Annotated in this window: 53 protein-coding genes (1 of these 53 running past the window's edge); 22 read left to right on the forward strand and 31 right to left on the reverse strand. The window is 34.2% G+C overall.

What is annotated here, in order from left to right; translation table 11 throughout:
* From A8B35_RS19635 to A8B35_RS19650, 4 genes are all read right to left on the reverse strand, one after another.
* Positions 1-238, reverse strand: a 238-nt coding sequence (locus A8B35_RS19635) for a hypothetical protein (protein WP_139314952.1), incomplete at its 3' end; no start/stop codon positions are given.
* 2 nt (positions 239-240) lie between these two features.
* Complete coding sequence (locus A8B35_RS19640) at positions 241-765, reverse strand: P-loop NTPase family protein (protein ID WP_068475268.1); 525 nt, start codon at positions 763-765, stop codon at positions 241-243.
* A 113-nt stretch (positions 766-878) separates the two neighbouring features.
* Entirely contained in the window at positions 879-1,721 is an 843-nt protein-coding gene (locus A8B35_RS19645) for a hypothetical protein (protein WP_068475271.1), read from the reverse strand.
* Between the two features lie 34 nt (positions 1,722-1,755).
* A complete protein-coding gene (locus A8B35_RS19650) occupies positions 1,756-2,211 on the reverse strand; it encodes an LPD1 domain-containing protein (protein ID WP_068475273.1) in 456 nt (151 codons plus the stop codon).
* An 84-nt stretch (positions 2,212-2,295) separates the two neighbouring features.
* Between A8B35_RS19650 and A8B35_RS19655 the strand changes: the two genes are divergently transcribed.
* The 6 genes from A8B35_RS19655 (at position 2,296) to A8B35_RS19680 (ending at position 6,744) form a co-directional block, all read left to right on the forward strand.
* Positions 2,296-3,921, forward strand: coding sequence for an LPD1 domain-containing protein (locus A8B35_RS19655; RefSeq protein ID WP_068475275.1), 1,626 nt, complete (start codon positions 2,296-2,298; stop codon positions 3,919-3,921).
* A 34-nt stretch (positions 3,922-3,955) separates the two neighbouring features.
* A complete protein-coding gene (locus tag A8B35_RS19660) occupies positions 3,956-4,798 on the forward strand; it encodes a hypothetical protein (protein ID WP_068475277.1) in 843 nt (280 codons plus the stop codon).
* Between the two features lie 107 nt (positions 4,799-4,905).
* A complete protein-coding gene (locus A8B35_RS19665) occupies positions 4,906-5,430 on the forward strand; it encodes a P-loop NTPase family protein (protein ID WP_068475280.1) in 525 nt (174 codons plus the stop codon).
* 11 nt (positions 5,431-5,441) lie between these two features.
* Complete coding sequence (locus tag A8B35_RS19670; protein ID WP_139314953.1) at positions 5,442-5,765, forward strand: hypothetical protein; 324 nt, start codon at positions 5,442-5,444, stop codon at positions 5,763-5,765.
* Positions 5,762-6,172: a hypothetical protein gene (locus A8B35_RS19675; protein ID WP_068475284.1), complete on the forward strand. Its 411-nt coding sequence runs from the start codon at positions 5,762-5,764 to the stop codon at positions 6,170-6,172. Before A8B35_RS19670 ends, A8B35_RS19675 begins: the two co-directional genes overlap by 4 nt.
* On the forward strand, positions 6,169-6,744 hold the full coding sequence (locus A8B35_RS19680) for a glycoside hydrolase family 108 protein (protein ID WP_068475286.1): 576 nt from the start codon (positions 6,169-6,171) through the stop codon (positions 6,742-6,744). The genes A8B35_RS19675 and A8B35_RS19680 overlap by 4 nt, the downstream gene beginning before the upstream one ends.
* 115 nt (positions 6,745-6,859) lie before the next feature.
* Here A8B35_RS19680 and A8B35_RS19685 read toward each other — a convergent pair whose 3' ends face one another.
* From A8B35_RS19685 to A8B35_RS19695, 3 genes are all read right to left on the reverse strand, one after another.
* Entirely contained in the window at positions 6,860-7,618 is a 759-nt protein-coding gene (locus A8B35_RS19685) for a LytR/AlgR family response regulator transcription factor (protein ID WP_068475288.1), read from the reverse strand.
* Positions 7,619-7,620: 2 nt separating this feature from the next.
* The gene (locus tag A8B35_RS19690; RefSeq protein WP_068475290.1) at positions 7,621-8,664 is read right to left on the reverse strand and encodes a sensor histidine kinase; all 1,044 of its coding nucleotides are present in this window, start codon (positions 8,662-8,664) and stop codon (positions 7,621-7,623) included.
* 200 nt (positions 8,665-8,864) lie between these two features.
* Complete coding sequence (locus A8B35_RS19695) at positions 8,865-9,395, reverse strand: outer membrane beta-barrel protein (protein WP_068475292.1); 531 nt, start codon at positions 9,393-9,395, stop codon at positions 8,865-8,867.
* Between the two features lie 234 nt (positions 9,396-9,629).
* Here A8B35_RS19695 and A8B35_RS19700 point away from each other — a divergent pair, with 234 nt between their 5' ends.
* From A8B35_RS19700 to A8B35_RS19735, 8 genes are read left to right on the forward strand one after another with little or no spacing between them, the layout of a single operon-like run.
* Positions 9,630-10,073, forward strand: a complete 444-nt coding sequence (locus A8B35_RS19700; protein WP_068475294.1) for a hypothetical protein — start codon at positions 9,630-9,632, stop codon at positions 10,071-10,073.
* Between the two features lie 2 nt (positions 10,074-10,075).
* Positions 10,076-12,406, forward strand: coding sequence for a TolC family protein (locus A8B35_RS19705; protein WP_068475296.1), 2,331 nt, complete (start codon positions 10,076-10,078; stop codon positions 12,404-12,406).
* A gap of 19 nt (positions 12,407-12,425) precedes the next feature.
* Positions 12,426-13,517: an efflux RND transporter periplasmic adaptor subunit gene (locus A8B35_RS19710; RefSeq protein ID WP_068475298.1), complete on the forward strand. Its 1,092-nt coding sequence runs from the start codon at positions 12,426-12,428 to the stop codon at positions 13,515-13,517.
* A 21-nt stretch (positions 13,518-13,538) separates the two neighbouring features.
* A complete protein-coding gene (locus tag A8B35_RS19715) occupies positions 13,539-16,640 on the forward strand; it encodes an efflux RND transporter permease subunit (protein ID WP_068475300.1) in 3,102 nt (1,033 codons plus the stop codon).
* 11 nt (positions 16,641-16,651) lie between these two features.
* Positions 16,652-17,317, forward strand: coding sequence for an ion channel (locus tag A8B35_RS19720; protein ID WP_068475302.1), 666 nt, complete (start codon positions 16,652-16,654; stop codon positions 17,315-17,317).
* Positions 17,318-17,336: 19 nt separating this feature from the next.
* Positions 17,337-18,377, forward strand: a complete 1,041-nt coding sequence (locus A8B35_RS19725) for an adenylate/guanylate cyclase domain-containing protein (RefSeq protein ID WP_068475304.1) — start codon at positions 17,337-17,339, stop codon at positions 18,375-18,377.
* Positions 18,378-19,034 carry an outer membrane beta-barrel protein gene (locus tag A8B35_RS19730; protein WP_068475306.1) on the forward strand — a complete coding sequence of 219 codons (657 nt, stop codon included), beginning with the start codon at positions 18,378-18,380 and terminating at the stop codon, positions 19,032-19,034.
* Entirely contained in the window at positions 19,034-20,152 is a 1,119-nt protein-coding gene (locus tag A8B35_RS19735; RefSeq protein ID WP_068475308.1) for a BamA/TamA family outer membrane protein, read from the forward strand. The genes A8B35_RS19730 and A8B35_RS19735 overlap by 1 nt, the downstream gene beginning before the upstream one ends.
* A gap of 12 nt (positions 20,153-20,164) precedes the next feature.
* Here the strand turns inward: A8B35_RS19735 and A8B35_RS19740 are convergent, their stop codons facing one another.
* A complete protein-coding gene (locus A8B35_RS19740) occupies positions 20,165-21,412 on the reverse strand; it encodes a site-specific integrase (RefSeq protein WP_068475310.1) in 1,248 nt (415 codons plus the stop codon).
* A gap of 480 nt (positions 21,413-21,892) precedes the next feature.
* Between A8B35_RS19740 and A8B35_RS19745 the strand changes: the two genes are divergently transcribed.
* The 5 genes from A8B35_RS19745 to A8B35_RS23075 all read left to right on the forward strand — a co-directional run bounded on the left by A8B35_RS19745 (position 21,893) and on the right by A8B35_RS23075 (position 27,057).
* Complete coding sequence (locus A8B35_RS19745) at positions 21,893-22,504, forward strand: hypothetical protein (RefSeq protein WP_075603794.1); 612 nt, start codon at positions 21,893-21,895, stop codon at positions 22,502-22,504.
* 351 nt (positions 22,505-22,855) lie between these two features.
* Complete coding sequence (locus A8B35_RS19750) at positions 22,856-23,521, forward strand: hypothetical protein (RefSeq protein WP_068475314.1); 666 nt, start codon at positions 22,856-22,858, stop codon at positions 23,519-23,521.
* On the forward strand, positions 23,518-24,552 hold the full coding sequence (locus A8B35_RS19755; RefSeq protein ID WP_068475316.1) for a sensor histidine kinase: 1,035 nt from the start codon (positions 23,518-23,520) through the stop codon (positions 24,550-24,552). Before A8B35_RS19750 ends, A8B35_RS19755 begins: the two co-directional genes overlap by 4 nt.
* Entirely contained in the window at positions 24,542-25,225 is a 684-nt protein-coding gene (locus A8B35_RS23215; RefSeq protein ID WP_068475318.1) for a LytR/AlgR family response regulator transcription factor, read from the forward strand. Before A8B35_RS19755 ends, A8B35_RS23215 begins: the two co-directional genes overlap by 11 nt.
* 278 nt (positions 25,226-25,503) lie before the next feature.
* Positions 25,504-27,057 carry a Dabb family protein gene (locus A8B35_RS23075; RefSeq protein WP_222844192.1) on the forward strand — a complete coding sequence of 518 codons (1,554 nt, stop codon included), beginning with the start codon at positions 25,504-25,506 and terminating at the stop codon, positions 27,055-27,057.
* A gap of 77 nt (positions 27,058-27,134) precedes the next feature.
* Here A8B35_RS23075 and A8B35_RS19770 read toward each other — a convergent pair whose 3' ends face one another.
* The 8 genes from A8B35_RS19770 to A8B35_RS19805 form a co-directional block, all read right to left on the reverse strand.
* Positions 27,135-27,752, reverse strand: coding sequence for a trimeric intracellular cation channel family protein (locus A8B35_RS19770; RefSeq protein WP_068475319.1), 618 nt, complete (start codon positions 27,750-27,752; stop codon positions 27,135-27,137).
* Between the two features lie 292 nt (positions 27,753-28,044).
* Positions 28,045-28,752: a LytR/AlgR family response regulator transcription factor gene (locus A8B35_RS19775; protein WP_068475322.1), complete on the reverse strand. Its 708-nt coding sequence runs from the start codon at positions 28,750-28,752 to the stop codon at positions 28,045-28,047.
* Positions 28,749-29,864, reverse strand: coding sequence for a sensor histidine kinase (locus tag A8B35_RS19780; protein WP_068475324.1), 1,116 nt, complete (start codon positions 29,862-29,864; stop codon positions 28,749-28,751). Before A8B35_RS19780 ends, A8B35_RS19775 begins: the two co-directional genes overlap by 4 nt.
* Before the next feature lie 125 nt (positions 29,865-29,989).
* Positions 29,990-31,414: a CotH kinase family protein gene (locus A8B35_RS19785; RefSeq protein ID WP_068475326.1), complete on the reverse strand. Its 1,425-nt coding sequence runs from the start codon at positions 31,412-31,414 to the stop codon at positions 29,990-29,992.
* A gap of 18 nt (positions 31,415-31,432) precedes the next feature.
* Positions 31,433-32,101: a DUF2490 domain-containing protein gene (locus A8B35_RS19790; RefSeq protein ID WP_068475328.1), complete on the reverse strand. Its 669-nt coding sequence runs from the start codon at positions 32,099-32,101 to the stop codon at positions 31,433-31,435.
* Positions 32,102-32,103: 2 nt separating this feature from the next.
* Positions 32,104-32,775, reverse strand: a complete 672-nt coding sequence (locus A8B35_RS19795) for a DUF4956 domain-containing protein (RefSeq protein WP_068475330.1) — start codon at positions 32,773-32,775, stop codon at positions 32,104-32,106.
* Between the two features lie 40 nt (positions 32,776-32,815).
* Positions 32,816-33,559, reverse strand: coding sequence for a polyphosphate polymerase domain-containing protein (locus A8B35_RS19800; protein WP_068475331.1), 744 nt, complete (start codon positions 33,557-33,559; stop codon positions 32,816-32,818).
* A gap of 19 nt (positions 33,560-33,578) precedes the next feature.
* Positions 33,579-33,977 (reverse strand): hypothetical protein, encoded by a 399-nt coding sequence (locus A8B35_RS19805; RefSeq protein WP_068475333.1) that lies wholly within the window; start codon positions 33,975-33,977, stop codon positions 33,579-33,581.
* A 359-nt stretch (positions 33,978-34,336) separates the two neighbouring features.
* Here A8B35_RS19805 and A8B35_RS19810 point away from each other — a divergent pair, with 359 nt between their 5' ends.
* Positions 34,337-35,296 (forward strand): ThuA domain-containing protein, encoded by a 960-nt coding sequence (locus tag A8B35_RS19810; RefSeq protein ID WP_068475335.1) that lies wholly within the window; start codon positions 34,337-34,339, stop codon positions 35,294-35,296.
* Between the two features lie 44 nt (positions 35,297-35,340).
* Positions 35,341-36,216, forward strand: a complete 876-nt coding sequence (locus A8B35_RS19815; protein WP_083634565.1) for a 3-keto-disaccharide hydrolase — start codon at positions 35,341-35,343, stop codon at positions 36,214-36,216.
* Positions 36,217-36,280: 64 nt separating this feature from the next.
* Here the strand turns inward: A8B35_RS19815 and A8B35_RS19820 are convergent, their stop codons facing one another.
* From A8B35_RS19820 to A8B35_RS19890, 15 genes are all read right to left on the reverse strand, one after another.
* Positions 36,281-36,787 (reverse strand): YkgJ family cysteine cluster protein, encoded by a 507-nt coding sequence (locus A8B35_RS19820; protein ID WP_075603795.1) that lies wholly within the window; start codon positions 36,785-36,787, stop codon positions 36,281-36,283.
* Positions 36,788-36,981: 194 nt separating this feature from the next.
* Entirely contained in the window at positions 36,982-39,780 is a 2,799-nt protein-coding gene (locus A8B35_RS19825) for a cellulase family glycosylhydrolase (protein WP_068475339.1), read from the reverse strand.
* A gap of 503 nt (positions 39,781-40,283) precedes the next feature.
* A complete protein-coding gene (locus A8B35_RS19830) occupies positions 40,284-41,732 on the reverse strand; it encodes an amidohydrolase family protein (RefSeq protein WP_068475341.1) in 1,449 nt (482 codons plus the stop codon).
* A gap of 211 nt (positions 41,733-41,943) precedes the next feature.
* The gene (locus A8B35_RS19835) at positions 41,944-42,714 is read right to left on the reverse strand and encodes a nuclear transport factor 2 family protein (protein ID WP_068475343.1); all 771 of its coding nucleotides are present in this window, start codon (positions 42,712-42,714) and stop codon (positions 41,944-41,946) included.
* Positions 42,715-42,846: 132 nt separating this feature from the next.
* The gene (locus A8B35_RS19840) at positions 42,847-44,040 is read right to left on the reverse strand and encodes a hypothetical protein (protein ID WP_083634567.1); all 1,194 of its coding nucleotides are present in this window, start codon (positions 44,038-44,040) and stop codon (positions 42,847-42,849) included.
* A gap of 191 nt (positions 44,041-44,231) precedes the next feature.
* Positions 44,232-45,467, reverse strand: coding sequence for a hypothetical protein (locus A8B35_RS19845; RefSeq protein WP_068475345.1), 1,236 nt, complete (start codon positions 45,465-45,467; stop codon positions 44,232-44,234).
* Between the two features lie 321 nt (positions 45,468-45,788).
* Positions 45,789-46,739, reverse strand: coding sequence for a mevalonate kinase family protein (locus tag A8B35_RS19850; protein ID WP_068475346.1), 951 nt, complete (start codon positions 46,737-46,739; stop codon positions 45,789-45,791).
* A 79-nt stretch (positions 46,740-46,818) separates the two neighbouring features.
* Complete coding sequence (gene mvaD / locus A8B35_RS19855) at positions 46,819-47,868, reverse strand: diphosphomevalonate decarboxylase (protein ID WP_068475348.1); 1,050 nt, start codon at positions 47,866-47,868, stop codon at positions 46,819-46,821.
* Positions 47,861-48,793 carry a GYDIA family GHMP kinase gene (locus A8B35_RS19860; protein ID WP_068475350.1) on the reverse strand — a complete coding sequence of 311 codons (933 nt, stop codon included), beginning with the start codon at positions 48,791-48,793 and terminating at the stop codon, positions 47,861-47,863. Before A8B35_RS19860 ends, mvaD begins: the two co-directional genes overlap by 8 nt.
* A gap of 1 nt (position 48,794) precedes the next feature.
* Positions 48,795-50,093 carry a hydroxymethylglutaryl-CoA reductase gene (locus tag A8B35_RS19865; protein ID WP_068475352.1) on the reverse strand — a complete coding sequence of 433 codons (1,299 nt, stop codon included), beginning with the start codon at positions 50,091-50,093 and terminating at the stop codon, positions 48,795-48,797.
* A 48-nt stretch (positions 50,094-50,141) separates the two neighbouring features.
* Positions 50,142-51,131 (reverse strand): beta/alpha barrel domain-containing protein, encoded by a 990-nt coding sequence (locus A8B35_RS19870; protein ID WP_068475354.1) that lies wholly within the window; start codon positions 51,129-51,131, stop codon positions 50,142-50,144.
* Between the two features lie 121 nt (positions 51,132-51,252).
* A complete protein-coding gene (locus A8B35_RS19875; protein ID WP_068475356.1) occupies positions 51,253-52,398 on the reverse strand; it encodes an acyl-CoA dehydrogenase family protein in 1,146 nt (381 codons plus the stop codon).
* A 49-nt stretch (positions 52,399-52,447) separates the two neighbouring features.
* A complete protein-coding gene (locus A8B35_RS19880) occupies positions 52,448-54,406 on the reverse strand; it encodes an acetyl/propionyl/methylcrotonyl-CoA carboxylase subunit alpha (protein WP_068475358.1) in 1,959 nt (652 codons plus the stop codon).
* 21 nt (positions 54,407-54,427) lie between these two features.
* Entirely contained in the window at positions 54,428-55,219 is a 792-nt protein-coding gene (locus tag A8B35_RS19885) for an enoyl-CoA hydratase-related protein (protein WP_068475360.1), read from the reverse strand.
* A gap of 41 nt (positions 55,220-55,260) precedes the next feature.
* Positions 55,261-56,844 (reverse strand): carboxyl transferase domain-containing protein, encoded by a 1,584-nt coding sequence (locus tag A8B35_RS19890; protein ID WP_068475362.1) that lies wholly within the window; start codon positions 56,842-56,844, stop codon positions 55,261-55,263.
* A 299-nt stretch (positions 56,845-57,143) separates the two neighbouring features.
* Between A8B35_RS19890 and A8B35_RS23625 the strand changes: the two genes are divergently transcribed.
* Positions 57,144-57,671 carry the start of a septation protein IspZ gene (locus A8B35_RS23625; RefSeq protein WP_071792538.1) on the forward strand. 540 nt of this gene lie beyond the right edge of the window, so only the first 528 of its 1,068 coding nucleotides appear in the window; it begins with the start codon at positions 57,144-57,146; the stop codon falls past the right edge of the window.

Consider the following 57,671-nt stretch of genomic DNA (forward strand, 5'->3'; position numbering starts at 1 on the left):
AGCTATCCCTTAAATCGGATATGCGTTTGTGCAATACGGCAAACTTCCCTTCGCATAAATTCAGTTCTTTTGCCAAGTGTTTAATGTCCTTTTCGAGTAGGTCAGTTTTGGCTTCCACCGTTTCTTTGGTCGCATTCTTTGCCAGTGCATTTCTTATGATGTAAGACAAAACACCCACTATTAATGAGCTAAAGGCTGCTATGACTACCCAATAGAATTTTATGGTCATTTCTTCCATGATTAGAATATTTTAATGGTTTCGTTACTGCCGTTTGGAAAACGGTTTTTCTCCATGGTGGCTGATTGATTTTCGATGTGCATAATGGCATCGCAATCATGCTCCCAGTCGCTTCCCCCTTTTGATGTACCATCACGATTGGCTTTAAAAACAAGCACAAATGATGTATTGGGGAATTGCCTCTTCAATGCTTTAAAATCATCAGGTTTAATACCTATGGTTTGGGTACTATCAAAGAATACCACATCGTATGCTCTAAATTGCTTCGGATTATAATCCTCCACAAAATCGATGGGCTGCGTGATATTCAAACGCAATAACTTCTCTTGAAGCGAGGCTTTTACACCTTCTTCGTTGGAGATATAAAGTACTTTAAGTTTGCTCTTCACCAGAACATTGGCCAGCAACATGGCTACGGAACTTTTGCCATTGAATCTCTTCCCATAAATCATCAGATAAAACGGACTATAAGGTTGCCCGAGCAGTTTACCAAACTTACCGCCAATGCGTAAAGTAGAAAACTTCATTTGAGCCAATTCACTTGCTGATACCACTTGATCTGGCGAAACTGAGATAGACTTATGCTGATTAGTTGCCCTTACAATTGTACCACTACTTTTGGGCGATGGAGTAGTGGTGTTTACTTTCCCAATCCGGCTATTCCTTTTAGGCCATTTAGCTGGACACTTGTAACAAGTAATTTATCACTCTCCAGGTAATCGTTTAAATGCTTCTGCACCTTCTTAATCTGATCATATTCCTTTTCTGATTGCTTCACTTTCCCATTTTTCAGTGAATTGGTAATGGTAGTGAGTAGTCGTTGTGCTTTTTCCTTTGTGATGTTGCCATACAGATTTATAAAACGTTTAATAAGTCCAACAGCCGGGGTAACGCCATAGTCATCCACAATATTTTTCAGCTTCGTGTAAATTGAAGTAGGAACTTCAAACTTACATGTGGCATTCATCTCCTTATAAGTCTTAATCAAATCATTGCTGATGCTTTTTATCTCAGAAGCGTACTTACTCGTTTTTCGGATGGTTTTCTCAGTAGCTGCCTTCTGAATAACTTTATATAAAAGTGACACCTGACGTTCGGTAACGATCTTGTTATGAAAATTCAGGTAGCGCCTAATTACCTTTATTTCCATGGGGATTAAATCCACTTCAATGGCTTTTCGTTTGGCTTGTTTGAGCTGCCGAGTCGTTTTACCTGCTGTTGTCTTTTTCTTTGGTGCTTTAGATTTTGTGCTAACCTTTTTTGCAGGAGCTTTCTTTGGGGATGTACTCTTCTTAGGGGTATCTTTTAGATAAGGCTCCACAATCTTAAAATGATTATCCAACATCTCTTTGATATCCTTATCTTCATTGTAAAAATCGGCAAATGAATCAAACTCCTTATGAGCTTCCTGGGCTACCTCTGGTAATTTCTTAAAATCGACTCCTTTAGTGGCTTCTTTGTAGTTCTTTATTGTAAGTTTCATATCTATCTGTATTACGTTTTAGTTCCTATTTTTCCTACTTGGCTAGTGCTTGCTTTTGTTTGATGCGGATGGCTTTGGCTCTAATCTTAGCAAGAGCTAATTTTCGATCTTTACCTACAATCACACCCTTATTTACACTGCCTTTCTCCGTCAAATCGATGTATTCATCTGCTCTTTGTTTGGTGAATGGCATAAAGGACTTTAGCTTAAATTGCACCTTTGCCGCTTCTATCAAATTGTCGAAACACTTATTGATGTAGGTGCGCTCCTTTCCCTGGGGGTAAACCGGATGGGCAAACATGCCTCCTGATACCAGGTAATTATTCTCCCGATTCTTTTCCTTCAACTTATCGTAGATGTAGCATTCAAAGCTTCTAGCAAACAGTTCAGCCGTATTCTTCCAATATGAGCCTTGTTGTTTCGAATAGTGGTACAAATAGCTATCGGTTGACTTTTTGCTGTTTGTATGCGCATCAGTAAAACTTATCAATGATTTTTAAAATCAAAGATTCGCCAGTCATATCCAGCAAAGCCTTATCTAAATACCAAAGAATCGAGGGCACAGTACGTGAAAATGGCAGAAACAATTCATCAGGTATTAAGCGAAGCTATTGTTATTGATGATTTGAAGAAGCTATATACCATAGCAACAAACGGACAAATTGTTCCAAGAACTGATTTTACAATGCTCTTTGGTAAGAAACTACGTAATCTAATTTCTGTGCTTTACGGCTATTCGAGTGGTGTTGGTGTGGCAAAGAAAACACTCACTGAAGCTCGCCAATATTCAGGTGTAAGCAAAGAAACGGCTGCACCTCTTTACAAGAACCTAAAAACCTATTACGATAAGCTCATTGAAAAACAACAAAAGTGCATTGATTCAGCAAAACAGATTATCTCATCGGCAGATTTAAAAAGTCATAAATACAGTGATCTGACTTTTAGAGGCGGTATGCTTTCAAGTATGAATAGTATTCCTGAATATGTGAAGTATGTGGAGTCGGTTTGTACTCGCTTTATCAATGATTATATAAAGGAATTTGATACCAAAAAGGAGCATTTCCCATACAAAGAATTCAAACCAGATTGGTCATGGTCAGATACTAATCAAAAAAGAAAATCAGAAGGCAATACAAAGCCAAAAATAGCAGCCATAACGCTTAGCTATATTAAGCGCACTGGTGGTTTGTTTATTGAGAAAGCAGATGAACAGACTGTCATTCATAAACTGCATTTTAAATCGATAACTCTAGGAAACTACGTAAAGGACAATGAAGCCCAGGAGCACATACGACATTTTGTGGCATCCATCGTTGACTTATGCGAGATATTGGATATTGATTTAAGTATAAATCAAAAGCTGGCCATCGGTTTTGGAGCATTTGGACGAGGAGGAAAAGCCATGGCAACCTATTATCCAACTCGGCAATTGATTAACCTCACCAAACGCAATGGTGATGGTTCTGTGGCGCACGAATGGGGACACTTTTTCGATCACTTTTTGAATGAATTTGGTTTGAGTAGGTTATCCCTATTATCGGAAACCACTTATGATTTAATCCTAGAGAAATTTGGTCGAAATAGAACTTACCTGAATAACTCAAAGAAATCATTCCGTAAGGCTTATTTCATAAGCACCCTGGCATATATAATAGAAACTGGAGTCACACAGACACCATTCCATAAAAGCATGGCAGCGTTGGTGAGTATGATGCGTTTTGGATACAATCATGAAGATAAATCATTGATAAGTTTTACTGATGCGCATACAAACAGCAAAAAGTCAACCGATAGCTATTTGTACCACTATTCGAAACAACAAGGCTCCTATTGGAAGAATACGGCTGAACTATTTGCCAGAAGATTTGAATGCTACATCTACGATAAACTGAAGGAAAAGAATCGGGAGAATAATTACCTGGTATCAGGAGGAATGTTTGCCCATCCAGTTTACCCCCAGGGAAAAGAGCGCACGTACATCAATAAGTGTTTCGATAATTTGATAGAAGCAGCAAAGGTGCAATTTAAACTCAAGTCCTTTACGCCATTCACCAAGCAAAGAGCAGATGAATATATCGATTTGACTGAAAAAGGTGGTGTAAACAAGGGTGTAATTGTCGGTAAAGATCGAAAATTAGCTCTTGCAAAGATAAGAGCCAAAGCCATCCGCATCAAACAAAAGCAAGCACTAGCCAAATAGGAAAAATAGGAACTAAAACGTAATACAGATAGATATGAAACTTACAATAAAGAACTACAAAGAAGCTACCAAAAGCATTGATTTTAAGAAATTACCAGAGGTCGCTCAGGAAGCCCATAAGGAGTTTGATTCATTTGCCGATTTCTACAATGAGGATAAGGATATCAAAGAGATGTTGGATAATCACTTTAAGATTGTGGAGCCTTATCTAAAAGATACCCCTAAGAAGAGTACATCCCCAAAGAAAGCACCTGCAAAAAAGGTTAGCACAAAATCTAAAGCACCAAAGAAAAAGACAACAGCAGGTAAAACGACTCGGCAGCCCAAACAGGCCCAACGAAAAGCCATTGAAGTGGATTTAATCCCCATGGAAATAAAGGTAATTAGGCGCTACCTGAATTTTCATAACAAGAGCGTTACCGAACGTCAGGTGTCACTTTTATATAAGGTCATTCAGAAGGCAGCTACTGAGAAAACCATCCGAAAAACAAGTAAGTATGCCTCAGAGATTAAAAGTATCAGCAATGATTTGATTAAGACTTATAAGGAGATGAATGCTACCTGTAAGTTTGAAGTTCCTACTTCAATTTACACGAAGCTGAAAAATATTGTGGATGACTATGGCGTTACCCCGGCTGTTGGACTTATTAAACGTTTTATAAATCTGTATGGCAACATCACAAAGGAAAAAGCACAACGACTACTCACGACCATTACCAATTCCCTGAAGAATGGAAAAGTAAAGCAATCTGAAAAGGAGTACGATCAGATTAAGAAGGTACAAAAGCATTTAAACGATTACCTGGAAAGTGATAAATTGCTAGTCACAAGCGTTCAACTCAATGGCCTAAAAGGAATAGCTGGATTGGGAAAGTAAACACCACTACTGCGTCGCCCAAAAGTAGTGGTACAAGAACAAGGGCAGTAAATCAGTCTATCTCAGTTTCGCCAGATCAAGTGGTATCAGCTAGTGAATTGGCTCAAATGAAGTTTTCAACTTTACGCATTGGCGGTAAGTTTGGTAAACTACTAGGGCAACCTTACAGCCCATTTTATCTGATGATTTATGGTAAGCGATTCAATGGAAAAAGTTCGGTAGCCATGTTGCTGGCCAATGTTCTGGTGAAGAGCAAACTTAAAGTACTTTATATCTCCAACGAAGAAGGCGTAAAAGCCTCGCTTCAGGAAAAGTTATTGCGTTTGAATATCACGCAGCCTATTGATTTTGTGGAAGATTATAACCCGAAGCAATTTAGAGTATACGATGTGGTATTCTTTGATAGTACCCAAACCATAGGTATTAAACCTGATGATTTTAAAGCATTGAAGAGGCAATTCCCCAATACATCATTTGTGCTTGTTTTTAAAGCCAATCGTGATGGTACATCAAAAGGCGGAAGCGACTGGGAGCATGATTGTGATGCCATTATGCACATCGAAAATCAATCAGCTACCATGGAGAAAAACCGTTTTCCCAACGGTAGTAACGAAACCATTAAAATATTCTAATCATGGAAGAAATGACCATAAAATTCTACTGGGTAGTCATAGCAGCCATTAGCTCATTAATCGTGGGTGTTTTGTCTTACATCATTAGAAATGCACTGGCAAAAAATGCGACTAAAGAAACGGTGGAGGCCAAAACAGACCTGCTTGAAAAGGACATAAAACACTTGGCAAAGGAACTGAATTTATGTGAAGGAAAGTTTGCCGTATTGCACAAACGCATATCCGATTTAAGGGATAGTTCCAAGGAAATATACGTGAGCAAGGAGCTATTCCATCAAACCATAAAACAGCTTAACGAGAAGCTAGATACCATACTAAAATTTGTAGAGAAATGAGAAAACTATTTTCAAAACTAAGCAACGCAGGAGTTGCAAGCACACTAAAAGAAGGAACAAAACTGATAGATGAAATTTTCACCACCAAGGAGGAAAAGCTCCAGGGTAAAATGGAACTTTTCAAAATGGCTGTTTCAGACCGAGACTCAGCACGAAATATGTATGCCAAAGACAACTGGTTACAAAAGACCTTTGCAATCTTCTTCCTGATTGCATGGTGTACTTTAACACTTGTGATGCTTAATTATTTCGTGTTTCAAACCATTGAATTACAAGATTGGCAAATTGCCTTTATAAGCAGTATCAATGGCGGCATATCCACCAAACTAAGCACGATAATCGACTTCCTTTTTGGAGGTTCAATAAGTGGAGTAAATGATGTAAAACTGAAATCTAAACGATCATGAAACATATAAAAACATTTGAGGAGCTCTTTGCTGGAGTTATCAAGCACGAAGGATATTATGCCAATGTAGAAGGCGACCGTGGTGGTGAAACTTATATGGGTGTTGCAAGAAATTTGCATCCTGATTGGAATGGCTGGAAGTATATTGATGCATATAAAGAGACCTATGGAAGTATTAAGAGGAATTTTAAAATAGATGTTCCGGAACTAACACAATTGGTTAAAGAATTCTACAAAGCAGAGTTCTATCATCTATATAATATTGATAAAATTAAACATGGTTCCCTACAAGAAATCATCTTTGATTGGTGTGTCAATAGCGGCCATTGGGGAGCCAGAGGTGTTCAAAGAACTTTAAACCAGTTCTTCGATTATGAACTTAAAATGGATGGGATTATTGGTAAACAAACGTTAATGGCTATCGATAAATGCCATACTCAAACAGTATTTGATGCTATAAAAATGGCTAGAATCAATTATTATCACACAATAGCCAAGCGAGGACAGAACTTTAAGTTTTTAAACGGGTGGTTGAAGAGGGTCAGTGAGATTAAATATGACAGTGATCTTTAAGCTGAAAAAGATTATTAAACTTTTGAAGTTAGAGTAATAGATCACATCGAATAACAATTGATATGAATTTAAATACTAATAGATTATTTTGGTGTGGCTTACTCTAGTATTAGACTTAATACCCTAACCACTTTTTAAAATCAGTAGCTTTAAGTTTACTAATAACTATATCGACCTTAAAATTGCAGTTTGTTTTAATCTTAAGTTTACTGTTGAAATAATAACTAATGTGCTTTATAGCGTCACGGTGCAAGATAAACTGACGGTTGGCTCTAAAAAAGTTTTTAGGGTCAAGTTCGTTCTCTATTTGATCGAGAGAGCTGTTGACTGTATATTCCTTATTATCGAAGGTTTGACATTTAACAATTCCTAAATCGAGATGAAATGAAGCAATATCCCTAACAGATACCGGATATAATTTGTCTTTACTTCCCAACAAAAAAGTATTCTTATATTCCTTTTTGGCAGAAATGATCTCGTGATAAAAGGATTTAAATATATCTTTATAGAGCAATTTCGAGTTTTGCTGGTCGAACTTTTTTAGGGCAAACTCTAGCTCATCCTGTATCAAAGGTTTTAAAAGGTAATCAATTCCATTAACCTTAAATGCTTTTATAGCATACTGGTCAAACGCAGTAATAAAAATAATGGGAGTATTGATGTGTATATGATTGAATATTTCGAAAGATAAGCCATCTGCCAAATGAATATCCATAAATATTAGGTCAATACCAGGATTAGTTCTGAAGAACTGGATACTGTTCTTAACCGTATCTAACACATTCACTATCTCAACTGAAGGAACTAGTTGTTCGAGCATATTTTTAAGCTGCTCTTGCGCCCCCCATTCATCTTCAATTATTACTACTCTCATAATTACATTTTGATTGGAACTTTAACAGTGAAATTTTCATTCTTAATAATTTCTATATCTCTTTTCATAAGGATCATACATCTTTTTGAGAGACCTGAAATTCCATTTCCAGTGCTGGTAATACGGTTGCGTCTTTCCTGAAGAGGGTGAACTACACAGAGCATATCACCTTCAATATATATTGACACAGTAAGTGGTTTCTCAGAAGAGATCTCATTATGCTTAACGGCGTTTTCTATTAATAGTTGAAGCGCCAATACAGGAATTAATGCAGTTTTATGTTCGTTAGATATATTTACCTCCACATTAAACTGAGAACCAAAGCGAATATTCATCAACTTTGTATAACTCTCAATAAAGAATAATTCATCTTCGATACTAACTAGGTCGTGCTCCTTATTCTGCAGTATATACCTGTAAAGTCGCGATAGATGTGTTGTAAATAATGAAGCTTTATCTGCATCAATTTTAATGAGTGCATTTAATGTATTAAGAGAGTTAAACAAAAAGTGAGGATTTAAAAAATCGCGTACTTCTTTTAGTTCACTTTGTAGTTTTTCACTCTTGTATTTTTCCTTCTGGATACGTTCTAAGTCACTTTGTTTCTGAAATTTTAATGTGCGAGATAGAATAACTAAAATCGAGATTACTACACTCCAACCAAATAAATATCTTGTAATACCATCTCTGATACTCTCAGCAGATCCGAATGCATAATTCCCTAAAATAAAAATAAAAAATATACTTAATGCGATAAAAATGGTTCCTATAATTGATATGGCGGTAGGACTCTTATAATATAGATTGAAGGGTAAGTTTATTTTCAGGCGAAGATTAAAACTTAGTATAAACCAAGCTAATAGAAAGATCATTAATAAACTATATATCCAAGGGAATAATAATTCTGAGAGCGGTACCTTATATGCCTTATTCAAAAATAAGTTAACACTATCTATTGTAATCGATAGGTTTATTAAAAATGAAAAGAGTAAAGAAATTACAATAATAGTTCGCTCCTTAATATTTTCTGCTATTAGTTTTTCCACTGCTACTTATTAAAAGTTAGTTGAGATGAAGTTTTATAATATAAAACCAAAAGTTATTGCGGTTCAATAACTATAACCACACAAATATATTTAATTAATAGTACTTGTGCTATGATCTTTGTAGTACAATAAACAAAAGAAACCGTATTACTAAAAATACAGTTTCATTTAGCTTAAATGCTTATTAATAGAGTTCTAATCTAGAATCTTATACCGCAGCCTATTTGCACAGCATCATTTCGTAAGCCATTATTAACATCAGTTAATCCCCACATATACTTTGCTTCTAAGCAAAAAATAAGTATTTCAAGACCTGCACCAGCATATACATTTGAATCGTACCAATTGGCTTTATTATCATATGGACTTCCTTTTTCTGAGATTTTGAAATTCACCATGGCACCGCCAACTGCATATAATGGTCCTACTTTGAATTTAAGTCCTAATGGTACACCGATATAATTAAGCACATAATCATTATTCTCTATTTTGCCACCCATTTGCATATATTCTATTCCTGAATGAAAAAACATAAAAGGCAGCATTTTGGTGTCTCTAAAGGCACCAGCATAATAGCCATTTAACGACTGCCCTTGTTTGTGCGAATTAAGCATCAAACTTGAATTTTGATATCCTGCACGTACACCAAAATGTTTGTCTTGGGCCATTAAGTTAATTATACTTCCAAATAATAAAATGGTAATAAAAGCAACAACTAATAACTTCTTCATAATTTATAATCTTTGTTTAAATTGAACGCAACAAAAGTAGGCTGCCTTTATCCATAATTTATTTTTTTTTGTTGCGAAATGGCTTCGATTTATTGCGAAATGGAAGAATCTTTATCGTAAATGGAAATAATCTTGGAGGAGCTATCTCGCATTTGCAGTTACCTCTATTTTTAGCACTTAAAAAAGTTTCCTAGTTGCGAAACTATTTTGTAGGTTTGGCGTTTCTTTATCATTATGAGTAACGAAAGTATATTAGATAGGTTTGCGGAAGCATACCGTATAGATGGCTTTCCACCATTGGCAGGAAAGATAATGGGTATATTTTATTCGTCTGACATAAAGTATTTTAGTTTTAGTGATTTAGTTAAGCTATCGAAAGCGACTAAAGGTTCAGTAAGTAAAACCTTAACACTCTTAATTGGCTTAAACCGTGTTGCGTTTATAAACTCTAAAGAGCGAAAAGGAAAGCGCTTGTTTTATCTTGATACCAAGGGAACCCGATTATTTTTAGAATTGATTATTAATAATTATAAGAAACAAGATTTATTGTTAAAAGAGTGTTTGAATTTAAGGTCTGATGAGAATCTAGAAATGAATAAGTTTATTAAGGATTCGCTTGATTTTAATGCAGATGTACTTAATCTGTTAGATGAAAAAATGAATAAATATTTTAATTAATTATGAAGCATATTATTATCTTATTTTTCTTCGCTATTCTATGTAATGTAGGCTTTGCGCAAAAACAACTTAGAATAGGAATTCTGGATGAGAAAATTAACTCGGAATCTGATTTGTATCTCGATCAATTAAAAAAAGAGATTAACTCTCTGGTTGGAAAAGGGAGTAATGTTGTTTTTAACCAAGTGTTGTTTAATAACTACGACATTAACAAAGCTAAGGAGAACTACAATCAGCTGATTGATTTACAATCTGATATTATTATTTCCTTCGGTGTTGTAAATACTATTATGTTGTATCAACAACAAAATTATATTAAACCTACTATTATTGTTGGGGCAATTAATAACGATTTGGTTGATATACCACTAGGTCAATTAACTTCAGGCGTAAATAACTTAACTTACTTGGTCACTCCATTTTCTTATAAGGAGGATTTAGATACATTTAAGGAACTTACCAACTTCCAGAATATTGGTATTTTTGTAGATCAATACCTACTAGATTTATTGCCCATTGAAGGCGTCTTTCAAGAGTATTTTAGGGAGCAAGCAAGCACGTACAAATTAATAGGATTAAATAAAGATAGCAATATTGAGAGTTTAGTTTCTGATATTGATGCTGCTTATCTTGTTTCATACAATAGCATTAGCAATAATCAATTTGGAACTTTAATTGATTCTATCAATGCAAAGAAAATCCCTTCGCTTACAGGTTATGGGGTTACTGATGTCGAAAGAGGAGTGTTAGCAAGCAATCAGCCTGAGGTTAATTTCACTCAAATTTTCAGAAGAATAGCACTTAATGTAGAAGAAATAAATGGTGGAGAAAATGCATCGAACTTACCATTACACATTAATTATAGTAAGCAATTATCTATCAACTCAAGTACAGCAAATCAAATTGGCTTTCCCATCAGAAATAGCATGTTGGTTAAAGTTAATCTTATAGAAGGTGATAAAACAAGCTACGCAGATAACATCTATTCGATGATAGATATTATGAATGGAGTGGTGGACTCTAACTTGGGATTAGCTGCCGAACGACAAAATATTGAGCTTAGTAAACAGGATGTTAAAAGTTCCAAAAGTCAATATTTACCTGATTTAGGTGCCAATGTAAGTGCAGCATATGCTGATCCTGATTTGGCAGAAGCATCCAGCGGACAAAACCCAGAATTTTCAACTGCGGCTAATGTTAGTTTATCTCAGGTAATTTATTCAGAGCAAGCAAGTGCTAATATATCCATACAGAAAAATATTCTGGCTTCGCAAAAAGAGAGTTATAATGCTTCAGAGTTAGATGCCTTGCTTAATGCATCAATTTTGTATTACAATGCTTTAGTTTTAAAAACTAATTTAAGTATTCAGTCTTTTAATCTGAAACTTACAAAGCAAAATTTAGAAATAGCATTACAAAATTATGAACTTGGTGAGTCTGGTCAATCTGATGTATTACGATTTAAAAGTCAGTTGGCGCAAAATACACAAAGTGTAATTGAGTCTCGAAATAGTTTAAGTCAAGCTTATTTTGATATAAATCAACTGCTGAATAAACCTATTTCTGATCAGATAGAATTGAAGGATACATTGATTGGAAATGTATTAAATGACCAATCGAGTTATGCATTTCTATTAAAGGCATTAGACGATCCATCACAACAACAAGTGTTAGTTAACTTCTTTATCGAAGAGGCAAAGCGCAATGTTCCTGAATTGAAGAATATAGACTATAATTTAGAAGCAGTTGAAAGAAACTTTCGCTTAAACGATAAAGGTAGATTTGTTCCAACATTAGCACTTCAAGGTCAGTATAATCATACCTTAAGTAAATCTGGTGCAGGGTCTACTACACCGGCTGGTTTTCCTGTAATTCCCGATGGTTTTTATAATGTTGGCGTAAGTTTATCTCTTCCTATTTTTCAGCAGAGTACAAGAAATATTAATCGACAATCTGCCTTGATTCAACAAGATCAGTTGAATATCCAAAAAGAAGATTTTGAACTGAGTATTGAAAAAAATATTAATGCAATTGTATTAGATATTATTAATGAGATTACAAATATCGAGATTTCTAAAGTGGATTTAGAATTTGCAAAGAAGAGTTTAGAATTATCTCAGAATGAATACCAAAATGGAGTTATTCCTGTAATTCAACTCATCGATGCTCAGAATAATTATTTCCAGGCGCACATAGCTAATGCCACAGCACAATACAATTTCAGAATTGTATCGATGAAGTTACAGCGTATGATAGGTAATTTCTTTGATATGAATTCGGAAGCTAAAAATGATGATTTTGTATTGCGAGCCAAGCAATTTATAATGGATTAACAAACTCAAAAAAACGAACATGAAATATTTAAATCACACTCTTGCAATGCTTGTGCTAGTTATTATAATTAGTGCTTGTGGTAATAAAGAAAAAAAGAAAGAAGAAGTAATTAAACCTGTACGGTACGAAGTTGTAGCAAAAATGAATGCTCAAAAAGTTCGGAGTTATAGCGGAGTTGCTTCGGCTAGTAACAAAATTGAATTGAGTTTTAGAACCAGTGGTATTGTATCTGTATTGAAAGCGAAAATTGGGCAACGGGTCAAAAAAGGAGATTTATTGATGAGACTCGATAATGTACAAGCACAACTTACCTACGAGCAGTCTATCTCTGCATTAAAAAGTGCTCAGTCGGCTATGAATACTGCTAAATCAAGCTTAGAGCGAAGTAAAGCCTTATATGAAAAGGGGAGCCACTCTTTAAGCGAGTACGAAACGGCTAAAAATAATTTTCAGAATGCTCTTGATAAATTTGAATCAGCAAAGCGCAAGAAGGATATAGATCAATCTCAGATTAATTACGGTTATATATATGCGCCTAAAAGCGGAGTTTTAGCTGCTGTGGATATCAGTTTGAATGAGACTGTTGGATCAGGACAAGTTGTTGCGATATTAAATGCAGGAGATGATGTGAACGTATTAGTTGGTTTACCTGAAAATGTAATTAATAACGTTGCACTTGGGATGACTACCGAAGTAGAATTTTCTTCGGTTACGGGTCGAACATTTACGGGTAGTGTGATAGAGGTATCTCCAATAGTCGATTCGAACACGTCCACTTTTCCCGTAAAAATAGATATCAATAAGCCGATAGAATCTATTAAGCCCGGCATGGTTGCTAATGTTACATTTACTTATGGATCAGATTCTGATTCGGGTTCAAACCAATTAGTTGTGCCTGTTAAAGCTGTTGGCGAAGATGGTAATGGCAATTTTGTGATGTGTATACAAACTTCTGATAATAAAATTGGGATTGTAAAAAAACAAAACATTACGCTTGGTGAGTTAACAAATAATGGATTTATAGTCCTTAAAGGACTTGAAGAAGGTCAACTTATAGCAACTGCTGGCTTACAAACATTATTGAATAATCAGAAAGTAAAATTACAATAACTCTTATATAATTTACGCACTATGAATTTTGCTAAATTCTCTATAGATAGAAACCGAGTTGTACTAAGTATCTTACTTGTTGTAATGGTAATGGGACTCGTTTTTTATCAATCACTATCACGCGATAGTATGCCTCCATATACAGTTCGGGTTGCATCTATCGTCTCTTCTTTCCCTGGCGCTAGTCCAGAGAGGGTTGAAGAATTGGTTACTGATAAAGTTGAAAAAATTGCTCAAGAACTTCCTGAATTAAAACAGATAACAAGCACATCTCGCACAGGGCTTTCTGTTGTAAATGTTGAGTTGAAGATGGAAGTTGCCCCTGATGAATTACAAGCTGTTTGGGATCGACTACGAAGGAAAATTGATGGTATTCAGGGTTTACCAAATAATGTTTATCCACAATTGCGAGATGATGGGATTGGAGAAGTGTTTGGTATTGCCGTTGGTATAACCAGCGATGGTTTCTCGTATAAAGAAATGAAAGAGGAAGCTGACAAGTTACGAAATGACTTAATTAAACTTAATGATGCGGCTAAGGTTGAAATAAATGGCGCACAAGCGCAAAGAGTATTTATTAAGTTTGATAATGCGAAGCTTAAAAAATACGGACTAACATCAACTTCTTTACAGGGAATTATTAGTAGTACAAATATTCTGAATTCAGGAGGAGAGATTAGCATTGAGGACGAGCGTATTATTTTGGAACCAACAGGTAGTTTTAATTCTGTTGAGGATATCAAAAATATGCTTATCCCAATTGGTCAATCAAATGCTGTAATAACCTTAGGTGATATTACTAATGTAGAACCTGGTTATATTTATCCGGCAGAACAAATCGTGCGTATAAATGGTAGAGAGGGGTTATCCTTACACGTATCGCTTAAAGAAGGCCGTAATATTATAAAACTAGGCGAAGAGATTGACATTGTATTGGATCAATATAATAGTCGTTTACCAGTTGGGCTTACTGTTTCTAGATTAGCATCTATCGATACCTATATTGATGCTAAAATTAGTGATTTCATGACTAACTTACTTCAAGCAATAGGCATTGTGCTGGCTGTAATGTTAATCTTTCTTGGTTTCAGAACAGGAATGGTAATCGCAAGTTTAATACCTATTGTAACCATTACTACTTTAATGATAATGGGTTTAATTGACTTAGGATTAAATCAAATTACATTGGCTGCTTTAATTATGGCACTCGGCATGATGGTTGATAACGCTATTGTAGTTGCCGAGTCTATAATGGTTAAAATGGAAGAAGGTATTGATGTAAAGCAAGCTGCAATAGAGTCAGCATCTGAATTGTTCAAACCCTTATTAATATCAACCTTAACAACATCAGCCGCCTTTTTAGCATTCTTTATGGCCGAGTCTGTGATGGGTGATATCATGGGGCCTATTTTTGTTGTTATTACAATAGCTTTGGTTTCATCATGGCTTATTTCTCTTAGTATAATAACATTGTTATGTGTATTCTTTTTAAAGGTAAATAAGAACTCAAATAAGAAGAAAGGTTTCTTAGATCGTATGATTGATGGCATGAAGAATCAATATAGAGCTTTGATAATATGGTCTTTATCTTGGCGTAAGACTGTTTTGTTTGGTATTTTAGGTTTATTCTTTTTATCCCTTTTTGGCTTCGCATTTTTAGATGTGCTATTTTTTCCAGATAGTGATAGAAATATGATTACCATTGATGTTAACTTACCTCAGGGAACTAAAATTGAACGAACTTCGAAAACAGTATTTGCCATTGAGCAATTTATTAAAGATAGTTTATTAGTGAACGACAGTTCTTCTGATGGAATTACGGATTGGTCTAGTTATATTGGTAAAGGTCCATCTGCTTACGATTTAGGATATAATGCTGATGAAGCCAATTCTAACTATGCCCATATTATAGTAAACACCTCACATTTTTTAGCCAATTCTATGTTAGTTAATAAGCTTGATACGTATTGCTATAATAATTTTCCTAATGCTGACATTAAAGTAGGTTTATTAGGATCAGGCGGGGGAGGTACTCCAATTGAAATTAAAGTATCAGGTAACGATCCAGATAAATTAGCAAAAATTTCTGCCATAATTAAGGAGAAGCTATTTTCAATAAATGGAACAAAAAATATTAAAGATGATTGGGGGCCCAAAGGGAAAAAGTTCGTAATTGAGATAAATCAACGTAGGGCGCAGTTAGCAGGTGTAACCAATCAAGATATTGCAACATCTTTACAAACAGTTCTTGATGGATTTAATGCTGGTGAGTATCGTGAAGATGATAAATCTATTCCTATTGTATTGCTTGGAGCAGATAGTAATGAACAGTCACTAGCTTCGCTCGAAACAATTAATGTATATGGTCAGAATTCAGGCAAAAGTGTTCCGCTTACTCAAGTGGCTAGGATAATTCCAAAGTGGCAATACACAAAAATTAAGCGCCTTAATTTAACCAAAACAATCAATGTGCAAAGTGAACTTACTGCAGATGGTAATGCCAATGAGATAACAACATTAATAACACCTTGGCTCGAAGATCAAAAGGAAAGCTGGGGTGAGGGGTATACTTATCAATTAGGTGGTGATGCTGCAAGTAGTGCTGAGAATATGGGTGCAGTAGCCAATTATTTACCTTTATCGGCATTCATTATTATTATGCTATTAATTATACAATTCAATTCATTCCGAAAAATGACCATGATTGTACTTACTATTCCAATGGGGATAATAGGAATGGTATTAGGCTTATTAATTTTTAATGTACCTTTTGGGTTTATGGCATTTCTCGGTATCATATCTTTGGCTGGTATTGTAATTAACAATGCCATTGTACTTGTTGACAGAATAGAAATAGAAGAGAATGAAAATAAGCGCATTCCGCAAGATGCTATTATAACGGCCTGTTTGCAACGCTTTAGGCCTATTGTATTGGCAACCTTTACAACAGTATTAGGTTTAGTACCATTATATTTGGGTGGTGGCGCTATTTGGGAGCCAATGGCTGTAACTATTATGGTTGGACTTCTATTTGGTACAGTGGTTACCTTATTATTTATACCTACTTTCTATAGTGTGCTTTATAGAATTAATTTCAAGGGATTTATATATAAGACATTATAATAAATTAGATTTTGAAAAAGATATATAAATATAGGTTTGAGATTTTTCTAGTGAGCCAAATTGTGATACTTTTTGGCTCTCTAGTAATACCAGCGAGTGTATTTTCGTTACTATCCCCATTCTTATTTTATCTAAATATACTTGCGGGGAGCTTATTTATAGGTAATCCCAAACATGGCCAGCTTAAGGTATTTGCCATTGTACTATTAGCAATAGGAGGTGTATTTACCATTGCAAGTATTTATCCAGATATTCGGTCATTTATCTACCTAAGAGTAATTGTTATGTTTGTGTTTTATGTAATAGTAACGTATTTCATAGTTAAACAAATCTGGGAAGCAGAAAAGGTTAATAAAAATGTAATTTTTGGGTTAATTAGCGGTTTTATTTCTTTGGGTTTAATAGGTTTTCTATTATTTATTAGTATCGAGATTATTCATCCCAATTCGTTTTCTGATTCGAATGTTGTTAACGGAATGTCTATTAATATCACAGAAAGGTTAATGTATTATAGTTACATCACACTTATGACAATAGGATATGGAGATATATTACCAGTTACTCTTATTGCCCAAAAAGCGACTATATTAATTGGCTTATTGGGTCAGTTTTATCTAGTAATCATAACCGCCGTTGTTGTAGGAAAATTTGTTAACCAGAAGCAAATTGTATCTTAAAAGTAATAGATCTTAATAAATGGGATATAAATATATACAAACGACCTATTTAGGCGGATGGTTTTTAGCCACAGTTATTTGGCATATTGTTCGTATATCTAATTTAGAATCAGGTGAATATTTACATTCTCAACACATCATATTTTTTGCAATAACATGGCTTGTTCAGGGTTTTTTGTATGGAATATTATTTTATTTAATTACAAGTTATATAACAAAACGGGTTCGTTTCTATCAGTTATTGGGTATAGCACTTTTAACACAATTATTTGTTGCGCTCATAATTATAGCGACTCTGTATCCTCTATTAAACGAGTTTGATATAGAAAAAATGCCTGATTCTTTCAGTAACTTCATGACATTACCAACAATAGTGTTGGGTACAATGTACTCGTTAATCGTAAATACACTTATTTCAATTACAATGAGTGCAAAGCTCATTTTAGGACCAGGAGTATTGAAAAATATTATTGTAGGTAAATACTATACACCCATTAAAGAAGAACACATTTTTATGTTTCTTGATCTTCAGGATTCAACTGCAATTGCTGAAAAACTGGGACATTTAAAGTTTAGTATATTTATCCAAGACTGTTTTTATGAACTATCTGTGTTTAATAAACACAGAGGTATAATACATAAATATGTAGGTGATGAAGCTATAATTACTTGGCCAACAAAATTGAAAACAAATCCTTTGTCTGCCATCAAGGCTTTTTACGAATTCTCTACTATTTTGAATAATAAATCAGTATATTTTAAAAATAAATATGGTGTACAGCCAGCATTTAAGGCAGGTTTGCATGTAGGTGATGTTACCGTTACCGAGATAGGAAAAGCCAAACGTGAAATTGCATTTTTAGGGGATACCGTTAACACTACAGCAAGGATTCAAGCAGAATGCAATCAACTAAAATCAGACTTATTAATATCAGGAAATATCCAAGAAAGAATTACTTTAAAGGATGATTATAATATCGAAGAAAAGGGTAGTTATATTCTTCGAGGCAAAAATGAACCCATTAAAATTTATGCTGTTAACCTAAAAAACGCTAATTGAATGATATATAAAATTACAAGTAGTATTTTATTAATTCTACTATGTTGGGGTACGATAAGTGCTCAAGAATCGGATTCAACTATATTTGCAAAAGGGCGTATTCTGTCAAGTTTATACGGAAATATATCCAACCAAAATGCAGATGTCAGCTCAGGAGGATCAATTAAAACTACAGGATATAGAATAGGTACAAAAAGTGGTGTGTTTATAAAAGATAGGTTGGCTATAGGTCTTAACTTCGAACTTTCGAGAACCGATTTTGATAAGAATGACTTTAAGTTAGACTCTGAGAATTTCTTGATTGGTCCTTGGAGTAGATTATATTTTGCTAGAAATGGTTCTGTTTCTTTGTATGCGGAGATTACCCCACATTATACTGCAATTTATAATGAAAATATAGTTTACGATAGTGACAATTCTATTATTTCAAACGAGGATGTTTACGGAAATGGCTTTGGAATTACCCCAGGACTTGGATTTATATACATAATAAATAATAGTGTAGGTTTTGGTATGTCTCTCTCTTATACAGCTTCAAGGATTTACTTACAAAGAGAAGATGATATTTTATTTAGTACCAGTAAAGATACTTACGATATATCCGAACTTCAATTTAGCTTTAACTTTCACGTTTACTTAGATCAATTTTTCTTCTAATGAAAAGAATATACTCTATAATAAGTCTCTTTATATCTCTCACAGTATTCTGTTATGGACAGGAAAATGATGTTAAGAATACTGCAATACAAACAGATACCCTAGGTTATGAAAAAATAAGTACATTACTTGTACCAATCGCCTTTTATAGTCCAGAAACCAATTTTGCCTTCGGCGGTGGAGCTCAAATATTTTTCAAAACAGGTAAAAGTAATTCAGATGTTTTAAACTCTACAGTTTTAGCAAGTGCAATTTATACGCTGAATAAACAGTTAATGATAGAAATTCAGCCACAAGTTTATTTTAACTATGAAAATTACTTTTTAGATACAAAATTCAGGTATAAGATATTCCCTAACTTATTTTGGGGTATAGGACCTAATAGCTCAGAAACACTTGAAGAAGATTATAATCAGACAGAAGTATCTTTGTCGGCCACGTTTGTAAAAAGTCTACCGAGTAATGTAAATTTTGGATTTTCTTTTAATTTCTCGGATTTCAATGTAACCGAAGTGCAAGAAGGAGGTATTCTTGATTCAAATCAGATAGAAGGATCATCAGGAGCAACACTTGTGGGAATAGGAATTGTACTCAATAACGATAGTAGAGATAATAAATTCTCTCCTTTAGGTGGAGGATTCTATCAGTTTAGTACAAATTTCACGAGTAGAGTGTTGGGAAGTACGCATACTTTTAACTCTTATCATATCGATCTGAGAAAATATATTAATTTAGGTAATAAGAATATTTTGGCAATGCAATTATACTCTCGCTTTACATTTGGTAACTCTCCTTTTCAAGCTAAGGCTTATTATGGGGGAGCTGATGTAGCTCGTGGCTATTTTAAGGGTAGATATATAGATGACCATTTGTATGTACTACAGGCAGAGTACAGGTTACCTGTAGGCAAACGATGGGAATTGGCAGCCTTTGCTTTAACGGGTAATGTTGGTCATGATGAAAAAGGGCAAGGTTTATTTGATGACTTTAAAACTAGTTTTGGAGCAGGCCCGCGCTACTTTTTATACAAGAATAAACGAACCTTATTAAGGTTGGATATTGGTATGAATAAAGATGGCGATGGCGGTATATATTTCGGTGTGAATGAGGCCTTTTAAAATAGATAATAACTAATCACGAAATGCTGTTAAGTATTTAGCTACATCTTTTTTCATGTCATCTTCAAAGCTATCTAAATATAGCTCAGTAGTTTTTAAGTCATTATGACCAAGACTTTCACCAATAAACTCGGTAGAAATACCAGATCGCTTTAAAACCGTTGAGAAACTATGCCTTGCAGTATAAGTGGTGATATGTTTTTCAATACCAATTTCGTTTGCAATATTCTTGATATGTCGGTTGATGCGTTTGATGCAATTATTTAAAGCACACCTAGTTTGATATGGAGATAGGTCATCTTTTAAAATATCGAAGATGTAATTGCTCGGAGAGCGATCTGTATTGGCCCATTTTTCAATTAGTCTACGTAATTCTTCAGTATATGGTACACTAATTGGTTTAGCATTTTTACTAGTCTTTAGTGTTTTATGTCTAATAAAGGTGATGAAATCTTTATTAATGTTTCTGAATTTGAGTCTAGCAATATCATTAATATTAGCTCCATTTAACAAGTAACTAAACAGCCATAAATCTCTTGCTTTATCTTGATCTGATAGATATTCACATTCAAAATTATATATCTTTTCAATCTCATTTATCTTGAGAGCTTTCTTAATATTTTGACCTTGAGGGATTTTATATCCTTTCATACCAAAAGGGTAGAGATCTCTGGGAATAGTCCCATCGTTATGTGCTATTTTAAATATGGAACGAACAGGAACCATGTAATTATGAACTGATGACATCGACAAATTTCTGTCGAGCATCCATCGTTCATATTTTTCTAATTCATTAACTGTTATCTCTCTAAAATCAAGTCGGGTAGTGGTATTAAAATATTTTTGTAATGTTCTTTGTGCTGTCATATATTGAGCTCTACTGCACACTTGTCCATTATCTTCAAATTCTTTAATTCTTCTTTTAAAGAAGAATAGTATGTTGCTGAGATCACCACCAGCAATACCAAATTTGGATTTGAATTGCTTAAATGAGAAATCATTCATAGATCCAATTATCTTTTGAGCTTTAGTTTCTATCATAGAGAATTCTAATTGAATATCTTTATTTAAACCTCTTGGTTTAGGAGTGCGTACTTTCTCAAAATCGCTAGGAGTAAACTCATAAATACGATCTTTCGTATCAATGCTATAATACATTTGCTTGCGGTTATACGTAACTCTTAGCTTTGCCGGATGTTTACCATTTTTTTTCGTTTGGCTCTTGTAAAGAACTATTGATGTACTTACTTTATTTCCCATACAATATGTTTTTTATTTATTACTATATTGTATGATCTTGAAATCTTAAGGAATTACGATCGTATACTTTATATATACATTCTATCATACAAATACTATCCAAATATAGTATTATATGGTACTATATCAAACAAAATAAAATTACAAAATACTGTAATAGAGCTAAATAGCACTATATGGTAATAAATAGAATATATAGTATAATGAATAAAGTTCATAGGCTGTGAGTATAGATTTGGGAGTTAAGTTCGTTTAATAAAATCGCCGAAACTTTTGTTTCGGCTAGTTAAAAGAATAATTTTATAGCCTAAACAAAAGCTTCGGCTTGGAGGGATTTTGTAGGTTTAGCTTTTTTAAATCAGCCTACAGCCTTTATAACCAATTTAAAGAACCGCAGTGCATTAGAAACAGATAATGAATGCTTATTAAATTGATTAAGGTTCGTTAATATTTATGGACTTAAAAATGTGCAAAATTACAATGAGAATCACTTACCTTTTACTTCTAACATTAATATTGTTCGGTTGTACAGATAATAGATATCTCAAAATTGAGGTCGCTGCTATTCAGGATATATCAAATGACTACATTAAAATTAAACATAGACGAAAATGGCTAAAGCCGCCACCTCCATCAACTGATAATGATGAAATCCAAATAGATTTTGAGACAAGTGAAGACCAAGATGAATATAAAGTCTTTTTGTCTGATGCTCTAATTCCAATTTCACAAGTGAAAGAAGATAACCAATGGATGTTTGATAAACTATATGAAACTCCAAAGTTTGACAGCATCTTTAATTCAATAACTAATTCTGAGAGATTTGGAAAATTAGGATATAAAGAATACGAGAAAAAGAATGTGACTTTCAACGAACCATATCAACAATTTGTGGATAGAAAAAAGGAAGTTGGACAGTATGAAGAATATTTGATTTTAGGTTTCTCACGTGTCTGTTTTAATGAAGACTATACATATGGATTAGTCGTTATTGATTATAAATATGGCTGGCCAAATGGAACAGGAGGTGGTTTTCATCGACCATACCTGATTAAAATAGAAAACGACAAGTGGAAAGTAATAGAAGAATAAAAAACTGGCTATAATCGAGTAGAGCGGCGCCCCTAGGCACTTAGCCTAGCGTAGACCCTCTCACAACGCCTTACGCACGGGTAGCTTCGTATGTCTTTTTCGCATAAAGCTTTACCAGAGCTTTCTTCTCAAGCCTATACGGCGTTTCTTTACATTATGGGGAGTGCGTAAGAATATAAATAAGTAGGGGCAGAGCAACAATAAAGAGTGAGTTAACGTAGCCTAGTATCTGCAATAGTAGAATAATCTATCTGGCGATAAATCATGTACGTTCAACGAAAAAGATTTATTAAGTGTATCGATTACATTTTATTTGTTTCATGATTTTGTAAAACCTTAAATTTGAAAATTATGAATACGAAAAGAAACATTTTTTTTGCAACACTTGTATTAATCACAATTATTTCAAGCTGCACCGTTTTGTCATTTTATCCAATATACACAGAAGATGTATTGATTAAAAATGATGCGATTCTCGGAAAATGGGAAACTATAGAAGAGTCATTCCCAAATGATGAAAACAACGATACTTTAGTATGGGAAATAGCTTTTAATAAAGAGCGTTGGATTAAAAAGCTTAATACACCGTTTGACAGAGGCGAGAAAAAAGTGATAAATGAATATGCATATTCTTTATATCTATCCCGAAAATCCACTCCTGAAAAGAGGTCTGAATTTCAATTACATTTAATCAATTTAGCTGGTAAAACATTTATTGATTTCTACCCTGAGCAATGGGAATCTGATAATAATATTCTTGGTTTTCATTTAATTGGCGTTCATACTTTTGCAAAAGTTGATATTATGCAGGATAGTTTAATCATTAACTGGTTTGATTCTGATTGGTTTGCGCAAAAATTAGAAGAAAAGAAAATTCGTATAAAACATGAAAAGAATAGTTCAAATATTTTATTAACCGCTCAACCAAAAGAATTGCAGAAGTTTGTTGTAAAGTATGCAGATGATAAAAATGCTTTTGATTATGACTCTCAATTTGTATTAAAACCACACAAATGAAAAATAGATATAACATAAAACTGAATAGGGCATTGTTTCATGCCCTGTTTTGGTCTGTTTCAATTCTAGTATTTGCATTTATCTTTCGTTTGTCTGAAACTGTGGATGAACTAGATCTTATATATTCTATATTATTTCATTGTTCAATTATCATATGCGTTTATTCAAATTTTCGAGGAATAAAAAAACTCGTTAATAAAGGCAGGTATCTTAGCTATTCTATTTTTTCTATATTAAACATTGTTATTACAACTATATTAAACCTATATACATTTAATGTTTTAGTCGACCATATATTGCCTGATTACTATTTTGTATCTCAGTTTAACTATATCGAAATTGGTATAATAACTTTATTGTACTTAACTGTAACTTCAGCAATTAAATTATCTAAATCGTGGTTCGAATTACAACGTATAAACCAATTAGTTACTGAAACAAAAAAAGAAAAGATAGATAGTGAATTACAAAATTTGAAATCTCAGCTGAATCCACATTTTTTATTCAATAGTCTGAATGTTATATATTCTCTAACATTGAATAATGATAAAGCAACATCGGAAGTTGTATTAAAGCTGTCAGATATTCTCAGGTATGTAATATACGATTCAACAAAGAAAAATGTTCCGCTTAGTTCTGAGCTTTCGCTGCTAAAAAATTATATCGATTTACAGAAATTTAGGATTGAAGACGATGTTACTATAAACTTAACAAACGAGATAGAATATGATGCGAAGGTTTCCCCATTAATATTTTTAACTCTGTTAGAAAATAGTTTCAAGCATGGTATAAAAAACGATATTGAGGATGGTTTTATAAATATTTATTTGTGTTCTAATAACAAAAAGATAATCTTTAAAATAGAAAATAATAAATCAGAAATAGAACACAATACACAAAAGCCAACTGGTGTAGGCCTTAAAAATATAAGAAAGAGGTTAGCTCTTGAATACCCCGATAAACATAAGTTAATATTTGAGGAGAAGAGCAATAAGTTTATAGTTTATTTAGAGATTGAGCATGAAGGTTAATTGTATAATAGTTGATGACGAACCCGCATCAAGAGACTTATTAAAAAGATACATAGCTGATACAGATATTCTGAATTTGGTAGCAGAATGTAAAAATGCAATAGAAGCAAATGAAGTATTGAAAAATGAGAGTATTCATTTAATGTTTCTGGATATAAATATGCCCAAGGTTACAGGGATACAATTGCTTAAGTCACTAACAATTCCTCCTAAAGTGATATTTTCCACAGCCTATGCAGAATATGCAATTGATGGATTTGAGCTTGATGCCGTTGATTATCTTTTGAAACCCTTTCCGTTTGAAAGGTTTTTGAAAGCTGTAAATAAATACTTGGATATTGCAGAAAAAGAAACACCTGTTGAAAATAGAACTATATTATTGAAGTCAGAAAAGAAATTATATAGAATCCCTATTCTAGATATTGATTTTATAGAAGCAATTGGAGACTATGTAAAAGTTGTTTTTAGAGAACAAACGATAACAGTTCATAGTACATTTCAGGATTTATTAGAGCAAATTTCTTACCCTTCCTTTATTCGTATCCATCGTTCATTTGCTATATCAATTAATAATTTCGAATATATAGACGGTAATCAGATTATTGTAAAAGGAAATACCTTACCAATTGGGAAAGCATTTCGAAAAGGCTTAATGGATAAAATTGAAATTTAATAAAGCTCAGTCCTAACCCTATAATGCCAAACCATACCATACCATCTCTCAAGCCTTCTAGGGATAGGGGCACCAATTTTATTTCTAGAAAAATATATTTTGCTGAACATAGCAGAAGTTCTGCTGTTATCATACCCGAGTTAGGTATCCTCACTGATGCGTAAATAGCCATTAAAATTCAGTATACGGAACATAGAGTAGTTTTTGTATGCAAAGTTGTGCTGCTTATACAAAACAGAGTGATGTGATAACTCATAAAGGAATCTAATTTTATGATAATGTTTGCAAAACAAATACAAGAAAACATGAACGGTATGAAAAAATATGTCTTTTTAATCTCTTTGCTTCTGTGCAAGATTGGTACAGCACAAGTTTCAGATAGCTTAAGCCTTTATCGAACAGATTTTAAAGACGTTTCGGGTGAAAATACCGTTTCAGTAACCAGTTATGAAAAAAATGGCAAGCATTATATATATGCCGGAGGCTTTGGAGATATTGATGTTTTTAGTTTAAACGCCCAAGGAAAATTAAGTCATGTTGAAAGTCAGGAGCAATACAAAAAGAAAGGGCCGGCAAGGGGTATGGTGGCTGACAACATTAATGGAAACGACTTTTTATTTGTGGCTAATAAGCACGGCGATGCCATAGAAGTATACAAAATATTAGAAGATGGAGCCTTGGAGCAGGTATTTATGATACACGATACCGAGGAAATACATATTGGAATTGGTATTACATTGCAGGTGGTGCACATGAAAAATGCTTCTTATCTTTTTGCAGGAGGTTTAGAAAAAACACCGGGTCTCAGTTGTTTTAAAATTCATGAGGATGGTAAGCTCTCTCATGTGCAATCCATGAAGGATGATGACAAGATACATACGGATGGCATCATTGGTATGTTTGTTCATAAAATAGGAGGAAAGACCTTTTTATATACCGGAGGATTTCAAGATAATGGCATCAGTAGTTTTAGAGTGTATGAAAATGGTAAGTTCAAGAACATTAATAATATAAGCGATAATACAAGCGACAGGTATTTAACCGGAACATATCCGGTTACAGGAGCGCAGATAGGTAGCAACTACTATGTTATTGTAGGGCATAGGCATCATAAATACTATAAACGAAGTGGTTTTATTAAAAACACGGATTTTGTATATCATGGCGATGCGGTTTCTGTATTTAAAGTGAATAAGAAGGGCGAACTTGTTCCACACTCCGTGTTGATTGACGATGAAAACACAAAACTACAAGGCCAAACAAGAATTGAAGTTATTTCGGTAAACAATAAAGAGGCTATAATTGCTGTTGGTACCAGAGATGATGCCAGTATTCAGTTGTGTAAGTTAAATGAGCAAGGCATACTTAGTCCCATTAATTATTTAGAAGCAGGCTTTCCTATTTATTATGGTTTGCACGCGCTAAAAATTGACGATGCGTACTTCCTCATAGCAGGTTCTTTCGAATTTGGAGTAAGAAAAATAGCGGCTTACAAAGTTGGTATAGAAGATCCAAGTAATTCAAGTAAAGTATTAAAGCATGTAGTTGGATTCAAATTCAAGGCGGATGCCAATCAGGAAGAGATTGATGAAGCACTGGAAAGTTTTGTAAATCTTAAAAATAAAATTCCTGAAATCAGCAAACTAGAGTGGGGTATAAATAATAGTACCGAAGGGCTTAGCAAAGGTTTTGATTATTGTTTTACAATTACTTTTAACGATGTGCATGGCAGAGAAATTTATGTGTTCCATAAAGCACATTTAGCAGCAGGCAAAAAAATAGTGCCATTATTAGATGATGTTTTCGTTATGGATTATTGGACTGAGGAATAATCAGGACAACGAAATTGTAATTATCAAGTTATTCAAAAAGTAGTGCGTTAAATCTCGCACTACTCTAATATAAACCATTAATCTTTTTGTGCTGTAGTAACAGTGGGCAAGCTTAAATTAAACTTTATAGCCAGTAAGCGAACTATAATAATAGTAGAAATTGTAATAGATTCTGTTACTATTAAATTCACATTTAATTTCGCTAATATTAAATATACTATCGATCCGGCAATACAGGCTGTTGCATAAATTTCTTTATGAAATATGATGGGTACATCGTTACAAAGTGTATCTCTAATTACTCCACCCACTACCGCAGAGGAAAGTCCCATTATAATAGCAACAGGTTCCGTTAAACCAAATTCAAGTCCTTTTTCCAAGCCAATTATTGTAAAGGCTCCAATTCCTAAAGTATCAAAAAGGAAGAGAGTATTTTTTAGCTTAATAATATAGCGATGAAAAACAAAGGTAAAGAGGATGGCACTTAGTATCAAAATAAAATAAGTATTGCCCTGTATCCAAGTAACTGGCGTATTACCCAAAAGTACATCACGTGTTGTACCGCCACCTATGGCAGTTACAAAGCCAATAAAGGCAGCTCCAAATAAATCCAGTCTTTTTTCCGAAGCTGATAAAGTGCCACTAATTGCAAAGGCACATGTTCCTGCGTAATCCGCCAAAGTTAAGAAATCCATTACTTCCGTTATTTCCGCGCAAAAATAGTAATTGAGATGGAAATTCAACCATTATTTTAAGAAATATGAAAATAAATAAGTAAGTGCTTAAAAAGTAATAGGATGGATTGATTTGTAGGTAAATAGAACGGAGTATTCATTGGTATGATATAATGAATATTCTGTTTTTAGATTGTTGATAGATTTTCTTTACTCATCTGCAAAATATCATACAAAGAAAAAACTAGAGAATCTAAAGTAGGATAATGATTTATAAAAAGGAGCACAAGATTAAAACACCTCTTCGTTATTCTTACTTTAAAAACTTGTCATCTAAAAAAGATTGAAATTCGGCTTTGTATTGTTCGCTAACCGGTATGTAAGTTTTGTCGAATACAATGCGCATTCGCTCTACCATATTTACTTTGTTTAGGTTTACAATAAAGGAACGATGCACTCGCATAAAATCTTTAGAAGGTAAATGCTCAACCAACTTTTTTATACTCATAAGTGCCATTAGTGGCGTATCATTATCTAAAAATATACGAACATACTCGCGCATGCCTTCAATATATTTAATATCTCGATAGTTGATGCGTACCAATTTATATTCTGATTTAATAAATAAGTATTCGTCGTTGTGCTCTATAGTTTCTTCTTGTGGTTTAAAGTACAGTTCTTGTGCCTTTGATGCAGCCTTTAAAAATTCGGAGTACGCTATGGGTTTTAATAAATAATCAACTGCATTTACCTTAAAGCCATCAAAAGCGTATTCGCTGTAGGCAGTGGTGAATATTACTTTAGGTGGATTATTTAAAGATTTTACGAATTCCATTCCATTAATATCCGGCATATTAATGTCAACAAACATTAGGTCTACCTCATTATTTTGTAAAAAAGGTAAGGCTTCTATGGCACTATCAAAATCAGCAACTAAACTAAGAAACCCTGTTTTATTTATGTAGGCAAGCATTTGTTTAAGAGCTAATGGTTCATCATCTATAGCAATACATTTTATCATAGGGGTAATTTTAAGTTTATGCAGTAATAATTAGGAGTGTCTTCGGTGGTTAAAGTGTATTTATTTTTATATAGTAAATCAAGTCGTTTACGGGAGTTCTCAACCCCAATGCCTGACTCTTCAGTTTGGCTGCTCTTTTTATGGTTTGAATTCTTAATATTAAAGCAGAGTACTTTACCTTCAATTGTAATATCAATATGAATAAAGGAAGCCTCGCGGTAACTTACGCCATGCTTAAATGCATTCTCTAAATAGGATGTAAATAATAAAGGTGGAATATTAGTGTCGGGAACATCTTGTGGTAAGGACATTTTTATTTCAACCTTAGATGAATACCTAAGACGCATTAAATCAACATAATTGGTAATAAATCCAATTTCTTTTGATAATGGAATATTATCTGCCTCAGAATCGTATAAAAGATGTCGCATTAAGTGAGATAAGCGAATTACAGAACCTTTAGCCTCTTCGGTATCAATATCAATTAACGAATGGATATTATTAAGCATATTCATAAAGAAATGCGGACTAACTTGATTGCGTAGAAATGCTAGTTCGTTTTGTACGCTTTCTTTTTCTATTTTATCTCGCTCTTTCTCAAGTTTAATCCATCTAAAAACAGTTCGTAATCCTGTATCAAAACCTAGAATTAAGATGGCCAATAAAAATGCGTTTGTTTGCGGAGGTAAAGGATTTGGTCGTCTATTGGGGTTTTCATTACGAGGGTGTGGTGGACGTTGCATATTATCACGCATATGCGGAGGTACATTGTGTCGTGGCCTTGGTACGCTAATACTTTGGGGTTCCCCTTCAGGAGGAAATTTAGCAATTTGGTTACTTACCAAAACAAAAACTACAGAGGTTAATAGGGCTCCTATAAAGTACCACCACTTGTTAGTCCTGAAAAATAAATAGGGAACAAGTATAAAATGGTTGAATAGGGTTAAAACTAAAAAAGGCAATAATTTAAGCCAACTATGCAATAAGTGATCCCAACTAATAGTTTGGTCATCAGCTGTAAATATAACAGGTCCAGCGAGTATAATTAACCAAATAAAGGCTAGTACTATTAACTCAGTATATATAAGAGATGTGTTTTTTAACTTTCTCATGTTTGCAAATATAGGTTATGATTTAGAATAGTTGGTGATTTTTTAGTTTGAAGTCAGTAGAGAATATTAAATAACTCTCTACTAACTACAAACAGATAAACTACATGATAACTATATGTGTGTTATTATTGTAAATAGTTAATTACGGCATTGTTACGTTCTGTTACATGTGCTTTTAGTTCGTCTACCGCAGCATCGAAATTTGAATCAGAGCCAATATATGTATAGCCAGAGCGTTCGTTATAAGCGAATTCTTTCAGTAAGTTGTAATAACTATCGTAAATGCTACTTAGCTCTGAAGGAATAAATACGGTATTTATAAACTCGTTTAAATAATTTTCATAAATAGTATTGTATTCAGGTATTGCAATTAGGTACGATATTAAGGGCCAAGAACTACCAACTTCGCTCATAGAAAAACTTAGTGCACCACCATTTTTACCATATTGTAAGGCTTCATTATTGTCCCAAGGTATCCAATTTAATAGGTTTGTGTTGTGATTATTGTATAAATAAAAGTTATGAGTCATTCTGCCATAAGTATCCCAGTTTTGTATTACAGTGTTGGCAGCAAGCCACTTTAAGAAAACATCAACGTCTAATACATTCTCGAGGTTTGTTTTCCAAGTTTCTGTATTTGAAGTTCTATCGCTGCTATTTATTACATCATATAAAGCTTTTACATCTGAATAATCGTTAAGGTCTTCATTGTTCTTTTTAACCATTTCATCATCATTGTATGTGCCATTTGCAAAGCTGGCAGCAGTGCCATCGGGCTTATATAAATTGCCACTATCATCACCCGTTTGTGTGGCGATTACTGTGTTGCTAACTTCTTCAATAATGGTATATAATCCGTAATATTCAGGACCCGAGCCATTATCAACATACAGTTCGCAAAAGCTTGTTTGTGCAGCTATTAATCCGAACTTACGAAATAAATCAGCAGCAACTTTATCGCGCATCAGCGAAGCATCATTATAATTGTTATTTATGTGGAGTTTTTTAAAGCCATAAAAACGTTGATTCTTTATGGTTGGATAATCATCTTCAAATTCATCAAAATCAAGTTTAAACGATAATTTTCCATTGCCCGATTGGTAAGCTGATTGTAAGCTAGAGTTTCCTTTAAAACGAACCCCTACATGGTACCATTCAGTATTGTTATATTTAAAAGAACAAGGTACCCAAACCGGATCATAATCAGATGTTGCCAAGTTGTTGCCTCCGCCACCAGGACCGCCACCACCAGGACCACTTGTGCTACCAAGGTTAGCAGCTAAGTCGCTTTGCATAGTAGACCAATTACTGCTACTAATGATTATATCAAAACGTTTTACGGTATCTTGAGCAAAAACAACATCATAGTTTAATGCAGCACTATTGCTATGTGTTTCTACTGTCCAATCGCTGTAATCAGGATTATCAGCAGGATTAGTAACAGATTCTTCAGTGTCATCATCATTATTTTCATTCAGCGCATCTTCGTCTCTACATCCCATCAGAATTACTCCGATTATTAGTAGAATAAAAAACTTGTATTTAATCATATCGTTATTTTTTAGATTTTAGAATTTTAGCTTATATCCAACATACATAATATGTTTGTTCTCTAATTTCTGTTGGTAGTAATCTAGTTTATAAGCGAGGCTAATGGCATTTTTTTTATTTATTTTATATTCCGATCCTAAAGAATATCTTACCTTATAAAGATGGTTTTCACTTATTTCATGAAATATTTCAGCTCCTGCAAAAGGGGTGAATTTTGATTTTTTGATATTGTAATCTATACTAGCCTTATATCGTATAAACTCGCCTTGTGCATTATCTTCAGAATAGTTGGTATAACGTAACCTCACCTTAGGAGTCCAGCGGTTAATTTTATATTTGTATGAGGCATCAAACGCATAGCGTTGTAAATATTCGGTGTCTTTTGTAGTGCGCTGGTTAGCTATAAAGCGATAACTTGCACCAAGCGATAATCTTTTAATAGGAGTATAAACTGTTTTAAGTTCAAGTATGTACTTGTCAATGGAATACGAATCGTCGAATCTTAATTCTGGAATGGCCAGTAATTTCCATTTATCAGTTAGTTTATAACTCATTTTAAATTCAGTACGGGTTTGAAAAGTATTTTCTACCTCTTGTGCATTTGCCTGTGATAGCCCCGTAGTAATAAGGATAAAAAGCAAATAAACACGAATGATGTTTTTGTATAGATTATTGTTTTTGTGCATGTTTAAATAGATTTACTAGGTGTATTAACATTATAGTAAAGGGTTATATCAGCCACATCTCTGAGGAAATCAATTTTATTAATCTCGAAACGGGTTATTTCAATACCAGTTCTGGCTTTCATATCCTCAACTAGCTCATCGTGCTTTAAGCGATGTATCTTATCAATGTGTTCATAGATGAGTTGTACAGATGCTTCTTGTTTTATAGCCAATCTTTTTTCGAGGAACCATAAGCCATAAACAATGGCCAAGTTGGTTAATACAAGCTCAGAATAACTTACTTTTTTATTAGATAGTGCATTAATAACCGATACACCAATTACGATAAACAGATAAGTCATTTCCTTTATGGGGATGGCGTCTGTTCTGTATCGCAGTATCCCAAAAATTGCGAATAAACCTAAGGCGAAACCAAGCTCTAACTTTACACTACTAAGTAAAAAACAGAGCAGAAATACAATTACACCTATTACAATAAAACTGAAGTAAAAATCTTTTCTTCGGCTGTTTTTGGCGTACATAAAATGTACAATAATAAAGAGTAGTGCGGTATTGATAATTAATCTGAGTAATAGCTCGGTAAAATCGCTAACATTAATAAGTTTTATACCTAATAAGCGGATGCTATCTTCCCATTCAGGTGCAGAAACCCCTGCTAATAATTGTTGTATCATGTATTTAATAAATTAGTGTGTTGTTATTGTTTAGGCTTAACTAGGCTGGTGTACACAATGTTTTGTTAACCTTTCTAATGGTGTGTTTAAACGAATTGTTTTTAATATTAGAACTACTCATTGCTCTGCCAATGCAATATTTACTAAAACCCGATTTTTTAATACCCATTTTTAGCAAATACTCTCTAAGAGGCGAAGAACTTGGTAAGCCATCTGTTTTTATTTCAATAATGGCGAGCTTATCAAGTTCTAATACTTGTTTGTCGGTATAAAAATGCAAATCCATATCTATGGTACATCTTTCATCTAGGTTTTTACTTACCAAAGTGATGCGGCTGAATCTGTTTTGGATACTTGGGCTCAATTCATCGCTTGTAAATGGGCAATTTTCATCTAAAAATAGGGCCTCTTCATTTGTGAAGTTTTCAACATCTGCAGAAGACGGAATGCGACTTTTTACCGTACGTCCTTTGTTACTTTTTTTCTTAATTTCAAGAAAAGAAATGCCACTCTCCAAGTAAGTTCGGTGTCTTATTTTAAATCGATTCAACTTACCATTATGGTGCGCTATATACATGCTGTTTAAAGCAGTATCGTAATAAGTGGTAGAGTAGGAGAGCACCTTCTTCTCGTTGATTTCGAGTACATAATAGAATTCACGTGCCCAATCCAGAATTTTAGGTAAAGCATTGGTATGAAACCAATACTTTGTATCTACTCTATTCATGAGCTTTACCTTATCAATATCTTTTAGATATATGGTGTCAATTAAATCTAGATTCATAGCTTAGGATTTAATGTTTTTATCTACGTGCTCTTTTTTTACCTTGTCTTTGTTCCTTTTGTTTTTTTAGGTAAGCGGTATATTCTTCTTTTTGAGTTTCAGTTAATAAAGCTTTTACGTCAGTTTCAAGTGAGTTTTTAAGCGCTTCCATTTCACTTCTGTCAGGTCTTCCAGCTTCCTGTTTTTCAGCCACAAGCTTGAAATGTTCATTGTAAATTTGATTAATAGCTTCATTTTGTTCTTCGTTTAAAGAAAGCTCTTTTGACATTTCATCAACCATCTTATTTACTTGTTCCTCTGTAGGAATTGGTGGTGGACCTTGTTGTTCGCGACCCTGTGGTTGTGCTGTTACTACATTCCCTATTAATAATGCAACTAATGCAATTAATATTCTCGCTTTTACATTTACCTTTTTCATACTCTTTGTTTTTTAATGTTGTTAAGAATAGCCTACAGCTCAATTGTTATTTATGAGCTGTAGGACTATTCAACCATCCTAACCCTAACTATCGTTGTTTAAGGTAAATGTATTAGAAGCGCCTGTGATTGTGAAATGTAATCTATCAACGAGCTGATTTTATCTACAAAGTATTATTATTACTCTACTATTTTTTTTGTTGGTCAGAGTGTTTTTAGAAGATTTACTACGAATTGTGTAATTCACCCCCTTCTTAATCATATTTATTTGCGCCACATCTTCAGTAAATTGAGCTATTATTGTTGTACTAACATGAGTTCGATTTAAATAAGAAGCCTAGCTAATTAAAATATAATTCAATGAAGAAAATTCTTATCTCAGCATGCTGCTTATTTGCACTAATATTAAGTGTAAATGCAAAACTTAAGGTATTGATAATTGATGGACAAAATAATCATGCTGTTTGGCCAAAATCAACTATCATGATGAAACAATATCTTGAGGAATCAGGATTATTTAAAGTTGATGTGTATCGTAGTAAATATACTTGGAAAGGCGATAGAGAAAAACAATATTTAGCTTTGGCTAAAGCCGGAGCAACAGAAAATCTGAAAGATCCTAAATCAGACCCTAATTTTATACCCAACTTTAAGAAATACGATGTAGTGGTATCTAACTTTGGTTGGAAGGCAGCTCCGTGGCCCGAAGCTACACAAAAAGCCTTGGAGGATTACTTGAGCAATGGAGGAGGATTTGTTTCGGTGCATGCTGCTGATAATAGTTTTCCTGAGTGGAAAGAATACAACCAAATGATTGGTTTAGGAGGATGGGGTGGTCGCAACGAAAAGGATGGACCTTATGTGTATTATAATAATGAGGGTGAGTTGATTAGAGACACATCGCCAGGAGGTTGTGGAGCACACGGACCACAAGGTCATTTCCCGATAACTGTTCGGAATTCAAATCATCCTATTACCAAAGGAATGCCAACGGTTTGGCTCACTGCAAAAGACGAGTGCTATGCTAAGTTAAGAGGGCCTGCTGAAAATATGACAATATTGGCTACAGGAAAAGATCAAAATCCGAACCCACCAACAAATAGGCACGAACCAATATTAATGGTTTTAGATTATGGAGAAGGTCGTGTATTTCATACTACGTTGGGGCACGATGATTATTCATTTGAGGGTGTTGGTTTTATTGTATCTTTTTTACGAGGTACTGAATGGGCGGCTAGCGGTAAAGTAACTCAAGGCTTACCTAATGATTTTCCAACAGCAGAGGAGTCTTCTTCCAGAAAATTTATCTTAAAGAAGTAATCCTATTATATTGATGTATTAAAAACCTTAATAAATAAAAATCTATGAAACAAAGGTCAAGTATTGTCTTTCTTGTGGCATGTGTATTGTTGGCTACAAGTGCGTTTGCTCAAAAGCAAACACCAAAGAAATATCCATCTAAAAAAGTAAAATCAAAAGATTGGGAACAATTGTTAGATGAAGATTTAACTAAATGGGAAGTATGGACTGGTGTTCCAGATAATTCAGTTACTAATTTACCCGCGAGCTATAAAAAAGATGCGAATGGAGATAACAAAGCACCAATTGGTTTGGGTGATCCATTGGATATTTACACCCTAACAAAGGATGCAGACGGAGAGTATGTGTTAAATATCTCAGGATTGGTATATGCTGGCTTAACTAGTAAAAAATCGTACTCAAACTATCACTTAACTCTGTTATTTAAATGGGGCGAAAAGAAGTATGCACCACGTTTAGATAAATTACGCGATAATGGTTTGTTATACCATTGTTATGGTGATCATGGTGCCTTTTGGGATGTATGGAAATCGTGTTTAGAGTCTCAGATTCAAGAAGGTGATTTTGGCGATTTATTTACTTTGGCTGGCACTAAAGCAAAGGTGAAAATAAATAGTAATAAACGATGGGATCCTGTTAATGGTGAGGTAAGTACCGGAGGTAAAAGATCAATTGATACAGAAAGCCCCCATGGAGAATGGACTAGAGTAGATTTATATGTTTTTGGCGATAAAGCCATACATGTAACCAACGGAAAAGTTGTTCTTGCTCTATGGGATGCCAAAGATCATAAAGGAAATAAACTTGATGCCGGACAAATACAAATCCAATCAGAAGGAGCAGAAGCTTACGTCAAGGATATTTGCATTAGACCAATCAGTAAGTTTCCAAAAAAGTTACTAAAGGCATCAGGATTGTAATCTGTATGTATATATAGATAGAATGTAGCCCGTATTTATTCTTTGTGATAGTACGGGCTTTTTACTACTTAAAGCTCACTTCATAATATTTAACAAGCATTTCATCAAGCTCTTCGACTTCGGCAAGTAATTTCTCCTGACTGAGAGATAAAGCAATGTTAGATTTATTTTTACGAAATAGCTTCTTTAACTCAAACATCTGAAAGTAAAAAGATTTGGAATGGAGCTTAATATCTAAGGAAGCAATATGTTCTGTTATAAGTGCCGTTTTTTGCTTCACGGCAGCAACTACATCTACGGCTTCTTCAAAAGTCAATTCCTTTTTAGCAGCAGATTTTAAAAGACCGCACTCATACTTGCCACACTCTATAGGACGTTCTGCGTATACTTTGCATCCATTACAGCCAAATTGTTTACAAGGTTGAAGAAATATGCCCTGCTGACCTTCTTCTTCCACTTCAATTATCTTTCTAACTGCAGGTATTTCTTCTGTATGAAGTTGTACAAAACCGATTAAAGTCCCATCGCAACAGATTCCACAAGACAAACATATACGCATTGATTCACTCATGATATCTGATTTTTCAAGTATAGTAATTAGCACTCTTGCTAATTATTTTGCGAAAGTAGCAAAAAGGAGGTCATTTCTACCTTAAAGAGAAACTAATATCAATAATTATCTATGTGGCGAGTGGTATGCGCTGCTTATAAAAGCAATAGAGCCATTTCGTAAATATATTTGAAACAGCTCTATTTATCATTTTACTATTTTCTAATTAGTGTTTTTGTTTCGACTGAATTTTCTGTTTGAATTTTCATTAAGAAAATAGAACCATATTCGTTTAAATGTATACTATTTTGTTTTGAGAGGTCTTGTCCCTCGATTGATTGTATTAAAGAGCCACGAACATCAAATATCTGTACTTTCAGAATTTGTTTCGGATTTGATAGTTCAAGAGTAAAGTTTTCATCAAATGGCATTGGGTAAACACTAACGTTTATTTTCTCCTCAATAGATTTCCCTTGTGCACTTTTCAACGATTGAGCTTCAAAATGACCCCAGTCAACGTTGCTTTTGTAATGAATAAGCCATTTGCCCTCTTTAGGAGTAGGGAAGCTATTACTCCAATTATTAGTATAATCTTGGCCGTTTATAGATAAACCTTCAAGGTTCCAGCTATTAATAAACGAAGGGAGTTCTGATATTTCCCAACAGAATTCACCTTTTCCGTTTTGCGTAAAAGGTACTGTTTTAACTTCAGGATTAGTACAGTCGGCAGTATTTTCTTCTTTTACAGTAACTGTACATTCTGCCGTGTAAGCCCCATCTATAGTTTTTACCATAATTGTTGTTGTACCAACGCCTATTGCGCTAACAGTTCCATTGTTTATTGTTGCTATTGCAGAGTCATTGCTAGTCCAACTAACAGACTTATTACTGGCATTAGAAGGAGAGGTGGTTTCAATGAGTGTTGCATTTTCACCGACATTAAGATTTAGTAAATTTAAATTGAGACTTATTCCTGTTACAGGAACATTAACCTGCGGTATCTCAACCGTTATTACACTAGTTGCTGAAAAATTTCCATCTGCAGTTGTGGCTGTTACTATAGCTGAACCATTTGATATGGCGGTAACAACACCAGTTGAGTTAACTGTGGCAACCGAATTATTACTAGATACCCAATTTATATTTTTATTGCTTGCATTATCAGGAGCAATTGTTGCCGATAAAGTCTGTGTAGCTCCTGCAGAATCAAGGGTAAGAGAATCAGGCATTAGCTTAATCCCAGAAACAGGAATGTTTGTATTTCCTGATGATACAAATTCGAACCAATTGATATTAAATAAGCCTACTTCTATATCGAACCTTAAAAGTTGTGGTCCAGCTTCTAATAAAAATTCTTGAGTTGTAATAGTTGTAAATATATCCCAGTCTTCAGTATTAGGAATATTTTCTGAAGTAATCGTTTCTCCATTGATGAGGACATTTAGTTTTCCTGTATTGTTAGTAGATGCAACTCTTAAATCTAAGGTATAATAACCTGCAATAGGTGGATTTATACAATATTCCATCCAATCACCAGGATCTATCCAACCTACGGTCAATCCACCTTCAGAAGTTGGACCTGTTTGAATACCAAACATTGCTATATAATCTTCAGCTTCTACTTTCCCAAATATATTACAGCTTAACTGCTCATAGTTTGCTGTAACTTCCACATCTTGGTTAGGCATGAGTATGCTTGTATTTCGTGCATATTTATCTGTAATAAATGCAGTATCACCTGTCCAAGAGTTAAAAATATATCCATCGTCAGGAGAGGAAGCATTTATTCCAATAAGTCTACCTTCTTGATAAGTACCACTGGGAGTACCTCCATTTACTGTAAGTTTATAACTCTCCCCATTCAGATTGTCTGCAGCAACAATATTGCTTACAATATTTGGGTAATCCCAAGTTAAAGCCTGTCGGTTAAGTTGTTTGAAATTTCCACCATCATCCCATACTATTGGCATTATTCCTCTAGCGAGAGCGGCCTTTGCATAATAATCTGCATGAACCTCACGATCAGCGGTATTATTTTTATTAATAGATCCCCACTCACCCATAATTACAGCGTGACCATTAGCTATAAATTTGTCATAGATCTTTTGTAATTCATCATCTAGCTCTGATTTCTCTGATGAGCTACCCCATGTTGTTACTGATCCAGCTTCTTTGTTAAGGGCAAAGTTGTATGGGAAATAACTATGTAATGATACGATAACCCGATCATCATTATTAGGTATTACAAAGCTGTTAATAGCATTGTAAGAGGTGCTTGCGCCAACAGTAGTACACATAATAAAACGAGAAGCATTATTCCCTCCTGAAGCGCGAATGATGTCAACAGCAGATTTATTAAGTGCGTTTACAACTTCTCGTACTTCTTCGGTACCACCATTCCATTCATCTTGTCCACCATGAACACGAGGTTCATTTAAGGTTTCAAAAATTAAATAGTCACCATAGTCTTTAAATCGTTCAGAAACTTGAGTCCAAATAGCTTCTAACTGTGCAGTAACAGCAGCTTGGTTAGCATAGGTGGGAACTAACCAATCACCTTCCTCATGATGAGTGTTTATTATCACATACATATCGTTAGCAAAACAATAATTGGCAATTTCTTCAACTCGGTCCATCCATTCAGTATCTATGGTGTAATCTGGTGCAGAACCCTGATGTTGAAACCATGTAATTGGTATTCGAATTGTTTTAAAGCCCAAACGACTAACCTCGTCTATCATAGCTTTAGTTGTGTATGGGTTCCCCCAAGCAGTTTCAGTGGCTAGTCCTGAGTTTCCCAAGGCATCCAGTGTATTACCTAAGTTCCATCCAACTCCCATATCATCAGTTAGCTCCATAGAAGTTATATTCCGCATCCCTGTTTTAGCTGTATTGGCCCTCAGTGTGGTAAAGAACATGAAAATTAGTAAGGTAAAGAGTGCGGTTTTAAGAACGGCCTTCTTTTTTAAAAAATGTGAATTTGTGGGTTTAAATTCTTGATTGTTTTTGTTCATAATTTTTCTGATTTAAGCCTTGTCGTATATAACAAAAGCGATGTGTGTATTAATTGATAGTAAAATGATTTTTTGGTTGAAGGTTAGGATAAGAAGATATTTTGGTTAATAAAAAGATTGTATATGCTTGATTTATTATTAAATATATAAAATATAACGTTAATAACAGATGGGTAGTGGAGATAATATTGTTACGGAGGAGTTTAAAATATATGCTTGTATGGTTATATGTGAAGCCTCAAAAAATCATTGTACTGTAATGTGGTTTTGAGCACTCACACATATGCAAAACTACACTCAACCTTTCGTAATTTGTGGTTTGAAAACTATTATGAAATACTTTTGTGTAAGCTACGCAAGGGGATGAACATGTCCATACCTATATACTTGGGGTTTATGTAGAAAAAATAATTACCTATTATTTTTAGAAAGAACTATGAACTACCAAGTTAATGGTATGCTAGTTTTAATATAACAGATGAGAATATTGTTTAATAAAGAGTTTATTCTGTAATAGTTGAGTTTTCAAGTATTAAGTTTTCAATATACCTAAGTATTGTGGCAATCAGGTTACTTCTATTTCTGGCTTTCTTTTCAAAATAATTCAGAGTATCTCTCTCTAGTTTTTGCCCATTAATAAAAACAATTTGTGGTTGCTTTAAAGCCGATAAGTCAGTTAAGGGGTTATCTTCTAATAGAAGCAAGTTAGCCACCTTACCAATTTCTATACTTCCCATGTTATTCATCATCTTATGAACCTTTGAAGCATTAAGAGTAGCTGTTTTCAGCACTTCATAATTTGTTAGTCCAGCCTCTTTGTAAAAGGCTAACTCTTGATGAATGGAGGCACCAGGTATAGTTACACCAATACCTGCATCAGTACCACAAATAATATTGACACCTGCAGCGTTAAGTTTTTGAATTATTAATAGATGAAAATCATGTTGGTTTTTAATTCGATCAACAGTTGTTGCATCTTCTTGTTTAGATGTTTGCCAACGTTCAAATTGAGACTTGCTATCCATTAACTGAATGGAAGGGTTCATTAATTCAACATCCTCAGATGATAATATATCCTCATCAATCAGCATATTATATATATTATAAAATGCCATAAGTGTAGGACAGAATGAAGTATGTGGTGAGTTCCGAAAATCAGTCACAATCTGATTTAAGCTTAAAGTATCTAATTGATAGTTTAATGCTCTCTGAACAATATCTTCGGCATGCTCAATGGATAAAATCTGTGGATTAAAATGGTAGGAGTAGGGTACTTTTTGCGAGACATGCGCTATAATATCCATATTAGAGATACTAGCTTGTTTAATTATTGCAGCAAAAATATCCTCAGGTAAGCCATAATAGGTTTTTATAAAATCATACCCGCGTTCTTTATAGGAAATTACTTTTTGCATGCCCTCCTTTGGGTTTGATAGGTTTAAGTTATCATCGCCAATAAACTCAGGTCCAGTAAGCTTTGGCCCTGAAGTGTAAAACGATGGTGCTAATATTTCGTTATTATTAATAGCACTCTTTATTCTTAAGTGCATTGGCATTCCCCATACATTTCTGATGGCTGTAACCCCGTTTGATAGATATAAGCCAAGTTCGTATCTATCCCAAAGGTGCACATGCATATCAATTAGTCCAGGCATTAAGTATGCGCCTTTAGCATTCACAACTTCAATATCAGAAACGGTTATGATATCGTCAATAGCTGTAATTATCCCATCCTTTATATATACCATTTTATTATTTAAGGTGGTATCCTCAGACATGGGGATGATATTTGCATTGACGATTAGAAATGACTTGTTATCGGCAATTTCAGACTTCTCTGTTTCAAGGTATTTTGTTCCCAAAGTATCAGTGAATAGTATTACCACAACAGCAATAAATAGTATTCCCATGAATATGAGAACAATAGATAGCAATCGTTTTAGTATTTTCATTTCTTGCGATTAAAGTGGAAAGTGAGACTTAGTATGTTCAACATCTTGATTAGACCATGGTTCACGATTTAAATAAGCAGTGATAATGCTTGCATTCTGGTAAATTATATGGCTTTTTGTTCTGATGGTTTAGTAATTAAAGCTTCTCATTAAAGAAGATATCTATAGAGTTTGCCCAGTAGTTTAACTGGGCATTTTATTAATTCACATGCTAAAATTTACCTGTATTCACCCATTCTTCACGTGGTGATATTTCCTCTATATTATCCCAGTGTTCTACAATTTTACTGTTTTCAATTCTATAAATATCAAAAACACAATGCTCTTTTCTGTCAATTGTTACTTTTGATAAAGAAACTACATGGTCGCCTTGTCCTATTACATTGAAAACAAAATTATAGTATACCTCATGCTCAGTAATATATTCAGAAAAAGCATCAACGCCATTATCAATAAAAGGATTGTGTTGAATAAGGCCTTCTGTTGAGATATACTTATTGAGGGAATTAAGATTTCCATTCTGAAACACATCCACAATGTAATTACGAATTAAAGCTTTGTTTTCTTCAGTTTTATCTAAGTCCTTTAACTCAAAATTACCTAATACCATGTCGTTTCCCGAGGCGGTTTCAGATGGTGCTTTGTATGCAGCTATAGAATCCCAATGTTCAATAGTTTTGTCTTCAGAATCCATGTCAAATAAATCAGTGGTAATCCATTTGGCAACTCCATTATCAATATCCTGATAAGCATGAACGAACACATAATTGCCATCTTCAATACCTCTTATTATTTGGATATCACGAATCTTTGTCCGTTTCAAAAAGCCCATAAAAAACTCCTTAAAACCATCAGCTCCATCTCGTACACCTGTACTATGTTGTGTGTATCTATCTCCGGTGTACATGTCAACGGCTTCCAATTGCCCTTTTCTTATTCCTTCGAGGTAGAGTTTCTTTACATTCTCTAATTTTTTTCCCATTCTATTAAATATTTATAATTAGTACCGGGGTAAGAATAATAAGCCAGGCAATTAATACCGAACTCTTATATAACCTTAATCATAATTTACAAAATTTTATTATATGGTTAAAGTGGATTTACCTTATTAAAATCAATTCTTTTGTAATATCTTTTTTAGCAGAATTCTTCTTTTTGAATGTACTGGGAAAAGTATTTGATTAATGGGCATTCTCATTTTTCTTTTGAGTTGTTTTATTGTATTTGCATCCAGACTGTTATTCAATTCAGCATGTTCAATAATATATCGCCATGGGCTAGCTTTTCCTCTGTTCTTAATTTTTAGTATTCGTAAATCCTCTGCTAATTTTAAATCAGTATACAGATCTGGTTTTGTTTTATGCAGCAGCATATGAAAAATTACCTTTGTTCGTATGCATTTTTCACAAATGCCGCAATTAGCTCCCTTATGATCACCTTCCCAACAAACCCTTAAATTTTTAATCCCATTGTCCCAATCTTTAATATATTCAGATTTCTCAACTCTGTCGTAAGCTGCACCGTCATGAACAATTGTAAAGTCTCCTGAACTTAATAGGTGATCAGTTATTGGATTTGATCCCCAAGGAATAGTTAAGTTTTTATAAGGTCCAGAGCTTCCCACAATACAAATGCCAAAACATTTTTTAAGTACCGATAAGGCTGAAACTAATCCACAGGCATGTGTATGTTCCCAATTGTATTTGGTTACCTCTCTGAAATTTGTTTTAATGGGTATTACATTTAACTTAAGCTCTGACAGTGTGTTCTCAGCTGAATGTAATGCTTTATTGAAAGAATCTTGATCATGAATAGGGATGTCAAATCCATGAATAAATGCGCATGATGTGATTACATGTGAGTCATCTCTACCTTTATTTTTATGACTTTTCCATACAGAAAAAGTAGCATCTACACCTCCAGAATAGGCGCTTATACAATTAGAATTTATTAAATTATCGTCTCGAATTTCGTCAGCGCTAATACTAATATTACTAAGTAAATCTGGTTGCCACCTTACCCAGCATTCAATATATTCCTTAAGATTGATAAGTAATTGTTTTGATATTGACCCTTCAATAATTATATCTCTTTTTTCAGCCATTGCATCAAATATAAGGGCTACTAGATAATTATCGCAATCATTGTATTTAGCCAACTCTATTCCTTGTGGTACCTCATAGAATAATTCTTTAGCATTTTCCAGGCGACCAGAATTGTATCGTTCAAAAATGCAATATCTTTTTTGTGCATTATCTATATCAATAATAGGTTGAGGTTTAATAACTAAGTTAAGTTTATCAATCATAATTTGAATATGTTTTACTTGAATTTTTATAATGCATCATTATCTAAATTTCTAATCAAGCTTCAATTTAGGTTGTCCATAATTATGATGTGTGTTCTTTTTATAGAATATAACTTATTATTGATGAATGTTTAATTCTCAACAGATTAATTGTTGAATTAATATTGAAATTATGCCTTAAAAGAGAAGGTTTAGTTAATTTGAGTTTTCTTTTGTTGAGAAAATAAGGAGTATTTATTTCCATTTATTATTCCTTTTAGCAAAATTCTTCTTTTTGAATGTATTGGGAAAAGAATTTGATTAATAGGCTTTCTTAATTTACGTTTAATTTGATTGATGATTTTACTATCCAGGGAATTATTTAATTTGGCATAATTTATAATTTGTCTCCATTCACTTTTTAATACTGTACTTCTAAAATTCAAGGTCTTTATATTTTCTAATAATCTTAAATTAGAAAAGTTATCAGGTTTAGAATCTTTATTTAGCATTTGAAAAATCACATTTGTTCGTAAACACTTTTCGCAAATACCGCAGTTGGTGCCCTTATGATCTCCTTCCCAACAAACTCTGAGATTTTTAACGCCATTTTTCCAATCTAATATATAGCTGGATTTTTCAATTCGGTTATGGCTTGCTCCGTCATGGATGATTTTAAAATCGTAAGAACTTAATAAGTGATCAGTTATTGGATTTGATCCCCATGGTAAGATTAACGCATCATAAGGGTCTGAACTTCCTATAATACATTTGCCAAAATTTTTCTTAAGAACAGATAAGCTCGATATTATTCCACACGCATGTGTATATTCCCAATTAAATTTATTGATCAGTCTGAAATTAGTTTTAATAGGAATTAAGCTAACACTAAGTTCTGATAGTGTATTCTTAGCAGATTTAAAAGCTTGATTAAACGAATAATCATCCTCTAAAGGAATATCAACACCATGTATGAAAGCGCATGTTGTGATATTATAAGAGTCTTTGCGATTCTTATTTTTATAACTTTTCCATATTGAAAAAGTTGCGTCTACTCCACCTGAATAGGCACTTAAGCAATTCGAGTTCTTTGGGCCTTTAAATCTAACTTCCTGAGCTTTAATATCAACAATGTTAAGCGCATTAGGTAACCATTTTACCCAACATTCAATATATTCTTTAGCATTTATAAGTAACTGTTTTGATACGGAACCTTCAATAATAATATCCCTTTTTTCAGACATCGCCTCAAAAAGGATAGCTATTAGGTAGTTGTCACAATCATCATAATCAGCTAGTTCTATTCCAATTGGCACCTCGTAGAATAGTTCTTTTGAACTTTCTAAATAGTCTGAATTATATCGTTCTAGAATACAATATCTTTTTTGGAGATTATTGTGTTTAACAATTGGCTTTGGTTTAATAATTAATACTAGCTTATTAATCATAAATCGGAGCTTAAATTTTAAGTAATGAAGTGATACTTGCCATAATCACATTTAATTTACAATGGATTATTGTAAAAGTCCATTTACATATCAAATTTAAATTTTCACGTTCTATGTTCGAAGTATAATAAGGATAGTAGTTTAGCTAATGTAGCTTTATCGCTTAAAGATATAACTATAAACGGGATATGTATTTTAAGGAATAGAATGAAACACTTGATTATAATGTGATAAATCAACTATTTCCCGTGTATGTGTAAAGAAAAGCAGAACATCGCTGATGATTTGATAAGGAGCTATGAAATTATTTGTCCAACAATCTTAAAATTCTCGATAAACTGGTATAACCTCAAGTCCTTTTGCACTGAGCTTTTTCTTTACTTTGGAGTAATTTCGGGTAAAGCCTAGTAGGTAGCCACCTCCACCTGATCCGCATAGTTTTAAAAGGTAATCATCTTGCTTCAAGCCTTTTTCCCATATTTGGATAAATTCCGAAGGAATCATTTCCTTTAGATAGTTGAGTTGAAATTTAGATAGTTGTTTTACATTTTTGAAGAAGTGGTTTAAGTCACCACTTAATAGTGATTGTATACATTTGTTTGTAGTGGGAATTAACTCTTCTTTTAGCAGTTTAGAGAACGAAGGGTTTAGGCACTTTTGCATAAATAAATCGACTAATGGAGCTGTTTTTCCAACCTGATTGGTGTTTACAATAAAAACAGCATCATCAGATTCAATGTTTTTACGAGATATCCCGATGCTTTGTATGTTTTGTTGATCCTCAATAAATAAAGGGTGATTTAAATAGCAAATTAGGGGATCAATACCCGAACTTTTACCATGAAAGAAGGACTCTAGTTTTGAGAAATGTTTTTTAAGTTCTTGGGTTTCCTCATTTGTTAAGCCCGCTTTTGATTTAATCGGATTTATTCCATACTCTTTGTATATGGCAGCCACTAATGCACCACTACTGCCCAATCCGTATCCTTCAGGAATTGAAGATTCAAAATATAAACCGTTCTCCACATCCTTTATAAAAGTTCTTGTGTTGATAATATCAGTAGCATTTTCATCTAAATATTTAGCATACAATTTAAGATGCTCGTTTGAATTATGAGCAAAGTTTAAATCGGTATAACTATCCTTTTTTATAAAACTCAAGGAGCCATTAAAATGACTATAAGGGATGGTTAATCCGTTTGAATTTAATAGAATTGAATACTCTCCAAAAAGGAGCACTTTAGCATGAAATATATTGTTACTAATAGACATATATTATTTTCGTTTGTAATCTTCTTTCTAAAAAGATTCCGTCTTAGTTTCTCAAGTTAATGTTGAGGCGCTTTGTTTACTAATTTATCTTTGGTCCCAAGCCAATGTAATCGTGAATTACAGTATTATCGCTACAAAACTTTCGTAAGTCACCATCGATAAACTCCTGTACTTGCTTTTTGTTCGATTCAGGATACAAAACATGAATATTAGGACCCGCATCAATGGTGAAACAGAGGTCTATATTTGTTTCAAGCCTGAAATCTCTAATCTTATTAATAATAGCTAAGGAATTTGGTTCCAGTAAGCAATAGGATGGGGTAGAGCTCATCATTAAGCCATGCAAGCTGAGTGCTTCAAGTTCTGTAATTTCTGTAAAACTTGTCCAATTGCCCTGCTCAATTGCTTCTGTAATTAATTTCATGTTAGCATGCGCTTGCCTGATGCGTCCTTCCTTGTATGGATGATTCTCCATCAATTGATGACCAACAGTACTACTCACACTTTTTTCCTTTTTACTGACTAATAGAATCGAATCATGAATGTTTTGAAAATTTGGATGTGTTTTTGTTTTCAAAGGCTGTGCATACTTATTGCTACTACCATTAATGATGGGAGTTTCGCCCCAAGTATTCCATGCTCCATAAACAGATCGACACGCACTACCAGAACCCAAACGAGCCATCTCAGAAATAATAGGCATACTAAGTTTTTCTCCAGTAATTTGAGTGTGAATTTCGGCTAATGCTATTGCTAAAGCTGCATAACTACTTGCTGATGATGCGATGCCACTTGAATGCGGGAATGTATTAGAGCTTTGTATGTTTAAATAGAAACTCTTTAGCCAAGGCAATTTGTTTTCTATTCTATTAAAAAAGGTAACAAGCTTTTTCTCAAATGCTTTATTGGTTTTGTTTTCGAAAGCAAAATCGTACGAGAAAATATCCTGTAAAGGAATACGCTTGTATTGAATTGATGTTTGGGTAATGGCGTTATTTAGCGAAAAACTAATGGAAGGATTTTCCGGTATTTGAATATCCTTTTTTCCCCAATATTTTACAATGGCAATATTTGATGGAGCAGATACACTAACTCTTCCTTCTATTTTTATATAATTAGTTTTAGTCATTCTGTAATATGATTTGGTCGTAATTGAATATAATTTCAAAGCCTTTATCGGTAAAATAATTTCTTACATATGCTTCATTTTCGTAGGTGGCTGCCAAAAAGAAATCTCCTCCCCAGGCACCTAAGGATTTTGTTGTCCCTCTGAAATCAGAGAAAAACTGTTTTCCCAAGGGCTTTTGATCAATTAATTCGCCAATGGTATCTTCATGCAACTTAATCAGCTTAATAAAATCATCAATATTATTAGTAACTGAGATAAGGTCGCTTAATTGGCTTACCGATGTAATTGTTCTATTTTGAATGGGCTTATCAATAAATTTTGAAATAGCTTTTTGCGAACTTACTTTTTTGCCCGAATAGATAAAAAAGAGTTGGTTTTTAAAGCTTGGCGAAAATTGAACTGCTTTAAAAAACGGCTTTTTATTATTTAATTCGTAAAATATAGGACTATCTATTCCTGCATTTGCTACATCATATCCTGATCCATTGAAGGTCTTCAATTGCAATTCATAAGCATCTATATTAAAATATTGCGATAAGTTATAAATGAGGGTAGAGCTGCTTCCTAGTCCCCATGCCGTATCAAAATCTATAGTTGTAATGAATTTTTTTCCTCCAAGGCCAGAAGCGTTAATTGTACTTTGAATTAAGCACTGCTTTAAAATGGCTTGTAAACGTTCTGCAAATTGATTGTCTGTAGTTTCAATTATTTTTAACGATTTATCTAGCTCTACTTTGTGCCATAAACCATCTAAATTATAACTCTCCCATAAAATGGTTTCACCGTTATGTGTATATACCTCCAAATCTTGTCCGTATTTGGTGGGAAGAGATAATCCTTTAGCTCCTTTTAGTATCAGATATTCGCCTGATAGCAATAGTTTGCCGTTTCCCCTAGATTTAAAAATTGCCTCTTGTTTTTCCATCTTAGGAACGAATTTTAGCTATAAATGATTTTACAGCCGAGTGGCTGATCGTATTTGAATTAAAATGATTCTCGGCTTCTTCTTTTTCTTGTGCGTTGCAAGCAAATTCTTCAAGTATATTAGATAGGTGCATTTTCATATGTCCTTTTTGAATACCACTGGTAACCAAGGCTGCAATTGCAGAAAAATTATTGGCCATACCAGCAGCAGCCATTATTTGCATTAGCTCATGAGCATTTGGCGACTGAAGTAATTCTAATGCATTTTTTGCCATTGGATGCAGTTTAGTTAATCCTCCAACAGTTCCAACAGCCAAAGGAACTCGTAATGTATATTTAAAGTTGTTTTTATCCAGCGTAATTTCAGTTAAGCCCAAATATTTTCCATTTTGCGCAGCATAGGCATGAACACCAGCTTCAATAGCACGAAAATCATTACCTGTAGCCAATACTACAGCATCAATTCCATTCATAATACCCTTATTATGCGTTACTGCACGGTGCGTATTGGTATTGGCAATATCTACTGCATTTTTAAAGCGTAAGGCAAAATCTGCAGCAGAATAGCTTCCTGCATAGGGTGCTAATTCATCAATACTGCATTCAACTGTGCATTCGACTAGGCACTCGGGCGTATAGTTTGATAAGATGGCCATGATTATTTGAGTAGATGTATCATCGCCAGAATTGAAATGCGTGGATACAAATTCTTTCAGAGCTTCACCCATTGCCTCAAGGCAGGAGTTAATAAAATTGGCGCCCATTGAATCTTTGGTCTCAAAATCTACCAAAAGACAAAACAGATTATTATCATCCGTATTTTCTTTAAGTAAATTCATACCTAATATACCACCACCGCGTTTTTCCATGCTGGCAGTAATGTCCTTAACTGAATTGATTAAGAAATCCTCGATTTCAGATTTATGAAGAATGAGTTCTTCATAAGCAATGTCTGTTTTGAAGAAGAGTTGACCTGCTTTTTTAGAAGATATTACTTTGGTTCGAAAGCCACCCCTTGAACTCCAAAATTTGGCAGCCTTAGATGCTGCAGCAACAACAGAACTTTCTTCAATAACCATTGGTATTGCATACTCTTTGTTATTGATTACAAAGCTCGGAGCAACACCAAAAGGCATGTAAAAGTTGCTGATTGTATTCTCAGAAAATTGATTGTATTTTTCCTGTAAATCAGGATGAATATGCTGCGTTATAGTTTTATTAAAGTCGGAAGATAAACCATAAGCTGCGGTAAGCTCCTGTACTTTTTGTTTAGCTGATAGTTTTGAGAATCCTTTTATCATTATTCTAGTAATTAGCTAGTTGTTGATAGTTATTTCTTCTTGTAAGTATTATTGTCTGACTCTTAAAAAATGACTTGCCAATTTATAGCCTTCTACCAATTCACTCACAAATTCATCAAGATCATCGAAATCAATGATGGCATGTTTTAAGAACTCAGAACCCATTCCAATTACTGCAGGAAGCTTACTTATTTGCGTTAGATAATATCCATCCAATACATTGTTAATGCCGCCTGAAATAATAAGTTGTTTGCATTTAGGTTCTATTTCTTCCAGTATATGATTTACCATTAAGGTCATTTCTTCAGCAGTATGGCCCACATACGAAAAGCTATCTGATTGTTCGTAAATATTTGTATTGCGAAGCTGCTCAAGTTTGGTAAAATTAGTTCCTCCAAAGGCACCAAATTCAATAGCTTCAATATCTAACTGTAGTAAAGCTTTCAGACTTTCGTATCCCATTCCTTGACCAACTTCTTTTACAATAATAGGAATATTGAGCTTGCTGATTAGCTTTTTTATAGTTTCAATGGGCGCATATTTAAAGCGGTCGCCTTCTGGCTGAAAGGCTTCTTGCAATGGGTTGATATGAATAATTAATCCATCGGCTTTAAGTGTATCATTTAGATGGAGTATTTTATCTGTTTCATCATTATCAATCAGCTGTTCTAATTGTGCAATTCCTAGGTTGGTATAAAAGGGCTGCTCATCACCAATTAGCGAACGTACATTGAAATCCGATAGGTTTCTATCAGAATCGAGTAAAGATCGGCACGAGCCTAAGCCCATTCCTAAACCATACTTTTGAGCTACTTTAGCTAAATTTCTATTGATTTCATTGGCATGTTTAGTGCCTCCCGTCATTGAGGAAATCCAAAACGGGTGTTGCATTGTTTTGCCTAAAAATTTAATGGGCGATGTTTCTCCGTTTGGATGCGCCGCCAATAAAGGTTCGTAACTAAAACGCTGATCGTTTTCAGAGTTACTTAAGTTTGCTTTAAAAGCTAATGCTATATGGTCTTTCTTTCTATCTTCCATGGTTAATTATAGTATCTAGACATTAGATTAAGGTTGTATCCTTACAAGGAAATGTATAGAATTTATTATGTTGCAAAATAATAAAATTAATATCAGCTAATGTCTAGATCAAAAATGAATCTTAAACACCAAGGTGCCTTGAAATAACTAATTTCAATATTTCACTTGTTCCTTCCCCAATTCTTAATATACGATGATCGCGATAAAAACGCTCAATATCTGCACCTTGGAATAAGCCTGCTCCTGCAAATATCTGTACTCCTTCGTCGGATACATTTTTAGCCACTTCGGAACAATATAATTTGGCCATAGCAGCTTCTTTGCCGAAAGGCTGTCCGTTATCCTTCAACCAACAAGCTTTGTATAATAAATTACGAGCCAATTCTATTTGTAAATCCATATCGGCAAGTTTAAACTGCACTGCTTGAAAGTTGTGAATAGCCTTTCCGAATTGCTGTCTCTCTTTTGAATAGGCAAGCGCTAATTCAAACGCACCCTGAGCCAAACCTAATCCCATGGCAGCTATGGATAAGCGTCCTGAATCTAAAGTTTTTAGCATTTGAGATAAGCCTTTGTCTTGTTCGCCTAATAAATCATTATCGCTAACGAGACATTTATCGATTTTAATTTCCGCTGTATCAGAAGCGCGCCACATCATTTTGCCTAGAGTTCTTTTGGTAGAGAACCCACTAGTATTTCTATCTAAAATAAAGGTAGAGTAGGAGGCTTTTCCATTTTTTTCGCCAGTTTGCGCTAAAACTGTGATGCCAGCCATCATTTCGCTACTACCATTTGTAATGTAGCGTTTGGTGCCATTAAGCTCCCAACCTTCAGCGGTTTTAGTGGCGCTGGTTTCAACACCTCTAGCATCAGAACCTGCATTTTCTTCGGTTAATCCAAAAGCCCACAACTTGTCACCATTTAATAGCGATGGCAATAGTTTTTGCTTTTGTTCTTCGGTTCCATAATTATAAATGGGCGATACACCCAAAGAGTTATGTGCAGCCATAGTTGCAGCCTGAGAGCCATCAACTCTAGCTATTTCTTCAACAGCAATTATATAAGATTGTGTATCTAATCCTTGTCCACCATATTTTTTATCAAGGTCAATGCCATATAAGCCTGCTTGACCCATTTTTTGCGACAGTTCAGTTGAGAATATTTCATTGGTATCGAGTTCTGCAGCAAGAGGTTTTATTTCTTGTTCGGCAAAAGATCTTACTTTTTGTCTGAATGCTTCTTTTTCTTCTGAGTAATATGGATTCATTAATTTGTGCTTTTTAATATCGTTAGTGTGATTATATATGTCTGAATTTCTATTCGGTTTCTACTAATATTTGATCCAATTGAACCTGATCATTTACAGTAATATTGATGTTTGTAATTGTGGTATCTTTCCATGCAAGAAGATTATTTTCGGTTTTCATAGCTTCTAAAATCATTAGTGTATCACCTTTTTTTATCTGATCACCTTCGTTAACCAATATCTCAATTATTTTTCCTGGTATAGGCGCTTTCAACGATTTTATAGTATTAGTACCATTGGCACTAATTCGTTTTATCCGTTCAGGCTTGTCGATAATCAGATGTTTTTCTCCTTTATATTGCAAGTAAAATGCCCCTTCTTCGCTAATAAAATAATTCAACTTAGCGAATACATCATCTATAATAAAACTTAGCTCATTTTGTTCAATTTGAATATTAGTAACCGAAAGCGGATTGCTATCTTCAAATTTAAAGCTTAAACCAGTTTTGTGGTGATCAAGCAAAGTGGAAGGTACTTGTGCACTATCCATATTCAATACTGCTTTAGCATATTGTCTCCAATAACCAAGAGAATGCCATGTTGAGGAAGGTGTGCTGCTTGGTCTGTTTTTTAATGCCCAATATGCTGCGGTTAATACGGTTTTTGTATCAGTTGACAGTTTTTTATTGTTTGATAAAAGTGCTGTTTTTAGTTTGCAGAATGCCGTTGAGATATTAGCATTTATATAATCTTCATCATTAATTATATTGATTAAGTACTCTCTATTTGTGGTAACTCCAAACAGGGCGTATTCGTTTAAAAACTTTTGCAATATTGCAATGCTTTCCAATCTGGTATTGCCTTTAGCAATTACCTTTTTAAGGAGCGGATCAAAATTAGGATTAAGGTTTTCTGTTGCTTGTGCACCACCATCGATTCTGATATTATTATGATGCGGAATATGTGTAGTTAGTATTCTACCGAAAGAAGGTTTAAAATTATCTTCGGGGTTTTCGGCATAAATACGTGCTTCTATGGCATGTCCGCAAACGGCAAGTTGATTTTGGTTGAATGGCAGCGCTTTGCCTTCGGCAATTCTAATTTGTTGCTCAACAATATCAATACCTGTGATAACCTCAGTAACTGGATGTTCTACCTGAATTCTTGTGTTCATTTCAAGAAAGTAGTGCTCCCTATTATTGGCTAATAAAAATTCGATGGTACCTGCATTTTTGTATGAGATGCTTTTAGCGAGCTTAATGGCATCGGCATAAAGCTTGGATTTTAGTTCCTCGCTTAAGTTTGGAGCTGGGGCTTCTTCAATTATTTTTTGATGGCGCCTTTGTATCGAACATTCGCGCTCATATAGGTGCAAGGTATTACCGTGTTCATCAGCCAATATTTGCACTTCGATATGACGTGGATTTTCAATGTATTGTTCGATATATACTTCATTGCTTCCAAAGTATCGTAACGATTCTTCTCCTGCACGCTTTATCTCAGAAGGGAGATCATCTAAATTGCGAACAATTCTCATTCCTTTTCCGCCACCACCCATGGCAGCTTTGATTACAAGCGGTAATTTTAATTCACCGGCCTGTGATATCATTTCATCAATAGTACCACTTATCTTTTTAAGTAGTGGCACTTTGTTTTGTGCAGCTATTGTATTGGCTCTGTTTTTATTACCCATTAACTGAATGGCTTCAGGAGAAGGGCCTATAAAAATGATATTATTATCGATACAGTGTTGGGCAAAAGTTGAGTTTTCAGATAAGAAGCCATATCCAGGATGAATGGCATCTGCGTCATATTGTTTTGCAATAGCTACAATTTGTTCTATATCGAGGTAACTCGATTGCAAATCATTGCCACGCAGTAAGGCCTTAAAGTTGGCTTTCTGTATGTGCAAGGCATGGTCTTCTTGCTGCGTATATATAGCAACAGTTTCAATGCCTAATTTATGCGCTGTTTTAATAATGCGAACAGCAATCTCTCCTCTGTTCGCAATCAGTATTCGTTTTATCATAATGATAATTTACGTGAGTTCTTAATTTGAGTTAGATTCAATCCAGTAGGGTTTTCTTTTCTCTAAAAAAGCTTTAACTCCTTCTTGTCCTTCGCTCGAAGTTCGTGCTCCGGCAATAAGTCTGGCGCAAAAAAGATGTGCTGTTTCTTCTTCTACATTTTCCTCAAGGCGATGAATCAAATCTTTGGTTTGAATAATTGCTGCAGGTGCTGCCTGTGCAATAGATTGAGCAATTCTTATGGTAGTTTCTCGTAGGCTATTTTTTTCAGTTATAAAATGCACCAAACCTTCGTTTAAGGCTTCTTCAGCAGTAAATGGGTCGGGTATTAAAAGACGTTTACGGGTGTTGCTACTTCCCATTTTTGTTAGAATATAAGGTGCAATAGTTGCCGGAATGAGTCCTAGTTTGATTTCAGGAAAACCAAAAACAGCATCTTTATCAGCTATTACAATATCAGAACATGCCATTATTCCTACAGCGCCACCAAATGCAGATTTCTGCACCTCGCATAAAACTGGTTTAGGGAATTTATGTATCAGATTGAAGAGTGTAGTAAACAATTTAGCATCGTTAATATTGCGTGTTTTATCTTGCACAACACCTTGTTTCATCCACTCTAAATCGGCACCAGCGCAAAATGTTTCGCCTTCACCATAGAGTACTAAAACTCGGATATCTCTATTGGCTTTGCTGGTTTCTAAAGTCTCAATTATTTCTTCAATTAATACTCTATTTAAAGCATTGCGTTTTTCTGGTCGGTTAAGACCTAAATAAGCAATTTTGTTTTCAATAGAAAAAGTGATCGTTTGCATATATATCTGTTTTAAGGTTTCTATTATGTACAGGTAATCTTTTACATTCTAAAAATACCGTAATTAGATTTTTTATTGGGTTTGTTTTGGCTGATACTTAAACCAATACTTAATACCAACCTCGTATCTTTAGGATCAATAATTCCATCATCCCACAAACGACTAGTGGCATAATAGGGAGATGCTTGAGATTGATAACTCTCTACGGTTTGCTCTTTAAGTTTTGCAATATCTTCTTCAGAAATTTCTTTACCTAGCGCTTTGGCTTGATCCTTTTTTACGGTAGCTAATACTTCTGCTGCTTGTTGCGGCCCCATTACCGAAATACTAGAATTGGGCCAAGAGAATAACAAACGAGGGTTGAAGGCTCTTCCGCCCATGGCATAGTTTCCGGCACCATAACTACCACCAATCATTATGGTAAAGAAAGGTACTTCAGAATTGGCCAAGGCGTTTACCATTTTAGCACCATCTTTGGCAATTCCTCTTCGTTCATACTCTTTACCAACCATAAAGCCGGTAATGTTTTGAAGAAATACCATTGGTATATTGCGAGAATTACAGAGTTGTATAAAATGTGCCCCTTTTTGTGCAGACTCTGAAAAAAGAATGCCATTATTAGCAAGTATACCAACATTATAGCCGTTAATATGGGCAAACCCTGTAACGAGGGTAGTTCCGTAATTGGCTTTAAACTCATCAAACTTGCTTTCGTCAACAATAAAACCGATAAGTTTTTTAACATCTTTCACAGAGCTTCCTGGTTCTGGAATTTCCGAGTACATATCGTTAATATCTGTCAGAGGGGCTTTGGCTTCTTGCTGTTGCCTACTATTATTTTTAGTTTGTGGTAAAGTTTTAAAAATAGTACGGCAAATTTCTATGGCATGATGATCGTCGTCTGCTAAGTGATCAGCAACTCCTGATTCAGTAGTGTGTAATAATCCACCACCTAATTCTTCAGGACTAACTTCTTCTCCGGTTGCGGCTTTTACTAATGGAGGACCGCCTAAGAATATGGTACCCTGGTTTTTTACTATAATTGTTTCATCGCTCATGGCCGGAATATATGCACCACCTGCAGTACACGATCCCATTACAATACTAATTTGTGGAATGCCCTTTCCGGATAAACGCGCTTGATTATAGAAAATGCGTCCAAAGTCATTCTTGTCAGGAAATACGTTGGCTTGTTCAGGTAAAAAAATACCGCCTGAGTCTACCAAATAAACACAAGCTAGGTTATTTTCTTCAGCAATTTCTTGGGCTCTGAGATGTTTCTTTATGGTTTCTTTTATGTAGGTGCCACCTTTGGTTGTGGCATCGTTAGCTATAATAATGCTCTCTATTCCGTTGATAATTCCTATGCCAGTAATTATACCCGCTGAGGGAAATTGATTGTCATATTGATCAAAGGCAGCAAGGGCTGATAATTCGATAAAAGGGGTTCCTTCATCTACTAATAAATCAATACGTTCGCGGGCCAATAATTTGGCTCTGCTTTTATGACGTGCCTTTTGTTTAGCATTTTGCTGATGTATTGTATTGAGAGTCTCCTTAAACGCATCCACTTTTTGCAGAATTGTGTTTAATTGAGTGTCGTTATCGATTTTTTTTATACTCATTATATTAATAGTTCGTTAGTTTTCAGTCAGATGTTAGTAGTTAATATACTTTCAGAATCTTTGCTAACTATTGTTATTATATAAGATTAATACCTCTAATAGTGATAAACTAACCGTTGATGCAGAAAAATGTTTGATGGTAGTTCTATTGAATCTATATAAATGCTATTCACAGCTTGGTTTTATATTTTTGCTGGATAAATTTTGCCGCTGACTACCAGCTAAAAACGAATGAACTGACTTAATAATTTGAAAGACAAAATAAGTTTTACTTCATTTGCACACTTAGATTGAAGCATATGGATATTCGAATTTTACTTAAAAAATTATTACCCGGCTTAGCGCCTTTACTCGTTTTTATATTAGCCGATAGTATTTGGGGTACTGAAGTGGGTTTAATTGTAGCAATAGCCTTTGGAGGTATTGAAATAGTTTACAGCCTAATAAAGGGTAAAAAGCCCGATAAGTTTGTATTGTTTGATGTGGGTCTATTGGTTCTTATGGGATTGGTATCCATAGTGTTAGAAAGTGATGTGTTTTTTAAACTTAAACCAGGTATTATTGGCTTATTATTTTGTGCGATATTGGGCATATCAGCCTATGGCAAACAAAATATCATGATGATGATGGCCGGGCGATATATGAAGGGTATGCAGTTTAGTGCTTGGCAGCAATATGAAATGCTAAAAAGTATTAGAACAATATTTTGGTTGGTTTTGGGGCACACCTTATTTGTTTTTGCAGCTGCCTTATTTATGAGTAATGCTGTTTGGGTAGCCATAAGTGGACCCGGATTTTATGCACTGTTTGGTGTATTTTTTGCGTTT

This window comes from Saccharicrinis aurantiacus, from assembly GCF_001660705.2.
Lineage (GTDB): Bacteria > Bacteroidota > Bacteroidia > Bacteroidales > Marinilabiliaceae > Saccharicrinis > Saccharicrinis aurantiacus.

Bases quoted from the DNA above. Each gene is read 5' to 3' on its own strand.
- A8B35_RS19640 (WP_068475268.1), bottom strand. From the start codon at position 765: ATGAAGTTTTCTACTTTACGCATTGGCGGTAAGTTTGGTAAACTGCTC.
- A8B35_RS19645 (WP_068475271.1), bottom strand. From the start codon at position 1,721: ATGAAACTTACAATAAAGAACTACAAAGAAGCCACTAAAGGAGTCGAT.
- A8B35_RS19655 (WP_068475275.1), top strand. From the start codon at position 2,296: ATGGCAGAAACAATTCATCAGGTATTAAGCGAAGCTATTGTTATTGAT.
- A8B35_RS19660 (WP_068475277.1), top strand. From the start codon at position 3,956: ATGAAACTTACAATAAAGAACTACAAAGAAGCTACCAAAAGCATTGAT.
- A8B35_RS19665 (WP_068475280.1), top strand. From the start codon at position 4,906: ATGAAGTTTTCAACTTTACGCATTGGCGGTAAGTTTGGTAAACTACTA.
- A8B35_RS19670 (WP_139314953.1), top strand. From the start codon at position 5,442: ATGACCATAAAATTCTACTGGGTAGTCATAGCAGCCATTAGCTCATTA.
- A8B35_RS19675 (WP_068475284.1), top strand. From the start codon at position 5,762: ATGAGAAAACTATTTTCAAAACTAAGCAACGCAGGAGTTGCAAGCACA.
- A8B35_RS19680 (WP_068475286.1), top strand. From the start codon at position 6,169: ATGAAACATATAAAAACATTTGAGGAGCTCTTTGCTGGAGTTATCAAG.
- A8B35_RS19685 (WP_068475288.1), bottom strand. From the start codon at position 7,618: ATGAGAGTAGTAATAATTGAAGATGAATGGGGGGCGCAAGAGCAGCTT.
- A8B35_RS19695 (WP_068475292.1), bottom strand. From the start codon at position 9,395: ATGAAGAAGTTATTAGTTGTTGCTTTTATTACCATTTTATTATTTGGA.
- A8B35_RS19700 (WP_068475294.1), top strand. From the start codon at position 9,630: ATGAGTAACGAAAGTATATTAGATAGGTTTGCGGAAGCATACCGTATA.
- A8B35_RS19705 (WP_068475296.1), top strand. From the start codon at position 10,076: ATGAAGCATATTATTATCTTATTTTTCTTCGCTATTCTATGTAATGTA.
- A8B35_RS19710 (WP_068475298.1), top strand. From the start codon at position 12,426: ATGAAATATTTAAATCACACTCTTGCAATGCTTGTGCTAGTTATTATA.
- A8B35_RS19715 (WP_068475300.1), top strand. From the start codon at position 13,539: ATGAATTTTGCTAAATTCTCTATAGATAGAAACCGAGTTGTACTAAGT.
- A8B35_RS19725 (WP_068475304.1), top strand. From the start codon at position 17,337: ATGGGATATAAATATATACAAACGACCTATTTAGGCGGATGGTTTTTA.
- A8B35_RS19730 (WP_068475306.1), top strand. From the start codon at position 18,378: ATGATATATAAAATTACAAGTAGTATTTTATTAATTCTACTATGTTGG.
- A8B35_RS19735 (WP_068475308.1), top strand. From the start codon at position 19,034: ATGAAAAGAATATACTCTATAATAAGTCTCTTTATATCTCTCACAGTA.
- A8B35_RS19740 (WP_068475310.1), bottom strand. From the start codon at position 21,412: ATGGGAAATAAAGTAAGTACATCAATAGTTCTTTACAAGAGCCAAACG.
- A8B35_RS19745 (WP_075603794.1), top strand. From the start codon at position 21,893: ATGAGAATCACTTACCTTTTACTTCTAACATTAATATTGTTCGGTTGT.
- A8B35_RS19750 (WP_068475314.1), top strand. From the start codon at position 22,856: ATGAATACGAAAAGAAACATTTTTTTTGCAACACTTGTATTAATCACA.
- A8B35_RS19755 (WP_068475316.1), top strand. From the start codon at position 23,518: ATGAAAAATAGATATAACATAAAACTGAATAGGGCATTGTTTCATGCC.
- A8B35_RS23215 (WP_068475318.1), top strand. From the start codon at position 24,542: ATGAAGGTTAATTGTATAATAGTTGATGACGAACCCGCATCAAGAGAC.
- A8B35_RS23075 (WP_222844192.1), top strand. From the start codon at position 25,504: ATGTTTGCAAAACAAATACAAGAAAACATGAACGGTATGAAAAAATAT.
- A8B35_RS19770 (WP_068475319.1), bottom strand. From the start codon at position 27,752: ATGGATTTCTTAACTTTGGCGGATTACGCAGGAACATGTGCCTTTGCA.
- A8B35_RS19775 (WP_068475322.1), bottom strand. From the start codon at position 28,752: ATGATAAAATGTATTGCTATAGATGATGAACCATTAGCTCTTAAACAA.
- A8B35_RS19780 (WP_068475324.1), bottom strand. From the start codon at position 29,864: ATGAGAAAGTTAAAAAACACATCTCTTATATATACTGAGTTAATAGTA.
- A8B35_RS19785 (WP_068475326.1), bottom strand. From the start codon at position 31,414: ATGATTAAATACAAGTTTTTTATTCTACTAATAATCGGAGTAATTCTG.
- A8B35_RS19790 (WP_068475328.1), bottom strand. From the start codon at position 32,101: ATGCACAAAAACAATAATCTATACAAAAACATCATTCGTGTTTATTTG.
- A8B35_RS19795 (WP_068475330.1), bottom strand. From the start codon at position 32,775: ATGATACAACAATTATTAGCAGGGGTTTCTGCACCTGAATGGGAAGAT.
- A8B35_RS19800 (WP_068475331.1), bottom strand. From the start codon at position 33,559: ATGAATCTAGATTTAATTGACACCATATATCTAAAAGATATTGATAAG.
- A8B35_RS19805 (WP_068475333.1), bottom strand. From the start codon at position 33,977: ATGAAAAAGGTAAATGTAAAAGCGAGAATATTAATTGCATTAGTTGCA.
- A8B35_RS19810 (WP_068475335.1), top strand. From the start codon at position 34,337: ATGAAGAAAATTCTTATCTCAGCATGCTGCTTATTTGCACTAATATTA.
- A8B35_RS19815 (WP_083634565.1), top strand. From the start codon at position 35,341: ATGAAACAAAGGTCAAGTATTGTCTTTCTTGTGGCATGTGTATTGTTG.
- A8B35_RS19820 (WP_075603795.1), bottom strand. From the start codon at position 36,787: ATGAGTGAATCAATGCGTATATGTTTGTCTTGTGGAATCTGTTGCGAT.
- A8B35_RS19825 (WP_068475339.1), bottom strand. From the start codon at position 39,780: ATGAACAAAAACAATCAAGAATTTAAACCCACAAATTCACATTTTTTA.
- A8B35_RS19830 (WP_068475341.1), bottom strand. From the start codon at position 41,732: ATGAAAATACTAAAACGATTGCTATCTATTGTTCTCATATTCATGGGA.
- A8B35_RS19835 (WP_068475343.1), bottom strand. From the start codon at position 42,714: ATGGGAAAAAAATTAGAGAATGTAAAGAAACTCTACCTCGAAGGAATA.
- A8B35_RS19840 (WP_083634567.1), bottom strand. From the start codon at position 44,040: ATGATTGATAAACTTAACTTAGTTATTAAACCTCAACCTATTATTGAT.
- A8B35_RS19845 (WP_068475345.1), bottom strand. From the start codon at position 45,467: ATGATTAATAAGCTAGTATTAATTATTAAACCAAAGCCAATTGTTAAA.
- A8B35_RS19850 (WP_068475346.1), bottom strand. From the start codon at position 46,739: ATGTCTATTAGTAACAATATATTTCATGCTAAAGTGCTCCTTTTTGGA.
- mvaD (WP_068475348.1), bottom strand. From the start codon at position 47,868: ATGACTAAAACTAATTATATAAAAATAGAAGGAAGAGTTAGTGTATCT.
- A8B35_RS19860 (WP_068475350.1), bottom strand. From the start codon at position 48,793: ATGGAAAAACAAGAGGCAATTTTTAAATCTAGGGGAAACGGCAAACTA.
- A8B35_RS19865 (WP_068475352.1), bottom strand. From the start codon at position 50,093: ATGATAAAAGGATTCTCAAAACTATCAGCTAAACAAAAAGTACAGGAG.
- A8B35_RS19870 (WP_068475354.1), bottom strand. From the start codon at position 51,131: ATGGAAGATAGAAAGAAAGACCATATAGCATTAGCTTTTAAAGCAAAC.
- A8B35_RS19875 (WP_068475356.1), bottom strand. From the start codon at position 52,398: ATGAATCCATATTACTCAGAAGAAAAAGAAGCATTCAGACAAAAAGTA.
- A8B35_RS19880 (WP_068475358.1), bottom strand. From the start codon at position 54,406: ATGATAAAACGAATACTGATTGCGAACAGAGGAGAGATTGCTGTTCGC.
- A8B35_RS19885 (WP_068475360.1), bottom strand. From the start codon at position 55,219: ATGCAAACGATCACTTTTTCTATTGAAAACAAAATTGCTTATTTAGGT.
- A8B35_RS19890 (WP_068475362.1), bottom strand. From the start codon at position 56,844: ATGAGTATAAAAAAAATCGATAACGACACTCAATTAAACACAATTCTG.